Source organism: Candidatus Zixiibacteriota bacterium, from assembly GCA_026397505.1.
Classification (GTDB): domain Bacteria; phylum Zixibacteria; class MSB-5A5; order GN15; family PGXB01; genus JAPLUR01.
In genome coordinates this window covers 1-57,328 of the sequence record JAPLUR010000062.1, presented here as the reverse complement: position 1 = coordinate 57,328, position 57,328 = coordinate 1, and the positions used below count along the sequence as shown (strand labels likewise).

The 57,328-nt window shown below is 49.6% G+C and carries 58 protein-coding genes, 1 tRNA gene and 1 pseudogene; 3 read left to right on the top strand and 57 right to left on the bottom strand.

Annotated elements, in window-relative coordinates; all coding sequences use genetic code 11:
• Window positions 1-165: 165 nt before the first annotated feature.
• From cysS to NT002_06775, 27 genes and pseudogenes are all read right to left on the bottom strand, one after another.
• The gene (gene cysS, locus NT002_06905; GenBank protein MCX6828997.1) at window positions 166-1,563 is read right to left on the bottom strand and encodes a cysteine--tRNA ligase; all 1,398 of its coding nucleotides are present in this window, start codon (window positions 1,561-1,563) and stop codon (window positions 166-168) included.
• A 10-nt stretch (window positions 1,564-1,573) separates the two neighbouring features.
• Entirely contained in the window at window positions 1,574-2,647 is a 1,074-nt protein-coding gene (locus NT002_06900; protein ID MCX6828996.1) for a M42 family metallopeptidase, read from the bottom strand.
• Window positions 2,648-2,716: 69 nt separating this feature from the next.
• Complete coding sequence (locus NT002_06895) at window positions 2,717-3,445, bottom strand: HAD family hydrolase (protein MCX6828995.1); 729 nt, start codon at window positions 3,443-3,445, stop codon at window positions 2,717-2,719.
• A 13-nt stretch (window positions 3,446-3,458) separates the two neighbouring features.
• A complete protein-coding gene (locus tag NT002_06890) occupies window positions 3,459-4,493 on the bottom strand; it encodes a D-alanine--D-alanine ligase (protein ID MCX6828994.1) in 1,035 nt (344 codons plus the stop codon).
• Window positions 4,480-5,112, bottom strand: coding sequence for a DedA family protein (locus NT002_06885; protein MCX6828993.1), 633 nt, complete (start codon window positions 5,110-5,112; stop codon window positions 4,480-4,482). Before NT002_06885 ends, NT002_06890 begins: the two co-directional genes overlap by 14 nt.
• Window positions 5,084-5,596, bottom strand: a complete 513-nt coding sequence (gene ispF / locus NT002_06880) for a 2-C-methyl-D-erythritol 2,4-cyclodiphosphate synthase (GenBank protein ID MCX6828992.1) — start codon at window positions 5,594-5,596, stop codon at window positions 5,084-5,086. The genes NT002_06885 and ispF overlap by 29 nt, the downstream gene beginning before the upstream one ends.
• Entirely contained in the window at window positions 5,580-6,275 is a 696-nt protein-coding gene (ispD, locus tag NT002_06875; protein ID MCX6828991.1) for a 2-C-methyl-D-erythritol 4-phosphate cytidylyltransferase, read from the bottom strand. The genes ispF and ispD overlap by 17 nt, the downstream gene beginning before the upstream one ends.
• A gap of 56 nt (window positions 6,276-6,331) precedes the next feature.
• Window positions 6,332-7,372 carry a tRNA preQ1(34) S-adenosylmethionine ribosyltransferase-isomerase QueA gene (gene queA / locus NT002_06870; GenBank protein MCX6828990.1) on the bottom strand — a complete coding sequence of 347 codons (1,041 nt, stop codon included), beginning with the start codon at window positions 7,370-7,372 and terminating at the stop codon, window positions 6,332-6,334.
• Between the two features lie 195 nt (window positions 7,373-7,567).
• Window positions 7,568-8,458, bottom strand: coding sequence for an HDOD domain-containing protein (locus NT002_06865; GenBank protein MCX6828989.1), 891 nt, complete (start codon window positions 8,456-8,458; stop codon window positions 7,568-7,570).
• A gap of 33 nt (window positions 8,459-8,491) precedes the next feature.
• Window positions 8,492-8,917 carry a hypothetical protein gene (locus NT002_06860; protein ID MCX6828988.1) on the bottom strand — a complete coding sequence of 142 codons (426 nt, stop codon included), beginning with the start codon at window positions 8,915-8,917 and terminating at the stop codon, window positions 8,492-8,494.
• A 57-nt stretch (window positions 8,918-8,974) separates the two neighbouring features.
• Window positions 8,975-9,427: a hypothetical protein gene (locus tag NT002_06855; protein ID MCX6828987.1), complete on the bottom strand. Its 453-nt coding sequence runs from the start codon at window positions 9,425-9,427 to the stop codon at window positions 8,975-8,977.
• A gap of 12 nt (window positions 9,428-9,439) precedes the next feature.
• Window positions 9,440-9,880 (bottom strand): flagellar protein FliS, encoded by a 441-nt coding sequence (locus NT002_06850; GenBank protein MCX6828986.1) that lies wholly within the window; start codon window positions 9,878-9,880, stop codon window positions 9,440-9,442.
• Window positions 9,881-9,882: 2 nt separating this feature from the next.
• Complete coding sequence (gene fliD / locus NT002_06845) at window positions 9,883-12,222, bottom strand: flagellar filament capping protein FliD (GenBank protein ID MCX6828985.1); 2,340 nt, start codon at window positions 12,220-12,222, stop codon at window positions 9,883-9,885.
• Window positions 12,223-12,478: 256 nt separating this feature from the next.
• On the bottom strand, window positions 12,479-14,653 hold the full coding sequence (locus tag NT002_06840; protein MCX6828984.1) for a flagellin: 2,175 nt from the start codon (window positions 14,651-14,653) through the stop codon (window positions 12,479-12,481).
• A 257-nt stretch (window positions 14,654-14,910) separates the two neighbouring features.
• Window positions 14,911-17,577, bottom strand: coding sequence for a tetratricopeptide repeat protein (locus tag NT002_06835; protein ID MCX6828983.1), 2,667 nt, complete (start codon window positions 17,575-17,577; stop codon window positions 14,911-14,913).
• An 8-nt stretch (window positions 17,578-17,585) separates the two neighbouring features.
• Window positions 17,586-18,071, bottom strand: coding sequence for a flagellar assembly protein FliW (gene fliW / locus NT002_06830; GenBank protein MCX6828982.1), 486 nt, complete (start codon window positions 18,069-18,071; stop codon window positions 17,586-17,588).
• Window positions 18,072-18,101: 30 nt separating this feature from the next.
• Window positions 18,102-20,030, bottom strand: coding sequence for a flagellar hook-associated protein FlgL (gene flgL / locus NT002_06825; protein ID MCX6828981.1), 1,929 nt, complete (start codon window positions 20,028-20,030; stop codon window positions 18,102-18,104).
• A 6-nt stretch (window positions 20,031-20,036) separates the two neighbouring features.
• Window positions 20,037-20,207 carry a hypothetical protein gene (locus NT002_06820; protein ID MCX6828980.1) on the bottom strand — a complete coding sequence of 57 codons (171 nt, stop codon included), beginning with the start codon at window positions 20,205-20,207 and terminating at the stop codon, window positions 20,037-20,039.
• A 162-nt stretch (window positions 20,208-20,369) separates the two neighbouring features.
• Window positions 20,370-20,543 (bottom strand): annotated as a pseudogene (csrA, locus tag NT002_06815) (carbon storage regulator CsrA).
• 45 nt (window positions 20,544-20,588) lie between these two features.
• Window positions 20,589-21,983: a flagellar hook-associated protein FlgK gene (gene flgK / locus NT002_06810; protein MCX6828979.1), complete on the bottom strand. Its 1,395-nt coding sequence runs from the start codon at window positions 21,981-21,983 to the stop codon at window positions 20,589-20,591.
• Window positions 21,983-22,507, bottom strand: a complete 525-nt coding sequence (locus NT002_06805) for a flagellar protein FlgN (protein MCX6828978.1) — start codon at window positions 22,505-22,507, stop codon at window positions 21,983-21,985. The genes flgK and NT002_06805 overlap by 1 nt, the downstream gene beginning before the upstream one ends.
• 27 nt (window positions 22,508-22,534) lie before the next feature.
• Window positions 22,535-23,557, bottom strand: a complete 1,023-nt coding sequence (locus tag NT002_06800) for a transglycosylase SLT domain-containing protein (GenBank protein MCX6828977.1) — start codon at window positions 23,555-23,557, stop codon at window positions 22,535-22,537.
• Between the two features lie 11 nt (window positions 23,558-23,568).
• The gene (locus NT002_06795) at window positions 23,569-24,702 is read right to left on the bottom strand and encodes a flagellar basal body P-ring protein FlgI (protein ID MCX6828976.1); all 1,134 of its coding nucleotides are present in this window, start codon (window positions 24,700-24,702) and stop codon (window positions 23,569-23,571) included.
• A gap of 8 nt (window positions 24,703-24,710) precedes the next feature.
• A complete protein-coding gene (locus NT002_06790; protein MCX6828975.1) occupies window positions 24,711-25,298 on the bottom strand; it encodes a flagellar basal body L-ring protein FlgH in 588 nt (195 codons plus the stop codon).
• Window positions 25,299-25,308: 10 nt separating this feature from the next.
• Entirely contained in the window at window positions 25,309-26,007 is a 699-nt protein-coding gene (gene flgA, locus NT002_06785; GenBank protein ID MCX6828974.1) for a flagellar basal body P-ring formation chaperone FlgA, read from the bottom strand.
• Window positions 26,008-26,016: 9 nt separating this feature from the next.
• Window positions 26,017-26,805: a flagellar basal-body rod protein FlgG gene (gene flgG / locus NT002_06780; protein ID MCX6828973.1), complete on the bottom strand. Its 789-nt coding sequence runs from the start codon at window positions 26,803-26,805 to the stop codon at window positions 26,017-26,019.
• Between the two features lie 24 nt (window positions 26,806-26,829).
• Entirely contained in the window at window positions 26,830-27,561 is a 732-nt protein-coding gene (locus NT002_06775) for a flagellar hook-basal body protein (GenBank protein MCX6828972.1), read from the bottom strand.
• A 449-nt stretch (window positions 27,562-28,010) separates the two neighbouring features.
• Between NT002_06775 and NT002_06770 the strand changes: the two genes are divergently transcribed.
• Entirely contained in the window at window positions 28,011-29,276 is a 1,266-nt protein-coding gene (locus NT002_06770) for a T9SS type A sorting domain-containing protein (protein ID MCX6828971.1), read from the top strand.
• A 41-nt stretch (window positions 29,277-29,317) separates the two neighbouring features.
• On the opposite strand, the gene NT002_06765 is transcribed toward NT002_06770, so the two are convergent.
• The 16 genes from NT002_06765 to NT002_06690 all read right to left on the bottom strand — a co-directional run bounded on the left by NT002_06765 (window position 29,318) and on the right by NT002_06690 (window position 43,133).
• Window positions 29,318-29,773 (bottom strand): flagellar FliJ family protein, encoded by a 456-nt coding sequence (locus NT002_06765; GenBank protein ID MCX6828970.1) that lies wholly within the window; start codon window positions 29,771-29,773, stop codon window positions 29,318-29,320.
• Complete coding sequence (fliI, locus tag NT002_06760) at window positions 29,760-31,109, bottom strand: flagellar protein export ATPase FliI (protein MCX6828969.1); 1,350 nt, start codon at window positions 31,107-31,109, stop codon at window positions 29,760-29,762. The genes NT002_06765 and fliI overlap by 14 nt, the downstream gene beginning before the upstream one ends.
• On the bottom strand, window positions 31,106-31,807 hold the full coding sequence (locus NT002_06755; protein ID MCX6828968.1) for a FliH/SctL family protein: 702 nt from the start codon (window positions 31,805-31,807) through the stop codon (window positions 31,106-31,108). Before NT002_06755 ends, fliI begins: the two co-directional genes overlap by 4 nt.
• Window positions 31,800-32,810: a flagellar motor switch protein FliG gene (gene fliG / locus NT002_06750; GenBank protein ID MCX6828967.1), complete on the bottom strand. Its 1,011-nt coding sequence runs from the start codon at window positions 32,808-32,810 to the stop codon at window positions 31,800-31,802. Before fliG ends, NT002_06755 begins: the two co-directional genes overlap by 8 nt.
• Window positions 32,811-32,821: 11 nt before the next feature.
• Window positions 32,822-34,363, bottom strand: a complete 1,542-nt coding sequence (gene fliF, locus NT002_06745; protein ID MCX6828966.1) for a flagellar basal-body MS-ring/collar protein FliF — start codon at window positions 34,361-34,363, stop codon at window positions 32,822-32,824.
• Between the two features lie 24 nt (window positions 34,364-34,387).
• A complete protein-coding gene (gene fliE, locus NT002_06740) occupies window positions 34,388-34,699 on the bottom strand; it encodes a flagellar hook-basal body complex protein FliE (protein ID MCX6828965.1) in 312 nt (103 codons plus the stop codon).
• On the bottom strand, window positions 34,696-35,025 hold the full coding sequence (locus NT002_06735; GenBank protein MCX6828964.1) for a hypothetical protein: 330 nt from the start codon (window positions 35,023-35,025) through the stop codon (window positions 34,696-34,698). Before NT002_06735 ends, fliE begins: the two co-directional genes overlap by 4 nt.
• A gap of 18 nt (window positions 35,026-35,043) precedes the next feature.
• Window positions 35,044-35,538 (bottom strand): flagellar basal body rod protein FlgC, encoded by a 495-nt coding sequence (gene flgC / locus NT002_06730; GenBank protein MCX6828963.1) that lies wholly within the window; start codon window positions 35,536-35,538, stop codon window positions 35,044-35,046.
• A gap of 10 nt (window positions 35,539-35,548) precedes the next feature.
• On the bottom strand, window positions 35,549-35,965 hold the full coding sequence (gene flgB / locus NT002_06725) for a flagellar basal body rod protein FlgB (protein MCX6828962.1): 417 nt from the start codon (window positions 35,963-35,965) through the stop codon (window positions 35,549-35,551).
• A 156-nt stretch (window positions 35,966-36,121) separates the two neighbouring features.
• Window positions 36,122-36,859 carry an OmpA family protein gene (locus NT002_06720; GenBank protein ID MCX6828961.1) on the bottom strand — a complete coding sequence of 246 codons (738 nt, stop codon included), beginning with the start codon at window positions 36,857-36,859 and terminating at the stop codon, window positions 36,122-36,124.
• A gap of 6 nt (window positions 36,860-36,865) precedes the next feature.
• Window positions 36,866-37,630 carry a flagellar motor protein gene (locus NT002_06715; protein MCX6828960.1) on the bottom strand — a complete coding sequence of 255 codons (765 nt, stop codon included), beginning with the start codon at window positions 37,628-37,630 and terminating at the stop codon, window positions 36,866-36,868.
• A gap of 142 nt (window positions 37,631-37,772) precedes the next feature.
• Entirely contained in the window at window positions 37,773-39,125 is a 1,353-nt protein-coding gene (locus NT002_06710) for a sigma-54 dependent transcriptional regulator (protein ID MCX6828959.1), read from the bottom strand.
• Entirely contained in the window at window positions 39,122-40,447 is a 1,326-nt protein-coding gene (locus NT002_06705) for an ATP-binding protein (protein MCX6828958.1), read from the bottom strand. The genes NT002_06710 and NT002_06705 overlap by 4 nt, the downstream gene beginning before the upstream one ends.
• A 131-nt stretch (window positions 40,448-40,578) precedes the next feature.
• Entirely contained in the window at window positions 40,579-40,989 is a 411-nt protein-coding gene (locus tag NT002_06700) for a response regulator (protein ID MCX6828957.1), read from the bottom strand.
• A 42-nt stretch (window positions 40,990-41,031) separates the two neighbouring features.
• Complete coding sequence (locus NT002_06695; GenBank protein MCX6828956.1) at window positions 41,032-41,832, bottom strand: anti-sigma factor antagonist; 801 nt, start codon at window positions 41,830-41,832, stop codon at window positions 41,032-41,034.
• Window positions 41,829-43,133: a PP2C family protein-serine/threonine phosphatase gene (locus NT002_06690; protein MCX6828955.1), complete on the bottom strand. Its 1,305-nt coding sequence runs from the start codon at window positions 43,131-43,133 to the stop codon at window positions 41,829-41,831. Before NT002_06690 ends, NT002_06695 begins: the two co-directional genes overlap by 4 nt.
• Window positions 43,134-43,618: 485 nt before the next feature.
• On the opposite strand from NT002_06690, the gene NT002_06685 reads away from it, so the two are divergent.
• The gene (locus tag NT002_06685; protein MCX6828954.1) at window positions 43,619-44,281 is read left to right on the top strand and encodes a choice-of-anchor N protein; all 663 of its coding nucleotides are present in this window, start codon (window positions 43,619-43,621) and stop codon (window positions 44,279-44,281) included.
• Window positions 44,282-44,729: 448 nt separating this feature from the next.
• The gene (locus tag NT002_06680; GenBank protein ID MCX6828953.1) at window positions 44,730-45,053 is read left to right on the top strand and encodes a PEP-CTERM sorting domain-containing protein; all 324 of its coding nucleotides are present in this window, start codon (window positions 44,730-44,732) and stop codon (window positions 45,051-45,053) included.
• A 97-nt stretch (window positions 45,054-45,150) separates the two neighbouring features.
• Here NT002_06680 and der read toward each other — a convergent pair whose 3' ends face one another.
• The 14 genes from der to NT002_06610 all read right to left on the bottom strand — a co-directional run.
• Window positions 45,151-46,461 carry a ribosome biogenesis GTPase Der gene (der, locus tag NT002_06675; GenBank protein MCX6828952.1) on the bottom strand — a complete coding sequence of 437 codons (1,311 nt, stop codon included), beginning with the start codon at window positions 46,459-46,461 and terminating at the stop codon, window positions 45,151-45,153.
• Entirely contained in the window at window positions 46,458-47,738 is a 1,281-nt protein-coding gene (locus NT002_06670) for a DUF512 domain-containing protein (protein MCX6828951.1), read from the bottom strand. Before NT002_06670 ends, der begins: the two co-directional genes overlap by 4 nt.
• Before the next feature lie 14 nt (window positions 47,739-47,752).
• A tRNA-Gly gene (locus NT002_06665) sits at window positions 47,753-47,824 on the bottom strand.
• 59 nt (window positions 47,825-47,883) lie between these two features.
• A complete protein-coding gene (gene menA / locus NT002_06660) occupies window positions 47,884-48,804 on the bottom strand; it encodes a 1,4-dihydroxy-2-naphthoate octaprenyltransferase (GenBank protein ID MCX6828950.1) in 921 nt (306 codons plus the stop codon).
• Between the two features lie 68 nt (window positions 48,805-48,872).
• Window positions 48,873-49,631: a twin-arginine translocase subunit TatC gene (gene tatC, locus NT002_06655; GenBank protein ID MCX6828949.1), complete on the bottom strand. Its 759-nt coding sequence runs from the start codon at window positions 49,629-49,631 to the stop codon at window positions 48,873-48,875.
• Window positions 49,632-49,714: 83 nt separating this feature from the next.
• Window positions 49,715-50,677 carry a hypothetical protein gene (locus tag NT002_06650; GenBank protein MCX6828948.1) on the bottom strand — a complete coding sequence of 321 codons (963 nt, stop codon included), beginning with the start codon at window positions 50,675-50,677 and terminating at the stop codon, window positions 49,715-49,717.
• Window positions 50,678-50,777: 100 nt separating this feature from the next.
• A complete protein-coding gene (locus NT002_06645) occupies window positions 50,778-51,770 on the bottom strand; it encodes a RelA/SpoT domain-containing protein (GenBank protein MCX6828947.1) in 993 nt (330 codons plus the stop codon).
• Between the two features lie 841 nt (window positions 51,771-52,611).
• Window positions 52,612-53,061, bottom strand: a complete 450-nt coding sequence (nrdR, locus tag NT002_06640) for a transcriptional regulator NrdR (GenBank protein ID MCX6828946.1) — start codon at window positions 53,059-53,061, stop codon at window positions 52,612-52,614.
• Window positions 53,058-53,558 carry a cytidine/deoxycytidylate deaminase family protein gene (locus NT002_06635; GenBank protein MCX6828945.1) on the bottom strand — a complete coding sequence of 167 codons (501 nt, stop codon included), beginning with the start codon at window positions 53,556-53,558 and terminating at the stop codon, window positions 53,058-53,060. The genes nrdR and NT002_06635 overlap by 4 nt, the downstream gene beginning before the upstream one ends.
• Before the next feature lie 24 nt (window positions 53,559-53,582).
• Window positions 53,583-54,380 (bottom strand): SAM-dependent chlorinase/fluorinase, encoded by a 798-nt coding sequence (locus NT002_06630; protein MCX6828944.1) that lies wholly within the window; start codon window positions 54,378-54,380, stop codon window positions 53,583-53,585.
• An 11-nt stretch (window positions 54,381-54,391) separates the two neighbouring features.
• A complete protein-coding gene (locus NT002_06625) occupies window positions 54,392-54,706 on the bottom strand; it encodes a divalent-cation tolerance protein CutA (protein MCX6828943.1) in 315 nt (104 codons plus the stop codon).
• A gap of 14 nt (window positions 54,707-54,720) precedes the next feature.
• Complete coding sequence (locus NT002_06620) at window positions 54,721-55,026, bottom strand: MTH1187 family thiamine-binding protein (protein ID MCX6828942.1); 306 nt, start codon at window positions 55,024-55,026, stop codon at window positions 54,721-54,723.
• A 126-nt stretch (window positions 55,027-55,152) separates the two neighbouring features.
• Window positions 55,153-56,796, bottom strand: coding sequence for a hypothetical protein (locus NT002_06615; protein ID MCX6828941.1), 1,644 nt, complete (start codon window positions 56,794-56,796; stop codon window positions 55,153-55,155).
• Window positions 56,797-56,818: 22 nt separating this feature from the next.
• Window positions 56,819-57,328 (bottom strand): serine hydroxymethyltransferase (locus tag NT002_06610; protein MCX6828940.1); only part of this gene is annotated, 510 nt, incomplete at its 5' end.

Here is a 57,328-nt window from a genome sequence, read left to right as displayed (position 1 = left end):
ACTTCCGAAAGCGCAAAGACTATGTTTCTCCTGCTAAAATCTAACTCGTTATACGACATTAGGTGTCTCCTTTTGAATCAGCTTGTAAATCTTAAGGATACACCTCTTGTCGTTTTTACACACTTATAAAGATATTACCCCTACCATGAGTCGGAAAAATTGATTCTACATTTTTCTTTTCCACTTGGTAGCAGAGGGAGTATCCTCAAGGATTATTCCCATCTCCAGCAACCGGCTGCGGATTTTATCCGCTCCGGCGAAATCGCGCCTTTTCTTCGCCTCAGTGCGCTCGGAAATAAGCGCTTCGATATGACTGTCAATGCCGGTACCTTTAAGGATAAGAAAATTCAAGACCGAATCAATCCGCTGCAAGGCGGCCAGAGCGCGGTCGCGCTCCTCAATAGAGAGCTTATTTTCCGCTTTGAGACGGTTAATATCACGGATAAAATCGAATACTTCTCCCAATGCAGCCGAAATATTCAGGTCATCATCAAGTGCTTCCTCAAATCCCGCAAGCACCTTCTTAATGATCGCCCCGGCCTCGCCCGCCGACTCGCCCCCGCCATAATCACGCAGGTTATTGTAGAAATCATTATATCGTTCCAGACCATTTTTAGCCGCCACCAGACCCTCGAAAGTGAAATTCAATTGCTGACGGTAATGGGTGGCGATCAGAACAACCCGGACCGCAACCGCCGGATTACCCTTTTCCAGAATATCACGCAAGGTATAGTAATTATTCAGCGACTTTGACATTTTCCGGCCGTCGACAATCAAATGCTCGCAGTGAAGCCAGTAATTCACAAACTTCTTCCCGTTGGCTCCCTCGGATTGGGCGATTTCATTCTCATGATGCGGAAACATATTATCGACACCGCCGGTATGTATATCAAATGTCTCGCCAAGATACTTCATCGACATAACCGAGCACTCGAGATGCCATCCCGGGCGTCCTTTCCCCAGTTCCGTTTCCCAGAAAACATCGCCATCCTTCTCATCCCAGGCCTTCCAGAGGGCAAAATCGGATACTGATTCTTTCTCATACTCATCGCTGGCGACACGCGCGCCCGCTTTCAGGCTGGAAAGGTCAAGGTGAGAAAGTTTGCCGTATTCGGGGAATTTGGAGATCGGGAAATAGTAATTTCCCCCTATCTCATAGGCCAGTCCGTTGGTTATCAATTTCTTGACCAACGCGACCATTTCCTCGACATGCTTTGTAGCCTCAGGATAGTGTTCCGCCCGCTCGATCCCAAGCGCATCTATGTCATCAAAAAAGGCTTTCTTATAAGGAGCGGTATATTCATTTAAAGTGAGACCTTTTTCCATGCAGCCTTTGATGGTTTTGTCATCGATATCGGTTAAATTCATCACCTGGGTCACCCGATATCCTTTGAATTTGAGATATCGCCGCAATAGATCCTCGAAAGTATAGGCGCGGTAGTTGCCGATATGGGCAAAATTGTAGACCGTAGGCCCGCAGGTATACATCCGGACATGTCCTTCCTCAAGAGGCCGGAATTCCTCGACCGTTCGCGTCAGAGTATTGAAGAATCGTAAAGTCATATCAACCTGCTTATACAGCCGTCAGGGAATCGACGGTCTTCCGGTTCAATTTCTTGATTAGCGCGGCAATCAATTTCACCGTGTTGTCGTAATCGCCCCGGTACATAATGCTGTTATGGGAATGGACATACCTCACCGGAACGCCGATGCAGATGGAGGGAACCCCGGAGCGGCTCTTATGAATCTCCCGACCGTCGGTTGCACCTCTTTCCATGGAAGTCAGATGGAAGGGAATTTTGTTTTCCTCGGCCGTTTTGATGACCAGATGGCGAAGTCTCTGATTGGGAATCATGCCGGCGTCATAAATAAGAATGGCCGGCCCGTTGCCGAGTCTTTCCGCCTTGCTGTATCCATCAGGCGGCATATCCTGGGCAATGCCGACATCGGCGATAATGGCCACATCGGGATCGACCTGATAGGCAACCGTCATGGCGCCTCGGGTTCCGACCTCCTCCTGAACCGTGCCGATACCAAAAATAGTATTAGGATGCGCCATCTTCTTGAAATAGCGGATGACATCGACCACCAGAGCGCAAGAGGCACGATTATCAAAGGCCTTAGCCATATAAATCTGCGGATTGTTCATAATAGTAAATTTCGAATCCGGAACAATCGGGTCGCCTACCCTGACTCCCAGCTTCTTGGTAATATCATATTTCTGCATGCCGCCGACATCGATATACATATCGGAAATTTCCAGCACCTTTTCCCTGTCCTTCTGCTGAAGCAAATGAGGCGGCCGCGAGCCTACCACGCCCAGAACCGGCCCTTTAGATGTGATAACCCAGAACCGCTGTCCCAGCGTTACATGCCCCCACCATCCTCCGAGCGATAGGAATTTGATAAATCCCTCTTTGGTTATCTCCTTGACCATGAATCCGATTTCATCGAGATGCCCCGCCAGAAGCACACGCGGGGTTTCGGCGCTGCCCGCCTTCTTCCCTATCACCGAGCCGAGCTTGTCATATTTGACCTCGGCAAATCCTCTCAAATAGCGAACCATTACTTCTGCAGCACCGGACTCAAAGCCGGAGACGCCATTGGCATCTGTGATTTCTTTCAACAAGGTTTCTGTACTGTCCAAAGCAAAACTCCCTTATCTTCCCAATTCTATAATTAGCCTAATTTACTCATAAGAGACCCGATCGTCAATTCAATCCTGAATATAATGGAGCAATTCCGAAAGGGTTTTCAGAACAATAAGACCCGACGGCATCGGGTCCGGGTAATCGCGGCCCTCGCGAAACTTTATCATCGCCTGCAAGCCAACCGCCCGGGGCCCAATATAATCTTCAATATATCGGTCTCCGACAAAAAGGATATTTCCCGTCGGCAACTCAAGTAACTCAATCCCCTTAAGGTAAATCGAGGCGTGAGGTTTGCGAAAACCGAAAGAAGACGAGAAAATCGTGAAATCGAAAAAGCCCTGAAGGCCAAATCGTTCTAATTCCCGCTGATGGTAATTTTCCGGGAAAATAGTATTGGAAATTAATCCCAGCTTTTTCCCTTGTTTCCTGAGTTCGGCGAGCACGGGAAGGGTATCCTCAAATATGGTCAGTTGCTCGGCCACCGATTGATAATATGCTTCAAAGAATTCTGCCGCCAAACCGGGGCCGCCATCGAGTCCGTCCGTTTGAAGCAGCTCTTTTATGGCATCAGTTACTACCCACTCCTGAAGAGAAATGCCCGCTCTGTCCCGAAAATGACTGCGGATGTTCAGATAGTTATCGGTAAAATTCTCCAGCGGCGAAACAGGATAATTCTCTTTTCTGAGGAATTGATAGCCCGCGTTCAGGCAAAGTAAATGCAATTCCGGCCAGGGGATATTTTCATTTTCTATAAGGGTGGAGCCAAGGTCGAAAAGTATCCCGTCGATTTTCATTTTCAATCAACCCTCATTTCCTAAGGGCCGCACGGCAGATTCTTTCGACCAATTGGTCAAAGCTGATACCTGCTTCTTTGGCCGCCATAGGAGCCAGCGAAAGCTCGGTCATCCCCGGCAGGGTATTGACTTCCAGAAAGTAGGGGTGGTTCGTTTCATCAAGAATAAAATCTGCCCGGGTCAGGCCGCTGCAGCCAATCACTTCGCAGGCGCGAGCAGCCAAAAATTGTATCTCGGAGGTAATTTCATCCGGTATCACCGCCGGGCAGATATACTGCGATTTCCCCCTCGTATATTTGCACTGGTAATCATACAATTCATTGGTCGGGATTATTTCTACCAGAGGCAGGGACATCCCATCCAGAACCGCAGCCGTTATCTCGCGCCCCTTGATATACTCCTCTATAAGCACTTCGCGGGAGACGGCAAATGCTTTCGCCAGGGCTTCGGGAAGGCCCGATTCCTGTTTGACCAGGGTCAACCCCACCGTAGAGCCGGAATCATTCGGCTTGACGATTAATGGAAATTTGAATTTTGAAATGATCTTAGATATGCAAGCCTCAAACCGGTCATCAGGCGGAATTTTTAGGAGTAACCAGCCGGGCGTGGGAAAATTTTCATACCGCAGAAGATTTTTGGCAAAGGCCTTATTCATCGCCACCGCCGAGGTGAGCACACCGGATCCGGTATATTTTTTCTTGGCCAGCTCCAGAAGGGCCTGGATAGTGCCATCCTCGCCGGTTCCGCCATGCAGGGCAAGAAAAACCAGATCGATATCTCTGTATTCGACGGCATGGAGCGACTGAGTCAGCGCGAAACTGCCGGCCTGTTTGAGAGCAATTTTGGATGAGGATTCATTATTTTTTTCATACAGGTAGCGCCCCTCGTGATTCAGCAGCGACTTTCCTGAAGCAGAATCGATGACGTGGGTTTCGTGGCCGAGCCTGATTAGTGATTCGGTAATGGCTTCGGCCGAGGCCAGGGAGACATCCCTCTCCTCCGACAATCCTCCGGCCAGGACAAGGATCTTTAATCTATTTTTTTCCATTTCTTCTCATTTTCAGTAGCTTCACGATTATAAATGCGGCAACCAATATTATTATTATGGGCCAGACGATCCTCTCATATAAATGAAAATAATAAGCAATTGTCTCGAATTTGACGAAAAAAATGTAACTGCTGAAAAGAAGTATGCTGTTGAAGAGCCAGAAGGAAATCGAAGTGAAAAGGCACATTCTGGCAGGATTGTATCGCCCTATCCCGGCTACTAATCCTATAAGTGCCCGGCCGCCGACAACGAAGCGGTTGAAGATGAGCAACGGGGCACCTTTTCTGGCAAACCAAGCCTCCAGCCTCAGTATATCATTGGCCGAAAAGAAAGAGTAGTTTTTCTTCAGGAAAAATTCTCGGCCATAATTCGCCCCGAAATAATAAATGGCCATCATCGAACAGATGCCACCCAGGTAAATAACCAAAAAAACCAGGATAATATTTAATCGCCCGGCAGCGGAAAGAGCCCCCCCCGCCAATGTAAACATGTCGCCCGGGAAAGGGGGAACGATGTTTTCAATGAAGGCTGCCGCAAATAGGGCCAGGTAAATCCAGAACGGCCCATAGATAAAAAGCCGGTCCAGAAAACTATTTATCAGGTGTAGTGAGTGCTCCATTATTTCTATAAAGAAGTGCGGTTGCAATGGCCGCGATTCCCTCTCCCCGGCCGACAAATCCCATTTTCTCATTGGAGGTCGCTTTAATGGAAATCTCATCCTCCAGTGTGACCAGTATCCTGGCAATCTTCCCTCGCATGATCGGAATATGGGGAGCGAGCCGCGGTTTCTCGGCATTGACAACGACATCCACATTGCCGACTTGATACCCCTTTTTGACAATCATCCTGAAAACCTCGGCCAGAATTTTGGTCGATGCCATATCCTTGAATTTCGGGTCGGAATTGGGAAAATGCATACCAATATCTCCCAACCCGGCGGCCCCCAAGAGTGAATCGGCAATGGCGTGGAGCAGGACATCGGCATCGCTATGTCCCAGCAGACCGCGTTCATGCGGAATGATCACACCTCCCAAAACTAACGGGCGGCCCACTATCAGCTCATGGACATCGTAGCCGATTCCTATCCTAATTCCCGGATTCATACTCCTCCTCCAGAAAATATCTGGCCATCGCCAAATCATCTTCGGTGGTTACTTTCAGATTCGGCTTTTCGGGAATAACCACTTTGACTTTGAATCCCAGAATTTCGACCAGATAAGCATCATCGGTGGCTGTTTTTGGGCCGGAGGGATTATTATGGGCCGTATTTATCAGGTCATATTGGAATACCTGGGGTGTTTCTGCGAGAAACAAGCGGGCGCGGTCAAGGGTCGAAATTATAAATTCCCCTTCGACTCGTTTAACCGTGTCCGAAATGGGACGAGCCAGTATGGCCGCGCGATCTCTCTGCGCCACCTCAATCACCCGGTCGACATCACCATGATAGACCAGCGGGCGAGCGCCGTCATGGATGGCCACATAGCCGGTCGAATAAGGAATCGATTTCAATCCGATTGAGACCGATTCGGTGCGATTCTCGCCGCCGACAACAATCTTGGTTACTTTCTGGAATGGATAGGGATTGACCACCCTCTCGTTGGCATACAGCAGGAAATCTTCCGGAACCACGACGACAATTTCATCAACCTTCTCGGCCCGTTCAAATTGCATGATGGTCCATGAGAGCAGCGGCCGATCCAGAAGGTTGCGGAACTGCTTGGGGATATCAGCCCCAAAACGAATTCCTCTTCCGCCGGCCACAATCAATGCCACCGTTTTCATGGCAGAAATATATCTCATTGATAATTGATAGGAAACAACTATTTTGCCGGGCAAAACTAGAGAATCAGCATACAGTCGCCATAGCTGTAGAAGCGATATTTTTCCAGAACAGCCGTCTCATATGCCGCCAGGATCATCTCGCGTCCGGCAAAAGCGGAGACAAGAATAAGTAATGATGATTTGGGGAGATGGAAATTTGTAATCATATGGTCCACGATCCGGAAATCATGTCCCGGTTTTATATAAAGATTAATATAGCCAAGATAGGGCTGAATTTGACCGTCAATGATCTCCGCCGACTCAAGAGTGCGAACTGAAGTAGTCCCGACCGCGAAAATCTTTCCCCCTTTGGTTCTTATCTTCTTTATGGCGTTGGCCGATGATTTTGAAATCTCGGCATATTCCGGGTCAATAGTGTGTTCCTCAATATTGTCCGTCTTTATGCTCTTGAATGTGCCATACCCGACATGAAGAGTGACCGGGATAATCTTGACCCCCCTGGCCGCAATTTTCTCCAGTATCTTTTCGGTGAAATGCAGACCGGCGGTCGGAGCGGCCACGGCCCTCGCTTTTCGGTCGTCGGCATAGACTGTCTGATAGCGTGTCTCATCGCTCTTCTGATCCGGGCGGTGGATATATATCGGCAGCGGCACGTGCCCCAGAGAAGCGATCAACCGCAGCGCCTCGGTCTTGGATTTGAATTTTATGATGGTCTTCCCGTCCGGGAGTTTCTTTATGACTTTAACCGTTCCTTCCCCGTCAAGCAAAAGTGTTTCATTCTCTTTGACTCTCCGAGTTGGATGTGTCAGCACCTGCCAGCAATTTGTCCCTTCATATTTGATTTCTTCCAAAAGGAATAGTTCCACCTTGCCCCCGGTCGGTCGACGCGCAAAAAGCCTTGCTTTGAAGACCTTGGTATTGTTAATGACCAGCCCGTCACCCGGGTTGAGGTAATCAATAATGGCAGGGAATTTCTTGTGAACCGTGTCTCCGGTCGCGCGGTCAAGAACCATCAGTTTGGAACTATCCCGTCGCCGAGCCGGCTGATAAGCAATATGAGCCTCGGGAAGATTATAATCAAATAAGGAAATGTTCATGGTCATATGAATAAGTCATAAGTTCGCGATAAGATGGCAAATAATCGCCGGAAGTCAAGCTGATTCCTTCGGTGCGCCCCCATTCAGACCGCTATCCACTGATTGAATGGATATTAGGGCGAGACCGTCCATCGGGAAAAAAGAAATGGCCGGAGGATTCCGGCCAATATTGTCCCCTCTGAATTTTCAGAAATTTCAAGTCGCCGCAATGGCTATAAAGGTCTCGGCTTTCATGTATTCCTCGACCAGAAGCGCCTTTAAAGCCTCAATTTCCGATTCATCCATAGCAAAGAAATTCAGCACCGCTTGACTGAGATGGGCAGGGGTTCTTTCCAGGATATCAACAGAAAAAGTCTGAAGGGCCAAATAATCGGCCAGATTTATCAAATAAGCAAAATCATCGCTGGAATTAGTCAATTGCGGATTGTGGTGATATCCAATCGTATCGGCCATCCGGGACGGAAGTTTCCAATTGATCGCCAGTTGACGTCCCAGTTGTGCGTGCGTAAACCCCAAAACCGCCACTTCGGCTTCCGTGTCGGGAATGGCCGGATGTTCCTGCAGGTATTCATTAATGGCCTTCAATTCTTTCGGCATGAAACAACAGAAAACCATCTTGCCGATATCGTGCACCAATCCCGAGGAAAAAGCCGGGTCGGGATTAAATATCTTTCCCTTGGGCAATCTCTGGGCGATGATACGTGAAGCAAAGGCCGCGGCCAGCGAGTGCCTCCAGAAACTCTCGTGGTACTCCTTATTCCCCTCATTGGCTTTGAACATATTAAGAACCGAGGCCGAAAGCACCAGATTTTTCACTGCTTCCAGACCAATTATCATAACGGCGTGCTTGACCGAATCAATTTCTCGGGAGAGTCCATAGAATGCGGAGTTAGTGAGCTTCAGGACTTTCACCGACATGGCCGGGTCTTCCGCCAATATGGCGGCAACATCACCCATGGAAGCATCCGGGTCGCTCATTACTTTCTGAATCTGCTCAAAAACGATCGGCGGCGTGGGAAGGTTTCTTATATTGCCGATTATCTGTCTCAGCCTGTTTTCCAGTGAAGCTGCTGTCGTTACCGTCATATCTCAACCTTATCAAGCGAATCCTGTTCTTTACTATTGAGTTGCCCTATCTTGCGCGGGCCGGTCATGGTCACCTGTCTTTTCATCACCCGAGAGACCATCCTTTTCGATATTTCCCGTGTCATCCGGATTTGGTTCCATATTTGCCTCAGGTATGGTTTCCGTGAACTCTTCCCTTTCCGACATCATCTCCGCCATTTTCTCTATAATATCCGGTCGATTGTAAAAGCCGTTCTCGACTCTTCTTCTGACTGCCCTGAGCTTCTCCAGACGCGCGCTCTCGGCTTCAGAGATTCCTTTGTCTTCAACCTTACCGCCTCCCAGCCTCCGAGCCTCCTCCGAAATGGCAAGTTTGTCCCGCTCTTCGCTGTTGTCCGTTACTTGTCCGGGCGCGGTTTCATGAGATTCCGGTTTTTTCCCGGGCAGAGAACTATCTTTATTCAGGGGTCCTATTTCCACAATGCACCTCTTTGCATCCTATTCATGGCGAAATAAATCAGTCCTGCAATTAACTGATTAGTTCTTGCCGTCGACAAACAGCGGCGCTGTTTCCGTCTCGCGCATATAACGCAGAATCTTATGGCTGTTTTGCAGCTCTTTCAGCTCGTTCTTAATGCGATCGTGCCGAGTCTTAAGGTACTCTTCATTCTCCTTCACCAGACTGATATTCTTTTTGACCAGAGTCATGATGCTGTTGATTAGCTTCTTGACTTCCGGTGAAGATGCCGCAATCTGAAATAACTTGGGATTCTTATCTTTCAATTCGGCGATTTTAGTCTCGGACTGCTGAATCCGCTGATGGCATCGTTCCATCTCGGTGAATAGTTCCAGAAGCTTGTCATCCCGCTCAAATTTGACCATATCCTTCTGTTTGTCAATGAGGATATAGAGCGATTGATAAAAGGAATACTCTTCCTTGAGAACAAAGATGAGTTCCCGTTCCAACTGTGTGATCTGATTAAATTCCATATCAGACGCCTCTTATATTGACATTGATATATTCTTCACATTTGCCGCCTCCCTGCCCGATTCCCCCACCGGATCGTTCTTGCCTTTTACATCCTGGGCCAGTTGCACCCACCCCTCCCGAATGTTCTGCAGGATCTGGACCGAATCGGTTATTTTCGTCAGGTCTTTGGTCGCCTGAACGAAATTTATCTGTTCCACGATGAAGGCATAAAGCTTGGCCAGATTTTCGGCAATATCACCGCCCCGATCCTTATCAAGAGTAGTATAAAGGTGGACAATAAATTTCTTTGCCTTTTCCATCGCCTCATATCCGGATTCATAATCCTGCGCCTTGTAATTTTCGACAGCGTTGTTCATGCTGCCGATGGCACCGTCATAGACTTTGACGACCAGTTCAGGGCCCGATTTCCCGAGAATATCGGCCGCCTGATAATTTTGTAGTTTTTCGTTCATGACTACCCTGATGTTGATTGTTGAAGGTTGCTGCTCAGACTCGCCAGCTGTGTTGTAAGGAAACTACCCTCCGACTGATAGCGCGAAAGAGCCTCTTCCATCGCGTTAAATTGCTGAAGAAGATCCTCCCGCCTCGCCTCCAGGCGCTTATCATAATCGGATATCTGTTTGGTTAGATTTTCAATCTGATTGTTCAGAGCCGTGGTTCGGCGCGCCACCGACCCATCAATGCTCTTGGTGATATTGTCAAGATTCTTATCGATTCTCGACCCCAGCCCTCTGATAATCGAAATCGTCCCCTCCGCTCCATTTATCAGTTCACGGCCGGAAAGGGTGACTTTCAGCTTCAAACCCTCGGTCGTCCGATTACCCTCTTTGCCGCTCAATATTTGCCCCGCACCTGTGGCCGCCTCCCCATTAATCGTCCCTGCCACATCCACCCCGGTTTGTCCGGTTCCGGCCAGAAGGCCCAGAATTCCATAGGCGCCATTGGTGATTGAGGTCACCATTTCTACTCGGGAACTCGAGCCATAACTGCCGCCCGTGAACTTAAGATATCCGGTGCTGCCTAAATCGACCCACTCCACGCTCACTCCCCGGGTACCGATCTTGGAATCGGCAGAGATCTTGGACTGAATCTCCCCGGCCAGATCCGCCCCCGACTGATAGACGCGGGCGGAAAGAGCAATATCGTTGGAAACGACTCCGTCGATTTTTAATTTGATGATATTGTTGCCGGCATTAAAAGTAATTGGTGTCACCGCCGGATCCGCAATGACCGCTCCCTGGTAGTATGCTTTGGTGGCGGCCTGAGTGATATTCACATCATAGTCTTTCCCGGCTGCAGTCTTCGCGCCCGCCGAAAGAAACTCAATGTAGGGCGACGAAGACGATCCGGAATCGATAAAGAGATTCTTGAAAGCGGTGAAATCATTCTTTATGGCATCGGTCAGTTTGGCCGAGTTGCTCAGCGATAACCGGCCGCTGGCATTGGAACGGATGCCCAATGCAGCCAGCATTTTTATCTGATCCTGAATATCGCTTATCGGCGATGTTGTCGCGGAACGGAGTGTCGATTGCATCACCTGCAAAGAGAAATCCGAGAAAAGAACGCCCGATTCCTTGGTGTCTTTGTTATAAGTAAACTGATCGTCGATAAATTTCATCGCATCGTTATATCTGTCGATAAAATCGGTCAGCATCTGTTTTATTGCCGGCACATCGATATCTGTCTTGATCGTCACCAATGTGCCCGGATCGCTGACTTTTTTGACGGTCAACTGCAAACCGGGGATCAAATCATCGAAGCGGTTGGTGGCGGAATTAATGGTGATAGCGGAACCTTCACCGGTACCATCCGCCCCAATCGCCACCCGCGCGTCACTGGCCGCTTGCAGAAGAGGAGCAAAAGTGCCCACTTGAAAGGTATCGCCCGCGGTCAGAGTGCCGGCCGAAAAGGTGAGTTTTAAACCGTCGGCCCCAGGGCCATTCAATTCGTACTCGGTATCGGATTGCGTCACCAGAATGGAGCCGGAATTGGTGCCGTCAGTCCAATTTATTGTCACATTATTCGACCCGATCGTCTGGATTCCGGTTCCGGCAACCGTGAAAGTATAATTCTTATTCTTCGTCCCGTTGTAAAGAGCAGTGGCTCCCAGTGAAACATTTGAAGTGGAACCGGCGGAGAACGATAGCTCCTCCGGATTATCGAAAGAGCGGCCGACCAGATCGATTGTTTCGCCGCCCGTAAGAGAGGATTCGAAATTTATCTTTTGGGCCGCACCCGTTGCGTCGGCGGTTAATAGCAGACGATAGGGTTTAGAGGATGAACCGTCATTAATAATCGAAGCCGTGACACCGATATGAGCGTTGTTTATGGCTCCCTTAATTCCCAGAAGACTATTTTTCCCGGCATCAATATTCAATGTCGTCAAACCGGCGTTGCCCACGGAAATGCGAATGGTACCGGTTCCCATATCCGTGGCCGAGGCACTATCGAAACCCTGGCTGGCCACCTGATGATTGCCGGCCAGAGACAGCACCCTCAGGCTGTATGCTCCCGAGCCGATCTGCCCCTCCGCCACCGCCGATAGAACGGTATCATCGGAGACCTCGACGGTCGATTTATCGAAAGAGGCCTCTTTCATCAGAAGCACAGAACTGCTTTTCAGCGCCAGGAATTTTGCCAGGACCGCTTGATAGGCAGCCACCTGCTGCGTTTTCAAAGTCTTGTCATTCTCAAGATAAACGACCGGCGTCCTTTCGGACTTGATTATGGCATCGACGATGGAATTTATGTCGAGATTAGACGCAAGTCCCTGTATTGACTGGGAACCGGGCATTTGGCCTCCTATGGTTTAGCGTCATGTCCTGTTTTCAATTACACATTCCCGGCTTTTGCGGCCCGCCGAAACAGGCAACCTCGGCCGAGTACCACTTTTGCACAGGTTATTATTTACTAATAATCTTATCGGAATAATTTCGGATAAATTCAGCCCGCAAGGCCATAATCATGAAGGAATTAAACGCTGTAGAGAGCCTGGAAATCTGATAAAAGAACTGGTGGGAGGAAAATTTCCCCCCACCAGTTTAAAGGAATTAACCACCAAACAGGGACAGGATGACCTTTGGAATCTGATTGGCCTGAGCCAGCATCGAAGTGCCGGCCTGCAGCAGAATCTGATTCTTCACGAATTCCGACATTTCTTTCGCCATGTCGGTATCGCGAATATTGGACTCCGAAGAGGCCAGGTTCTGAGACGCGATGCGAAGGTTACGAAGGTTCGATTCCAGAGTATTCTTGGTGAAACTACCCAGAGTTCCTCTGGTCGTGGAAACCTCGTCGATGGCAGCGTCGATGAGCGACTGCGCATCCTGAGCACCCTGCACTGTGGTCACGTTGATCTGAGCCAGCGAAGTGAACATGTTACCGGACCAGCCGCGTCCCAGTGAGGAAGCAGCCATATTCGGCAAACCGATCTTAGCCGTCTGCCCGACATTGGCGCCAATCTGGAAGACCAGCGACTGGTCGGTATTGTTGATAGTCTCGGTCCCGCCATTGGAGGTGAGGCCAAGATTGAATTTAACAGACTGGCTGCGATCGGCGTTGAAAACGACTGTGTTTTCGCCGGCCGTTAAAGCCGTGGCGGGGCCGCCGTCCAGACGGACGTCGAACCGGGCCGCGGAAACATCAAGCAACAGGTTGCCGACATTGACACCATTGGCGGCGGTGGCGACGGTGAAACCAAACGTCCCGCGGCCGGTAGCGCCGTCGGCCTTGTTGGCGATAGTGACGTTTCTGGTGGAAGCATAGTTGACCGAAGTAATAGCAGTAGTGTAATTGTCAAAACTCACCAGAGCGTCGGTACCGGTGTTAGCAATCGAATCGGGCGTCAACTGGAGAATGTTCCAGGCTTCGCCAGTGCCCGTTCCGGTACTGTTTACCTGAACGCTATAGTCGCTGCCTTCATCAGCCGTCGTGAATCTGATCTGGTTGGTACCGCTCAGATACGCCGTAATGTTATTCACGCCGGTGGCGGCGGTACCCAGTTCGAGGGTGGCGCCCAGCTGAGTGTTGATCTCATTGATGAGCGTCGTCATCGAGCTGTACTCGGCGGCGGCGATGGCTATGGTAGCGCTGTGACCGGTCGGATTCTTGGCATCCTTCACGGTGAAAGCCATCGTGTTCATCGAGGCACCGCGTGAATCGGCCGCGGCAAAGTCAAAATAGGCGGTGACGGCCGTCGTGGTCGAATCAGTCAGAGCCAGAGAATACTGGGCGCCGTTGTTGACCGACTTGAAAACAATATTGTTCCCGGCGGTCAATTCGGCTGTGACCTTACCCGTAAGAGCGGCGTTGTTGGCAATAGCCGTATTCCAGGCGGCCACAACGTTGGCGTCGGTTTCGGTGTCAGCAACGGTGACGGAAAGAGTCTGAGCACCCGAGACTGCCTCACCATTTTCCTGATAGTTCAGGACGACCGTATAAGTGCCGGCATTGGATGCCGTAGCGGCGGCGCCGAGGGGAGCGCCCGAGGTAATCTGGGCCGATGTCGCGGCGGCCGCAAAGGTAACACCATTACCAAAAGCATCGACCAGGTCGATCGCACCGGAAGTCTTGGTGGCGCCGGCTGAAGCCTGAAGAACGCCAATATTATGGATTCCTTCGGATAGATTGTAGGGCACCACCGTCGAATTGACGGAAAGACCAAGCGAGGTGGTATTCAGAGTGGCGCTCGAATCGGCCGTCTTGGTCGAGGTCACCGAGTGCGTGCCGGTGGCCAGGTTGCTTTCCTTAATGGCCAGCAGTGAAGAGTTGGAACTCGTAATGGTGGCGATATTGGCCTTGGTGCCGTCGAGAAGCTTCTTCGTACCAAACTGGGTGTTGGCGGCAATTCTATCAATCGTCTTGATAGCATTGTCTATTTCCGCCTGATCGGCGGCCAGCTGATTGGCATCATTGAAACCTTCGTTGGCGGCATGAATGGCCAGTTCTCTCATCGAAATCAAAAGATTGTTCAATTCGGTGAGAGCCCCTTCCGCCGTCTGAATCATATTTATTGAACCTTCGGAGTTTTCAATAGCACGATTCAAACCGGCAATCTGCGCCCGGAACTGCTCGGATATAACTAAACCAGCCGGGTTATCGGCGGCGCGGTTAATCCGGTAACCGGATGACAACTTTTCCATCGACTTGGAAAGGTTCATTTCGGTCAGCACCAGGTTGCGATGCGCGTTGATGGCGGCAATATTGTTGTTAATTCGAAGTGACATCTGTCATTTCCTCCTTGAATATTTCGAGGTATCCTTACCCCTGATAAGACATTGAGCCCATGTTTTGAGCTGCTTCCGATGTCACCAATCCTATTAATTTTTTAGGAAATTACTTTATCCTTTTACACCTCCCCCAGTCAGGTTTAAAGTTTGGCCCAATTCAGGCATCTTTATTCATGATTCTAAAATCGGCAAAATCCGTCGAAACTTGATGCCCCTCATCACAAAAAAGAAATCCCCCTTTGGTTTGCGGCAATCTATACTGTGACCCCTTCGGCTCTTATTTGTGCCAGCCGCTCATGGGATAGTTGATGTCCAGGATTCATTTGCAGAACATGCTTATATCCGATTGCGGCGGAATCGACATACCCGAGACAAAAATAGCATTCCGATATATTGAATAGTCCCTCAACGTTTTCCGGGTGGGTAGCAAGATACTTCTCGAAATGAGGAATGGCGTCCGAAAAACGGTCCATTCGAACCAGCGTAAGCCCCTTCGCCAGAGTAAGATCGGCATCATCGGGCACTATTTCACCATATTTATCAAACAGTGTAAGAGCCTCTTCATACTTGCCCAGATGAAATTTGGTCAGGCCAAGATTGCGATAAGTAACTGAACGAGTTGCTTTTGCATCCAGGGCCCGCTGATAAAGGTCTTCAGCATTCGCAAAATCATTCATCTGAAAATAGCAGTTGGCGGCATCATTGAGAATTTCTGGATTTGATGAATCCAGACCAAGAAATTTCAGATATGACTCAAGCGCTTCCGAATTGTCACCATTATCATAAAATGCTTTACCTAATAGCCGGAAGCCGTTGGCATACTGACCTTTAATGGCTACCAATTTTCTAAATAACGGAATGGCCCGGTCATACTGCCCACTATTGGCATAAAAACAGCCGGCCTTCTCATATACTTCGGGACTATCTTTAGTCAATTCCAGAGCTTTCTTCAGCCATATTTCCGACTCCAATGGATTGCCGCTCCGGGCATGATACTCTGCCAAATAAAGGCAGCAAAGATCAGAGCCGGGATTCATGGCGAGTTCTTTTTCCAGATATTCTCGCCCCTTATCCAATTCCAGACGGTCAAGGTGGATGCGTGCCAACCGCAAATGGGTATCCAAATAAGGTCCGAATTCCTCCAGCACTTTCAGATACCAGTTCTCCGCATTACCAGTCTCCCCTTTAATATGGGCCACAAGCCCCAGGCCATAATAGGCAATATGCCTGGCCCGAACATAGAGCAATATGATGTTGGCCGTTTCCTTTGATTCATCATATGATTGCTGGACCTCAAGATATCGCTGAAAGGCTTCTTCCGCCTCCTTCCAGCGCCCCAGGTGAACATACACCTGCCCCAGAGAAAGAAGCGGATCCAGATAGTCCGGCTTGATGTCCAGAGCCTCATGGCACAACTTTTCGGCTTCTTCATATTTTTTCAGGTGAAGAAAGGTCGTGATCAACTGATGATGCGCCATCAGGTGCACGTGAAGGTAGCGACGGTCTTCGCGATCGGTCAACTTGATGGCCCGGCGAGCGTGTTCTATAATCAGGTCGCTGATATCCGGAGGCAATTCGGTTTCGGTGCCCCGCAGCAGTTGGGCATAATTAAAATGGACATATGCATCATCGGGGTGTTCGGCCAATTGTCTTTCCAACAACTCCCGCGAACGGGCTATCTTTTTCTTCATTTTTTGCGGCGAAAGACTGTAGCCATAGTGCTTGAGCCTGATACCTACCCGCAGAGCCGGTTCATCCGGGTCATATTTCAACTGGTTGTGCACTATACCATCATAATAAAAACCGGCTTCACGTTTATAAAGACGATATGACGGCAGGAATGAAGTACATTCCCCTGTCTCCTTTTTGGTATTGTAGACATTGATGGAAATAAGACGAAATTTATCCTGGGCCATGACCTGTCGTATCAGGGAAATATCATCCTGAACGAATTCCTCATCGGCATCAATGATGAATATCCAGTCGCCGGTCGCTTTCGAATGTGAAAGATTGCGGGGCCTGGAAAAATCCCCCTTCCAGGGTTGAAAGAATACTCTGGCTCCGTATGATTGGGCGATTTCTACTGTCCGGTCGGTCGAACCGGTATCGACCACAATGATTTCATCCACCCAGCTGCGTATCGATTCCAGACATTGCGCTAGTAATTCCTCTTCGTCTTTGACAATCATGCAGGCCGAAACGGTCGCCCTGTTTTCTATGACCTTTTCGAGTATCCGAAGTTCCTGTATCTGTGAGCAATTCCTCAGGCCGCTCTTGACAATTTCCGAGGCCTTATCATATTCCTTTTGCTGTAAATACAGATTGGCCAGGTTCAGATAGGGATGATTATAGTGGGGGGCATTTTCAATCGCCTTGCGAAAGGCCTGCTCAGCTTTTATGAAATCATTTTTGGCGCGAAAGGCGGTGCCGAGGTGGTTATAAAGAAGATGATGATATGCGGCACTGAAAGCTTTTCTCATTGGATCGCCCCGATCGACATTTTGGGTCAATTCAAGGCAGCGTCGCCCGTATTCAATACAGCGATCATAGTCTTTGATGGCTGCGGCCGTAACAGCAAGAACAAAATGGAAATCACCATCATCGGGCGCAACTTCCAGCCCCCTCCGGGCATATCTTTCAGCTTCCATGTGCTGTCCAAGATGTGACAGCGCCAGCGCCAGGAGTCTGGTAAGGCAAAGTTCTTCCTTTTGGCCGGGCATCTCCGGTTCCGGTTTAAACGATTCCAGCGCCGCGACCACTTCTTCAAAACGATTATGGGCGAATAATTCCTCGGCTTTTTCGATTAGTACCGCCGCAGGCGGGGGGCACAATTTCCCCTTTTCTTTCTTGGCGAAAGATCGGCGGGAGTCGGAATGATTTCGCTTCCGCCCATGAGCATGTCGACTTCTTCCGGAGGGCATTGCCATGCTCAAACCAGTACCGGCGCTTCTGCGTTTTCCTCTACGACACTCTCGACCGGGACTTTTTCTCCATCGGCGATGAGGCGATTCCTGACTCCGTACTCGGAATTGACCAGCACCAATTGCTTGGCCAGCCGGGTTTCGGTGTTTATCAGGATTGGACCCTGGAGATTAATGGTCATCTGGCTCGGATCGGCTGGGATCGTCACAATGACATATGTCTCCACCATCCGAACGTCGGAGATATCCAGTTCCTCGATTTCTTTCGGATTTACTTCGATTCGATAATCGGAATAGAAGTAAACCGGATTGACAATAATAAATGCCACGGCCGGGTCATCGATCGACTGGAACCAGAGAAAAGGCGCGGTGTCTTCTCTTTCGATCAGGCAGTACCTCTTTAAGTGCTCAAATCCCAATACCGGTTTTGGCATCGTGATAATCTTCTCTTCCGGGATCATCAGGTCACCGAATCGCTGTGTCGTAATCTTCATAAAATCTATTCCTTATCCAATGTCTTATTTCTAGTCCAGAAAATCCAAAAGTGAAGGCTGTATTACTTTCGATGAGGCAATCAGAGCGGCGCGATAGCTGTTCTCCTGCTGGGCCAGGTCGGATACAAGCTTGGTTAAATCGGCATCCTCGACCTCACTCAGTAATTTGGTAAAGTTGTAATTGAGGTCAGCGAGCCGCGAATCAGTTGTCTCCAGCCTGATAACCTTGGCGCCCACACCGGCCCGATGATTCAGAAGCTCCTGCATCCCCAGATTGAGATTGCCTATCAACTGCCCGGTCACTTCCCGGTCATTATTGCGCAGCGCCTTTTCCAGAACTATGAGCGATCCAAGTAAATCCGAGGATCCGAAAATTCCCAAGACGTGTGCCGTACGGCCGGCGCCGACTTCCTCGATCATAAATGAGCTGTCATTTGAGGTTGGCTCAATCTGAATTCCCGTCTGCGATGAATTAATGGCCGCAACAATATCCAGGCCGCTGTTGTTAATGGCATCAATCAAGTCACCCACGGTGGTAAAAGCCGAGTTGCCCAGATCAAGATAGGCCACCTCTCGCCCTTTCGAAATTTTTATCTGTCCCAGGTCAAATCCATCACCATTATTGAGAAGGGAGAGCGAGGTTGTGGCTAAAAGACGAGGGGCAATGGCATCTCCGCCCCTGTCTCCGGTCACACTACCCTGCAATCCCAGGTCGGTGGCCGTTGTCAGCCCGGGGGCCGACTCCGTGACCGAAAAGTCGAGGCGCGGATTGAGTGCCTGTCCATTCAGAACCGGGTTTATCGAGCCCATAAGGCCCAAATCGGCGGCCGTGGTGCTGGAGCCGGAGACTTCATCAATTGTCAGCCCCAGCGATGTGCCGTTGGCATCGATAATGCTGATACCGGTTCCGGCGGCATCAATGGCCGCCGTAACATTATTGACTCCGCCGGCTGAAAGGGTGCTGTTGATTCTGGCGATGACATCGCCAATATTGGCGGTGCCCGAGAAGTCAACCTCGATATTAATACTATTGTCGATATTATGCACCGCAATTTTTCCGGTAGACAGGTCGACTCCATGCCCGGCATTCAGATTAGACAGCAAGGTTCCGGCGGCGATCCGGCCGCTATTGGTCGTAACCCACTTTAGATTGTTTCCCTCAGCGCCGAAATCGACCTTCAGATTGGTTATGCCGCTCATTGCCAGTTCGCTGTTAATCAGGGTGATGGCCTCATCGACAGTATTAGCAATACTGATATCGACCATGACATTTAAGCCGAGATTATTGTCTCTTACCTCGAATGTTCCGGACGCCAGGTCTACTCCGCGACCAAGATTCAAGTCGGATAATTGTGTCGTGCCGGTAATGCCGGCTTTCAGATCGGCGGTTTCTCCAAGTTTGCTGAGTTGCTTGAAGAGAATATCGGCGCCAATCAGATTCACATCAACTTTCGATGAGGCTTCGGCCTCAATCTCAATCCGGCCGTGGTCCCCCAAATAATCCACGCCCGTGGCGCTTATCGCAAGCGGTTTGGTCTTGGTGCGGAATCCCGAAAATATATATCGCCCTTCTATCTGAGAATTGGCCATATCAACCACCTGCTTGAAGAGCGATTCCACCTCATTGGCGGCGCCCATCCGGGCGGTCGCATCATAAGTGTCATTGGAGAGTGATACCGCCACCTCATAAGCCGAGGACACCATATCCTTCATGTTTCCCAGAATATTATCATAGGTGGAAAGGGTATTCAGACCGCTGGAGATGTTTTTCTTGTACTGGCTGATCTCGGTCAAAACCTTTCGGTATCCCAGATCCTTCTGTGTTCCGATCGGATCATCGGAGGGTTGATTGATCCGCCGCCCGGTGGACATCATCGCCTGCATGCGCATGAAACGGTCAAGCGAGCGATTCAGGTTGAAGGCCACCTGGTCATTGATCATTTTATTGGTTACTCTCATCGGATCCTATTCTTCGTAATAGACGAAGTCCTTATCGCATCCGTCCTTGAACATCTTCTGCATCAAAGAAGCGCGTGTCGGTTTCGCGCCGGTGTCTTTATCTTTGCCGGAGTTTCCTGACCGGTTTGATTTGTAATCATCATTGCCTTTTTTGTCCTTTTTCTTATTCCAAAACATTTTCGCCTCCCGTTAATGTCCCGATTGCTGATCATCCGGTGTTTTTCGCGTCGTCTTTTTGTACTTTATTTCCGGCGCTTTTGCTTTTCTGCGGGTGTCGCCGGAGATTTTGTCCTTGAGCAGTTTTACCACATTAACCAAATCCTGTCTGACCGATTTGGCCGCTTTCCGATTCTCGTTTTGAATCTTGACGTATATCTCTTCTCGGTGCACAACCACTTTTGACGGTGCATCTATGCCGATCCTGACCTGCCTTCCAAAGACACCCAGGACCGTCACTTTGATATCGTCACCGATCGTTATCGATTCGCCTAACTTCCTTGTTAGTATCAGCAAAACACCCTCCGTGGTCTTGGTTCAGACCTGTTAATGTTTACTTGGCTACCGTCCGACTATTCCCATTCCCTTGATAACAGTCTCCAGTGCCTGATCCATGGTCGTTATCACGCGCGCGGCCGCATCAAAAGCATGTTGGTATTTGATCATTTGCGCCATTTCTTCATCCAGCGATACCCCCTGCACTGACTGACGGGCATTATCCAACTGTCCCACCAATAGTTCATAATTTTCTTTCAGATTTTTGGCCTTCCCGGTATTCACGCCAATTTCTCCGATCAGGGAATTGTAAAACTCACTCAGGGAGGCGGTATTCCTCATCAAGACTGACGCGTTTTTCAGGTCGGCGATGGCCAGAGCATTGACATTGTCTCCGACTTCGCCCGACTTTGAAGCGGCGATCTTGATAACATTGTTCGCAATGGTGTCATTCAATGATATCGTGGCGGCGCCGAAATTCCGTGGATCGAAGAAATTCAGCCCGATCGAACCATCCAGTCCAATGCCTTTCTGGTGCTGCGTGTTGACATTGGTAATCAGCGCCTGCGCCATGGCATCCAGTTTTGATAAATACTGTGGAACGATCTGGTCGCGCGCATCAACCAGCGCCTTCAACTGACCGTTCAGATTTTTGATGGTCATGGTGGTTCCTTCCCAGACAATTTCGCTGCTGGTCACTTCGCCGGCCCCGACTTTTCGGGTATCAATGCGGAATGAAGTGGTCCCGTCAACGATGGCCAGCGAACCGATATAGACCGTGGCGGTATTATTTTTCTGCTCCGCCACATTGACATCCACAAATTCAGACAACTGGTCAATCAGATAGTCACGGCGGTCGCGCAGGTCGTTGGCTTTCTGCCCACCCAACTCGGTGCGGGCTATTTGCTGATTGATTAAGGCGATTTCCGAGGCCAGGCTGTTGACATTATCGACTGTCAGAACGATCTCGTCATCCACCGATTTGCGGAGATCCTGAAGGTTGGAATAGATACGATGAAAACCGCTGGTCAGAAGATTGGTCTGTTCTTTCAGAGCGGTGCGGGCCCCGACCGACTCCGGATTATTGGCCAGATCCGACCAGCCGGCCCAGAATTTATCCAGAAGGTCCCCAAGCGACTCGGCATTCGGTTCCGTGAACAGAGCCTCTATCTGCGAGAGGATTTTCTCCTGCCCGGTCCATTGTCCCAGCGACTTATTTTCATTGCGATATTGCCGGTTGAGGAACAGATCGCGGACGTGTCTGATATTGTCGGCACTTACGCCGGTGCCGACCATCCCCTGCGGCAATTCCTGCGGGGGAGTGGTACTGATATTAACCCTCTGACGAGTGTACCCCGGCGTATTCACGTTGGCAATATTATGCCCGATTGTATTCAGCCACAGCTGATGAGTGTTAAGAGCCCTTTTCCCCAGTTCCAATCCATCGAACAATCCGGCCATTATGCTCTCCTATCCAGGGCCAGGCTGCCCTGCACGACGTTCCGCTTTCCCTCACTGTGATATTGATCATCAGGCATCTTAATCCGCCCTAGCAGTTCAATGGTTTTCATTATATTTTCACGCGAACGATTGATCAGCATCTCATTTTGTGAGCGCACTTTCATGATCTTTTCATTCAGTTCCAGGATGGTTTCACGGAGTTGTTCCATCATGGTCGCTTGTCCCGAAGATGCCGATTCAATCAACCTCGATATGGTGAGGTTCTCCGAAGCTTTCCCCTGTTCCGACAATCTCCTGATCAGTTCCTCCCGGTTTTTTGACAATTGCCCGGCGGACACGAGTTTCTCTTTTTGCCTCTCGGTAATTTCGTTAAGACGATTAACATCATTCCGAACCAGAGCTTCTTGTTGCTGCTCCAGCAGATCCAGGAATGTTTCAAATAGAGACGCTTCCTTTTCCAGGACTCTCATCAGTTCCCAGGTCAGTTCAGAATTTGAACTATCCTCAATTATTTCTTTCGGCATATCGGCAAATCTCTTTAGGGCATTCGGTTATTCATAGTTCTTGGTTTTGCCGGTAACTCCCTGCAAAACCTTTTGCACATAGCGTCTGGTCTCGGGGTACGGGGGAATTCCCCTATATCGTTCCACCGTTTCCGGCCCGGCGTTGTAGGCGGCCAGAGCCTTTTTGATATCACCGAAACGATCGATAAGGCGTCGCAAGAATTTCGCCCCGGCGTGGATATTTTCCTGCGGGTCAAAAACATTTCTGACCCCCATATCGGCGGCCGTGGTGTCGGCCAATTGCATCAGGCCTTTAGCCCCCGCCAAGGATACCGCCTGAGGATTTCCCGCCGACTCGGCCTCGATAATCGACTCCAGCAGCGTCGGATCAAGATTGAATTTCTCCGATGCTTCTTTGATGATTTCCTTGTAATCGGAAGAATCGGTTTTTTGCTCCGGTGATGCATTTATCGCTTTGCTCTCAACTTTCGCATCAATTGACTTATTCCGGCCGACCAGGTCAATTTGATCGGGGTCATTGGTGATCATCCTTGCGCCCCCTTTGCGTGTCAATTGGGCGTTCACTTCGACCGCATTTCCGGCAACGGGCTGCTTACCTTTCCGGGGAGTCACCCGGCCATTCAGGTCGATGAATTTCTCTTCCTGACGGTTGATGCTTATGTATTTTGCCTCGGGCAGCAGCTTTGCGGAAACTATCGCTTTGCTTTCAGCCTCGCCATGCTGCCGGTCAAAGGCCTTTTCCAGCGCATGGTAAAGAAGGTTGGTCAATGACTTATCACCGTTGCCCGCTATTTTCCTGGAAAGTTCTTCGTCAAAGACCTGTGTGTAAATATCTTTGCCCAAACCGTTTCCCAGACCCAGGGCATTGCTCCCCTCGTTCTGCGGAACCGTCTTGCGCATTTCCTTAAGCATATGATAGAGGAAAAGGGACTCCATTTCCCGGGCAGAGTTGTAAAGCTTCTTCTTTTCCCCCTCAACATCCGGTGATTTCTTAAGGGGAATCGAGGCGGGATTTCCCGCCCTAAAATTGTTATTTATCGGGTTGGTCACATTATTCCCTATTAGATAATTACCAGCTCCGCGCGGAGCGCTCCCGCCTGTTTGAGAGATTCAAAAATGGCAATGATATCGCGCGGCGCGGCTCCAATCTGATTGAGTGCGGAGGCGATATCGGCCAGCGAAACGGCCTCCTGCAGATACAGCACCCGCGCCTTCTCATTATCCACCGTAAGCTGATATTCCGATGTCACCACCGTTTCCCCTTTAGAGAACGGCTCCGGCTGGGAAATAACCGGCACCGATTTGATATTCACCATAATATTGCCATGGGCAATGGCCACCGGCGCAATCGTCACATTCTGCCCGGCCACAATGGTCCCGGTTCTCTCGTTGATAATCACCCGGGCGACCTGATCCGGTTCGACCTGCAGTGTGCCGATATCGGCAATGAACTGAATCCGGCTGTTAGCCGCGGCCATTGATTCGGGAACATTGATCCTTATCGTCCCGGCATCATCGACAATGGCGGTATGACCGTACCGGCTATTGATCGCCTCGGCCATGCGCGAGGCAGTGGCGTAATCGGGCGTCTGCAATGAAAGCACAAGCTCGGACACATTCGATTGCTTGATTATCGGGCGGGTGACAATGCCGCCGTTGGGTACACGTCCGACCAGCGTGTAGTTGTTGATGATTTTGTTGCCATCTTCCACCTGGACATTGAATCCGCCGATCGACACCGGCCCTTGAGCTGTCGCATAAACCTCGCCATCGGACATGGCCAGTTGTGTCATAAGCAGAGTTCCCCCCTGTAATGAGGAGGCGTCACCGATTGAGGAAACCGTCACATCGACCCGGTCACCAATTTTGTGGGTTGATGACAGGCGACCGGTGACTATCACCGCCGCCACATTCTTCACCTTGAGTTTTTCGGGATCGACCGTCATTCCCATCCGTTGCATCATATTGGCGAGTGACTGCATGGTGAATTGGGTCCCCTTGCCGTCACCGGTTCCATCGAGACCAATCACCAATCCATAGCCGAAAAAGTCCATCTCGGCGTCGCCCTGTATCCGGGCAATATCCTTGATTCTTACGCCCGCCTCTGCCTCGGGAGAATACCAGGCAAGAATGAACAGCAGCAGCGCGATCATGAAAGAAGGTATCGAAGCTCGTGTGCAAATCAGATTGCTCATATCACCTCCTAAAAGAGCCAGTTGAGGAAACGCATGATGAATCCCGGCCGGCTGGAGTTATTGGCGACTCCCTTGCCGGTATAAGTTATGTCCGCATCGGCTATTAGATAAGAATCCACGGTATTGGCCGCCGTGACATCTTTTTGACGGACAACCCCCGAAAGTGTCATCGTCTCTTTGTCCTTAGAGATCCCGACCGTGCGGGTCCCCTTGACGATCAGGTCGCCGTTGTCCCTGACAGATATAACTGTTACCGACATTTTGGCTCGGAGCGACTGATTTCGCAGATTCTCCCCCTTGCCGTTGAAGCTGCTCTTATTCTCTCCCTTGGCGCCGAAGAGCGGGATGAAATCCAGACTTCCGATCCCCGGACCGCCGTCGGTGGAAAACTGCCCGTCTTTCTGAGTCTTGGTTTCCGACTGACTGGTGGCATTCGAATTTTCATAGATCAATACCGTCAGTATATCACCCACTTTGTGTGCCTTAATATCGGTGAAAAGTGAGTTTGCCTGCCCAAAATCCCCCGACCAGACGCGAAGCGAGAACGGGAGAAGGAGCAGAATAAGGATGAAAAATAAAATCTTCCTGATGCTCATATTTCCTGCCTTATATGGTTCCTATCCTTACGGTGCCGCCGTCAATGACAGTACCGTTTATTATTTTCCCTGATTGATTATTCTTAACGCGGATATCGGCCCCGATATATCCCGGCGCCATGGCCGTTCCTCGTGTCGAAATTTCCAGACCGGAAGTCTGATAGAGAATGGAAATCTCTTTGCCGGTCACAATATCCGGAATCTTCTCCAGCATCCCGCTGCTGATAATCTGGGCTTTATTAATGCTCCTTTTGGTCCATCGACCGTCGAGTTCGGTAAATGATTTTATCGGCTGTTCTGTCAGCCAGGTGATCTCCTTGCGCTCAACATGGCATTTGTCAGGCGTGATTATTTCGTTGCGTTTGATTCTATCATCGGTAACCATCACCCAGTCATAGCAGCTTATGCTGAAACGCACCTGTCCCTGGCCCACAATTTGTCTGTCCCGGTACAAGATTACCTGGAATGAAACCGAACCGCGGGGCGGCGTTTGAGTAAGTGGAATAATATTCAGACTATCATAGGCACAGGAATCAAGAGTCAAAGGGTGTTTCTGGATTTCAATCGTCGTCTTTGCCGTATCAAGATTATAGAGCGCTGCAACGCCCCGGGCCAACTCCCCCTCGAGGCTTTCCGCCCGGAGCGTACCGGCGCATAAGAGCAGCAACAGGGCCAGGACAGAAAGACAATTCCCTATGTCTTTATTCATTGTTTATTCCTATCGTTTCAGATTGTTCACAATCTGGGTCATGTCTTCACTGGTCTGGATAACCTTGGAATTGAGTTCATAAGCTCTCTGAGCCACAATCATGTTGACCATTTCATCAACCACTTTGACATTGGAGATTTCCAGATATCCCTGGTCGATTTTCCCCAGACCTTCCTCGGCGGGCGTGCCTACCGTCGGCGAACCCGAGGCCGCATTCCGCACATAGAGGTTATGTCCGACCGCGGAAAGACCGGCCGGATTGATAAATTTGGCCAGTTCAATTCGACCGATGGACTGGGGCATATCATTTCCCACCAGTTGCACGGAAACATCACCGTCCATTCCCACCGCAATCGAAGTGGCGTCTTCCGGAATCGTTAATTCCGGGTAAAGAAAAAATCCATCCGAAGTCACCACTCTTCCCTCAGCCGACACCTTGAAAGCGCCGTCACGAGTGTAGTTGAGTGTACCATCCGGCATCTGAATCTGGAAAAAACCATTTCCGGAAATCGCGAGATCGAGCGGGTTGCCGCTCTGGGTCAGATCGCCGACCGAAAACTCTCTTACCGTGGCCACGGCCCTGGTGCCGTACCCCACATCGAGATTGGTCGGGACAACCGTGCCGATGGCCGTGGCTGTGCCGGCCTTGCGAAGGTTCTGGTACAGGACATCCTGAAATTCAACCTTACTGCGTTTGAAACCGGTCGTATTGACGTTGGCCAGATTGTTGGCGATATTATCCACATTCATCTGCTGGGCAATCATGCCCGAGGCGGCAGTACGCATCGCTTTTATCATGCTAATTCTCCCTCTTTATCCATTCTATCTGACTCGCCCCACATTGTTAATCAATTTCTCCAATGAATCATCCTGTGTTTTGAGCGATTGGGCGTCGGCCTCATAATTGCGAAAAGAAATGATCATATCGACCATCTCCTTGATGAGGTTGACATTGGAGGATTCCAGATATCCCTGCCGGATGGTGTAGTTCACGGCCGCAATCGGCTCAACCCCTTCCGGAATCATGAATTCGCTTTTGCCCACTTTTTGAAGGGCCGTTTTGTCGGCAACATTGGCCACACGGATGCTCCCGATGACGCTATTATCCACTTCCACCTGTCCCGACTCCGAAATTGTGACAGAACCTTCACCCACCGCAATCGGTCCCCCGTCACCAAGAATCCTATGTCCCTCAGAGCTGACCAAAAAACCGCCCGGGCTGACTGTAAAAGAGCCGGCACGGGAAAGCATGGTCTGACCATCATCTGTTTCCATGACAAAGAATCCATCCCCTTCCAGACCGAGGTCCAGGGGGTTGTCGGTCTTTTCCAGCATCCCCTGCTCATATTCGGTATAAACCTGATCGATCATCGGGGTTTCCCAATCCGACTTGCGCGGTATTTGCCGCGCCTCTGCCGCCGACAGCTCTTTGGTAAAAAGCATATCCCGTTTGAATCCCGGAGCGGATGCATTAGCCAGATTGTTGGCTGTAATCTCCTGCATTTTGATTCGCGGCAACATGGCCGAAGCGGAACGGTATAATCCTTTTATCATGATACTATTTCTCCGACTTTGTTTTAAGCAAGCCCTGTACCATGCCTCTCCAACTCGCCAGGCCGAATCATATCTCATTATGTAGCTTTATATTACGAGAGCAATTCAAAGCCTATTTTTATCTGCAATTGAGTCTTTCATCAAGAAAAACGGAAAAAATTTCCACCCCTTTGGTGCCCCTTATTCCACAGTTAGATTGTTTCCAGACCCTAATTAATGATTAAATCCATCTTCAGATCGGTTCTCAAATATTATGAAAAGCTGCAAAAAATTTCACAGACTGAATGAAAACAGGAAATTGCTCTTGTGTCGGCGGGAGAGAGTTATTATATTGAATCCGACGAAGTTACTGCGTTTTTACTGGCCGGAACATTTGCTTTGAAAAAAAATCCGGTTTTTGCATTTCGTTTGCTCTGATGGATGATGCATTCAAAATGGGAAGTTTCATTATGAGGATTATGATCAGAGCGATTTTCATATTGCCGATACTGTTTTCAATGGCCCTGGCCGATCCCGGCATTCCCGATACCCTTCGGATTGATTCGGTCGGCGCCATGCCGGGCAGCAAAGTGATTGTTCCGGTATTCTTTTATAACGATGAGGTTCTCAGCGCCGTTGAAATGGTGCTTACCTTTGATTCAAATTATGTGACTCTCGATTCTTTCTCACTGAAAAATGGCCGCCTCAGTTATATCCCTGACAATACCGTTTTCAGTAAATCAACCGCTAATCTATTCGACCTTTCGGTGCAGGATTGGCAGACTATGTCATGGATACCGCTCGGCAACGGTCTATTATGCAATCTTTACTTTTCCATCAGTCCCTCGGCCGCCGGGCAGACAATCATCATCGATTCCTCCTTCTTCCCTCCCTCGCAACAGACCATGTTTACAGATTCAACCGCCGAGCATGCCATATTCCCGCAGTTTGTTCGTGGTTATATCACCGTGGGCGAACTGCCCCCCAATCAGGATTCGGTCTGGGTTGATACGGTGACCTCCGGCCCCGGCCGTGCGGTCGCGGTCAATGTTTATGGTTTCAATGAGGATAACCTGACCGATATCAATCTGGCGCTAACATATTCTTCGGATAATCTCGTTTTCGACAGTGTCATTTTTGACAATACCCGTGGTGCTACGGCATACAGCCGCACTATCACTCCCAATGCCCAGAACCGGCAATTATTGATAACCCTATCATACTCTACGCTTAATCCCCTCACACCCGGCAGCGGCCCATTGGCGAAGATCATTTTTGATATCAAGCCGGCTGCTCCGGATGAGATAGTGATCATCGACTCGGTCAGCTATCTGGGCATCCAGCGACTGGAATTCCGTCCTGCCGTCGGTCTTCCTTTTGCGCCCTATTTCCGGGCCGGTTATGTTAACATCAGCATCAGTTCACCGGTCGATGACAGACCGGAGATAAAACTGCCCAAAGAGTATCTTCTGGCGCAGAATTATCCCAATCCGTTTAATCCGGCGACGATCATCAGATTTGCAGTGCCCAAATCCGGCCATGTAACTCTTGATGTCTTTAATATCCTTGGTCAGAAAATCAGAACGATAATCGACCGGCAGCTGCCGGCCGGCACATATAACGTAACTTTTGATGGAAGAGGTGATAATAAAAGGCAGTTAGCTTCGGGCATCTATTTCTACCGCCTCAAGGCGGAGGAATTCGCCCAGAGCAGGCCGATGATGTTACTGAAGTAATTTGGTTTATGGAAATTATTCTATCATCCCAAAGCTTCCGCTCATAACGGGAGCTTTTTTTTGCGATGAAACATTTTTGAGGCAATGTCATCCTGCTCCTTCCGGATGATTGTCTCCATCTCCTTCTGATAGCTATCCTTTTTGTGCTCTTTCAATTTCTCGTATATTTTTTTCTGTTTGGTCGCCTCAAGAAGCTCCTGCCGCCTCTTTTCTCTTTCGATGCGGTAAACTTTTAGGATTTCAGAGCCGGTCAATTCATTTTTTTTCAATTTCAGGAAATATCGGGAATAATTCAGCAGCAGATTTGGTCTGAGCGTCCCTGACAGATATCCCCGCTGCTCGTTCTGCGCCGCCTGACGGTCTCGATTCAGTTCGTGCAGATAGGTCTCCTGAGCGACCACTTGCTGGGCCGCCAGCGCCAGATGTTTCTGTTTTTCCCTTTCGATGTGCGCTTTTATCTTAAGGAGCGGCTCAAGGCGAAACTTAAACTTTTTCATTGGGGTTGTTCGGATTTGGCCCGCCGGCGAATATTGCCGCAAGCCTGCTTAGAGATTCATCAAAATCGCATCGCTCTTCGATCGCCTGGCGAAAGAATTGATTGATCTCCCCTATCTTTGAAATGGCATAGTCAATTTTGCTTGAAGAACCTTTGACGTAGGCCCCGATATTTATCAAGTCCTCCGATTCACGATAGGTGGCGACAATTTCTCTGACCCTTGCCGCCAGCGTGAGATGCTCCGGCGTGGAGACATCAATCATGAGACGGCTTATCGAATCGAGAATATCAATCGCTGGGTACTGATTAACCGCGGCCAATCTCCGCGAAAGGGCCACATGCCCATCCAGAATCGAGCGCACCGCATCAGAAATAGGTTCGTTGAAATCATCTCCCTCGACCAGTACGGTATAAAGACCGGTGATAGAACCTCGCTCATTATTTCCGGCCCGTTCCAGAAGTCGGGGAAGCATGGCAAAGACCGAGGGCGTGTAACCTTTTGTAGCCGGTGGTTCGCCGACGGCCAGGCCAATTTCTCTCTGAGCGATGGCGATTCGGGTCACCGAGTCCATGAGAAGCATTACATTCATCCCCTGGTCGCGAAAATACTCTGCAATGGCGGTAGCCACATTGGCACCCTTAATTCTGATGAGCGACGGTTGATCGGAGGTAACCACCACGACTACCGACCGTTTCAACCCTTCTTCGCCTAAATCCTTTTCGATAAACTCCCGAACTTCCCTCCCCCGTTCTCCAACCAGGGCAACCACATTGACATCGGCGGAAGAACCCCGGGCGATCATTCCCAACAAGACCGATTTCCCGACACCCGAGCCGGCAAAAATTCCCATCCTTTGTCCCTGTCCGCAGGCCGCCATGATATCCATCGCTTTTATCCCGGTACGAACCGCCCGACTTATCCGATTTCTTTTCAGGGCCGGAATAGGCGGACTATCAATGATCCGTGTCTTTGTGCTCAGAATCGGCCCTTTTCCGTCGATCGGCTGTCCCAGTCCACCCAGCACCCGCCCAATCAGTTCCTCACCCACCGGTATCCGCAACTGCTCCCCGGTTGAGACAACGATGGAGCCGGGAGTAATGCCGGCAATGGAGCCAAGCGGCATCAAAAGAATGCGATTATCCCGAAAGCCGACTACCTCGGCTTTTATCTTCTCTCCTGTTTCGGGATTTTCGATGCGGCAGAGATCCCCGACCGATACCGCCGGTCCGATCGATTCCACCACCAGGCCGATAATCTGTACCACCCGTCCGGACTGCTTGATTGTATTTATTTTTTTTAGGCGGTCGGCATAGAGCTCATAAGGTATTGGACTCACGTGGTCGCCTCGACTTCGCCCAGTGCTTCGGCGATAATTTCAATTTGGGATTCCAGCCGCGCGTCAATATCTCCGGTCGGCGTCTCAATAAAGCAGCCGCCATACCGCACGCGCGAATCAGCTTCTATGGCCAATTCCTTAATGGCGGTTGAGTCGCCACGGAATTGCTCAATCTGCTGCTCCAGCAGAGGCAGATGGTCCTGATGCACTTTCACTTTTATTTTTGATTTATCGACCAGTTTCTTGATCGCCCCGGAGATTATTTGCGCCGTGATATCCGGGTCAACCCGGGCAGCCTCAAAAGTAACCTTGCGCGAGATATTTATTACCATGTCAAGAATTTTGCTGTGGGCCTCTTCATACAATATCTCTCGCTGCCTGACAGCATCCATTATAAGTGTGGCAAAGTTATCTATAACTTTCTGCGCCTCCAAATGACCCTCGGCTTTCCCCTGCCGATATCCATCTTGACAACCTCTTTTGTATTCTGTTTCCTTATCGCGTATCAGCCGCTGTTCGATTTTGATGATTTCCTGAATGGGGATAAGCTTTCGCCCCTCCACCGAGGTAATGACATTGATATCGCTGAATTTGGTTGCCAGCTTCTTTTCGGACAGTTGGTCGGCCTCAATATCAACCCGGTACTCCCCTATGATCACTTTGTCGTTGAGCAGGGGGCGATGCAGGAGCTTAGACAATTATATCCTCCTTGCCGCCGCGACCGGATATGATCACCTGACCGTCTTCTTCAAGCTTCCTGACTGCTTCAACGATTCTCTGCTGGGCGGCTTCAACATCGGAAAGACGCATCGGCCCCATGAATTCCATTTCCTCTTTAATCATCACCGCCACCCGCTCCGAGACATTGGAATATATTTTGGCTTTTACTTCTTCGGAGGCTGCTTTAAGGGCAATTGATAGATCCTTCGTTTCCACTTCTTTCAGCAGTCTTTGAATGGAACGGTCATCCAGAAGAATCAGGTCGTCAAAGACGAACATCATGTTCTTGATCTTCGCGGCCAGTTCGCCATTTTCCGCTTCAAGAGAATGAAGAATATTCTTTTCCGCCGAGCTTTCGATCAGGTTGAGAATCTCAGCCATAGTCTTGGCGCCGCCGGAAACAGACAAATCTCCCTCCGCCGATGATTGGAAATGCCCTTCCAGAGTTGACTCAATTTCCTTTAGAATATCGGGCGAGATTTTTTCCATCGTGGCTATACGCAGCGCCACCTCGGCCTGCAATTCCGAGGGTAATTCGGAAAGGACCGCGGCCGCCTGCTGAGGGGTGAGCTGGGTAAGTATCAGCGCGATAGTCTGAGGATGTTCGTTCTGAATGAACCCCACCAATTGGCGGGAGTCAATGTTTTTCAGAAGATTGAAGCCGGAGGTGCGGAAAGATGATTCGAGTCGGGAAAGGATTTCCATCGCCTTCTGATGCCCGACTGCTTTTTCCAATATTTCCCGGGCGAAATCGACCCCGCCCTGCGATATATACTGGCGGGCCATAAATATCTGATAGCACTCGCCGATCACCTTTTCTTCCACCGCCGCCGGCACATCGCGCAGATTGGCAATCTCGACCGTGAGCCGTTCCATTTCCTGCTCCGAGAGGCTTTTCAAGACCAGCGCCGAGACTTCGGTTCCAAAAGCCACCAGAGCAATGGCCGCTTTTTGTGTTGGCGTAAGAGTTTCAAAATCCATTGGAAGTCTCCCTAATCTATCATCAAGGTCTTGATAACTTTGGCGATCTCTTCCGGCCGCCCCTTAGCCGCGTTCTGCATCTGGTCAACCAATTTGGGCTTGCGATTTTCCGGAAGAATCGGCAGTATTTCTGTTTCTTCCTCACCCGAGGCGCCGGAATATCCCGGGATAGGCATCCTGGGACCGCGGGCGGTCGGTGCCGGCGGGAGGACTCTCGCCAGTGAGGAAAAAGCCTTCTTCAGTAATTTTCTGATAAATAGGAAAGCCAGCACGGCCAGCAGAAGAAGCCCCACCTTCTTACCGATATCAAAATAGAAATCCTGCTGGACTATTTTATCCAATTTCTGCTGTTCAACTTCAATCGCGGTGCGATCAAAGGGCAGATTGACCACTTCAATCTGGTCATTGCGCTGGGCATCATATCCGACCGCATTTCGCACAATGGCGGTAATCCGGTCGATTTCCTCCTGCGGCCGAGGTTCATAAACCTGCTCGGCGCCGCCCTCGGTTCCCGGCGCAGCCTTATATGTACCATCTAAGAGCACCGCCACCGAGAGACGCTTTATATTCCCGATGGAGTTTATGATATGCTCCACCGTCTTATTTATTTCGTAGTTCGTGACCGTCGTCTCGGTCCGATTATCATCCCGGGTTTCCGCGTTCTGCTCCTGCTTATCCGAAGAACTCTTCGTCTCCTGCGTATTTTCCTGGCTGCGAATTACGGCCGAATTGGGATCATACAATTCATTGGTTTTTTCCACCTGCTGAAAATCAAGCTCGGCCGTCACGCGCACAATTGATTTCCCCTGGCCGATGACACCATTCAGCATCGATTGCGCCTTTCCCTCCAGATTCTGCTCGACATTCTGCCGTACCTCAAGCTGCGATGAGCTTAAGCCGGCCAGCGGGTCGGACTGATTCTGGGAAGAAAGAAGCTCCCCGTTATAATCGATAATGGAGATATTCTGCGGTTTCAAACCTTCCACCGAGGAAGCCACCAGATGGGTGATACCGGCCAACTGGGATTTTGACATTCCCCCGGTATGACGCAGTTTTAAAACCACCGAGGCGGTCGCTTCCAGCTTGTCTTCTCTAAAGAGGCGGTCTTTCGGCATGACGATATGCACCCGAGCGGCCTGGACATCGGACAGTTGCATGATTGTTTTCATCAATTCTCCCTCCAGGGCCCGGCGGAAATTCAGGTTCTGCAGAAACTCGGTCATACCCAGATTGGATTTGTCAAAAATGGCATAACCGACATTTCCGGAACGGGGCAACCCTTGTGAGGCCAGAGAAATTCTGACCTTGTAAACATCGTCAGAGGGAACCGAAATGGTCGTACCGCCGTCTGTCAGCTTATAGGATATTTTTTGTTCGGTCAACTGCCCGGCCACCTCACCGGCCTCAGCCGGTTCCAGATTCGAATAAAGAACGGCATAATTGACGTTCTTGACCCAGTTGCCAAGCACCACCACGCCGACAATAAGGCCGGTAATAACGGCGATAAGCAGCATGGCCTGACTGGGAGACATTGCCCGGGCAACCCCGGAGATATTCTTTGATAGCTGTTTTAGGTATTACATAGGCATTCTTATCAAAGTCTGATAGGCCTCAACCAGTCTGTTCCTGATTTCCAGGAGAAGATCCATGGCGATACCCGCTTCTTCGGCCGCAATCATCACCTGATGCAGGTCGGCCGCCTCGCCGGTGGCCGCCAGTTGCTGGGCGTTGGCCGCCTCGCTCTGAAGTGTATTCACCGAGTTGACCATTTTCCCCAGTAACTCCGTAAAATCCACTCCGCCGGCTTCCTTTACAAGAGAAGTGCTGTTCTGAATACCGTTCTGAAGTCCCGGCACCAACCGACTGACCTGTCCGACAATACCGCTCATAATTTTACATCCACGATCTTGCCCAGGTGACTGGCGTCTGCGGCGCTCTTTTTCCCATAAGAGCCGCTTTCCAGTTCAGCCGAGCGGAATCGCTCAAAGAGCAACTCCAGCGCCTTCTTTTCCTCGACCGTAAGCATGTCAAGGAAACTCCCTTTCTGAAGCTGTACCGCCAGCTTCGAGCCGGGGATTTTCCCCTGGCCCGGAATGGCAATGCGGTTGCTCTGCTCGGCCTTGGAGGCATTCTCACTTGACACTGTCTTCTTATTGACCTGGCTATCGCCGGTCAACTGACGATAGGCCTCAATTCCAACAGAGTTAATCTTCATACCTATTCTTTCCTTCCTTTATATCTCAAGAGCATTCTTAGCCATCTCTTTGGCCGAAAGAATCGCGGTTGTGTTGGCTTCATAAGCCCGCGAAGCCGCGATCATATCGACCATCTCATTGACAATCTCAATATCCGGAACTTTCACATATCCCTGTTCGTCGGCGTCAGGATGCCCAGGGTCATACACCAGACGAAATTTCGAAGCCGGGTCATCCACTTCCTCACCCTTTGCCTTGGACACTTCGATATCATCGCGTGTGAGTTTCGAAACCCCATTTAAATGATTGACATTGGTGCGCAGAAGCTTGGTGCGGGCCCCATCCATGACATTCCGGAAAGGAACATTTTCTTCCTCCGCCGATACCATTACCCGTTTCCGACGATAAGGGCCGCCCTTATCGGTGCGGGTCGTTTCCACATTGGCGATGTTCTGCGCCACGACATCCATTTTTTTCCGCTGCAGGGTCATCCCCGTTGCCGAAATCTCAATGGAATTGAATAGTCCCGACATAATATATCACCTACTTGCTTCTAATGGCGGTTCTCAAACCTTCAAATTTCTTGGCCAGAAGAGTGGCCCCGACACTATAATAAATCTGATTCTCTGCCAGGTGAGCCACTTCGGCGTCGGCATCGACATTATTGATGCCGTTACTCTCTTTCGACCTGTTCACAATCAGTTCCGGTCCCCGGTCGCGACTCTTCCCGACTGGAATATGCGCCGGATGAGTGACGGTTCCTTGAATGTGTCCCTTATCATTAACAGCTTTTTTCAGTTCGCTGTGAAAATCTATATCTTTGCTCTGATACTTGGGTGTCGAGATATTGGCGATGTTCCCCGAAATCATCTTATGGCGAATAGAGGCCATATCCAGAAATTTCTGCATCAGCGGAACGCCACACTTGTCGAAAACAGCTTTTTTTAATAAGTCAGACATACCATTATCCGGAAAACCTTTGAGCAAGGGCGGTGCCAAACTGTTTCCGACGCCATATCAGGCAGAAAGACAACGATTTACAATTTTCTGATAAGATTCTTTTGAAGTTGGTGAAGGAAATTGATGCCGTCGAATCGGAAAAAGTTTTCCTCAGAATCAGGGACGGGGAGCGTAATACTGTGAGCTCGGCTCGGCTTCGGTCATCTCCATAGTAAGAACCACAATATCAACCCGGCGATTCTTGGACCGGTTCAAATCGGTATCATTATCTGCAATCGGACGAAACTCGCCAAACCCCAGCGCCGAAATCCTCTTGGGGTCAAAACTGTGCACATCGGCCAGGTATCGTACTACCTCCGTGGCGCGCGCCGAGGAAAGCTCCCAATTGGAGGGATATCGGGCGGTCTTGATCGGCTGGTTATCGGTGTGTCCCTCGATACGGATGTGGTTGGGAAGCTCTCGCACCTTTTCCGCTATCATATTCAGAATATCCTTGGCCTTCGATTCCAGTTCGGCCGATCCCTCCCGAAAAAGAGCCGATTCCATGATATGTATGACCAATCCCCGTTCGGAAACATCGGTACTGATCACTTTGTCGTCACCCATTTTATCGGCGCTCTCCTTAATCTGCTGGCCAAGAGTCTTGAGATGGCCGATATTCAGGACTCCCTGCCCCGGAAGTGCTCCCGGCTGGTCCCCTTTCTTTATTACCATTGTCCCGCCCTTGAGAACGCCCGATAAAGCCTCAGTCATCCTGCCGAACTTTTTGGCATCGACCTTGGACATGGAGTACATGACAATAAAGAACGCCAGGAGGAGAGTGATGAGATCGGCATAGGTGAGAAGCCATCGCTCCAGATTTTCATGTTCATCTGATTTTCTGCGACGCGCCATAACGGCTTATTCCTCGCCGCCCCGCATCCCCGGCGCGATGAATGAAAGAAGCTTGGTTTTGACCACCCGCGGATTGTCACCCGATTGAATGGAGACAACTCCTTCCATAACCAGATCCAGATTGGCCAGTTCCTCTTCATGACGCATTTTCAATTTGTCGCTTACGGGTAGATAGACGAGGTTGGCCAGAGCGACGCCCCAGAGTGTGGCGATAAAGGCTCCCGCAATTGCCTCGGCCATACGGTCGGCGTTCGCGGTGTTTCCCAGAGTATGGATTAACCCCAAGACAGTCCCGATGATTCCGAGGGTGGGAGAAAAGCCCCCCATCTTTTGGAAAAATAATATCCCCCTTTTATGACGATCCTCGATATAAGCAATCTCCGTTTCCAGAATCGTTTTCAGCGCGGTTATTTCCGTCCCATCAATCACCAATTGTATCGCTTTTCTGAAGAACGGGTCTCTTATATTGGGCAGATCGTTCTCCAATCCGAGAATTCCCTCACGACGTGCTTTCTCCGACATGCTGACAATCATATCAATCGTCCGGAGGGGATTAATCGATCGGGCAAAAATGGCCAGCTTGATAAATTGAGGGACATTCACAATTGTCTTTATTGAGGTTGTTACAATCGTCGCCCCTATTGTTCCGCCGATTACAATCAGCATCGCCGGAGGCTGTACGATGGCGCTGAGGTGTCCTCCTTCCATGACAAAGGATACGAGGACAGCGCCGATACCCAATATGAGACCGCCGATAGTTGCTATATCCATATCGTTATCAAAATATCGGGCCAAGCCGGCCATAATTTGAATGGCAGGGTCTTAAGCCCAATCAATAGGAATATCGGCAGTTATGGCGGAATTTAAACCGCCCTTTTGAATGAAAAACAGGGAAAGGTCCCGAAAAAAAGCTTCAATCTCTATCTTCGATGTTGTATTCAGCCAGCTTATTCCTGATCGTTCGAGGGGTGATATTAAGGGCCTCGGCTGCCCGCGTCTTATTTCCCTCAAAACGTTGTAGGGTTTTCAAGATCAAATACTTCTCCCCCTCGGCCAAAGTCATATCCGCCCTTAGAGCCTTAACCTCATCGGCCAATTTCCCCAAGACCAGGTCTTTCGGAAAATCATCCTGAGTCAGCTTTGTGCCGGAAGTGGTGACAACCGCCCGTTCAACATAATTCTCAAGCTCTCTTACATTTCCCGGCCAATGATATTTCATGAAGAGACGAATCACATTTTCATCCACCGCCTGAACATTTTTCTTGTTTTCGGCGTTCGATTTCTGAATGAAGTGGCTGGTTAACAAGGGGATATCTTCAAGACGCTCACGTAACGGTAAAATATGTAGGGGAATCACATTGAGCCTGAAATAGAGATCCTCCCGGAATTTCTTTTCGCTTATCGCTTCCTTAAGATTTCTGTTCGAGGTCGCAATTATTCTCACATCGACACTGATTGTTGCCCCCGAACCGACTCTCTCGAATTCCTTTTCCTGCAGAACCCGAAGTAATTTGGCCTGCAAGCCCAAAGGCATTTCGGAGATTTCATCCAGAAGAAGGGTGCCGGTGTGGGCGAGCTCAAACCGTCCCTTATGCTGCCGGACCGCGCCGGTAAAGGCTCCTTTCTCATATCCGAACATTTCCGCCTCCACCAGATTCTCCGGCAAAGCAGCACAATTGAGCTTGATAAAAGGTTTATCCTTTCTGCAGGAAGCATAATGGACCGCGCGGGCGAACAGCTCCTTGCCGGTTCCTGATTCCCCGGTTATAAGAACCGTCGAACGGGCATCAGCGGTGGTCTCTATCAGATCATAAATCTGCTTCATTTTGGACGATTTCCCCACAATATTCTGATAGCTGTTTGCAACATCGGAACGGAATTGCTTGACCTCTTGCCGCAGCCGGATGACCTCCGCCACCCGCTCCACAACCAGTTCAATGGCATCCGGTGAAATCGGCTTGAGAAGGAAATCATAGGCGCCCAGTTTCATGGCCTGAACGGCGACCTCAATCGTTCCAAAGCCGGTTATCATAATAATCACGATATCCGGCCGGGAATTTTTTATCTTCTGAAGCATCGTAATGCCGTCCATCCCCTTCATCTTTATATCGGAAATGACTATATCATAGTTCTTGTCTTCGACTCTCTCCAGAGCGCCCTCGGCCGATAGCACCGATTCCACATTGTGACCGACCCGAGATAAAGTTTCCGTCATGAATTCATTAATGTACTTGTCATCGTCAACGACCAGAATATTCATCCTCATAATGTCTCCCTCTTATCGCCGGATTTGACCGGCAGCACTATCGTAAATTTGGTCCCCTGTCCCACTTTCGATTCTGCTCTGATATCTCCGCCGTGAGCCTTGATGATCTTCCAGGCAATGGATAGACCCAGTCCGGTTCCATTTTGCTTGGTGGAATAAAAAGGTGAGAAAATCCGGCCCAGGTCTTGCGCGGGGATGCCGGTTCCGTTATCCTCGATTTCCACTGCAGCCGCAAGAGCGCAACCATAGAGCTCGGCATCGTTGCCCAGTGTCTCTGATGCCTCCTGAATAGTGATCCGCCGGCATCTGACCGTGACACAGGTATCGGCCCGACCCGCCTCGAGGCCGTTTTTGACCAGGTTAAATATGGCTTGTCGGAATAGCTGCGGGTCGATCTCAACATTTAGATTCAACTCCCGATCATATTCACGGTTTATGCCGCCGAGATAGCCGTTATGCCCGTGCTCCTCGGTAAAGCTATCGAGAGCAGCGTCAATATATTCTCTTAAATTGACCCGCTTTTTATGCACCTCCTCGTGACGTGCAAAAGCAAGAAGCGTTTCAATTGTCTGATTGATATTCTGAACCCCGGCCACTATTTTTTCCGCCATTTCTTTTTTCGCCGGGTCGTCTTTGAGATCGCGTGCCAGAAGTGAGGCAAACCCGCCGACTCCGCCCAGGGGGCTGCGAATCTCATGAGCCACCGAGGCGGCCATTTCTCCCAGTCCGGCCAGTATCTTCATCCTCGAGAGTTGCTCCTCCATCCGGCGAATTCCGGAAATGTCATGAAACAATTCCACCGCCCCGACTGTCTCTCCCACGCCGTTCTTGAGTATAGAAGTGGAGACCGAAAGAATCAGCACCAAACCCGATGCGATTTTTACCTTCTTTTCAGCGCCATCAAAGGTTCGGCCGCTCCGAATGGTTTCCATGGCCGAGAATTCCCGGCCTTCGGTCGCGGTGATAATCTCTTCATAACGAATATCTGCCCGTCGGTGAATCTCCTCCTCCAAACCCAATAATTCCCGCGCGGCCGGATTTAAGTGTGTTACCCGCCCTGTCTTATCAATGGCAATGACTCCGGAAGCTAAAGAAGTAAGAATGCCATTGAGGAATTCCGTAACGGATCGGTTATCCTCCATAGCGGACTGGAGCGCCTGATTCGTTGCCTGCAATTTTTCGCTTTGTCGGGCATAAGTCTCACGGAGAGTGAGATATTGCCGTTGAAGCCTGTTGATGATTTTATTGAAGGAGGAATAGGTCTCGGTAAATCGTTCTATTTCACCTGTCGTTGTCGGGTCGGTCATTTTGCGATCATCCATGTTCGCCATCTCCAATTCCAATGGGAAAAAATTACCGACTTCGTCGGCCCATTGCAACAAAAATATAAAATTATTTGTGATATCGGCCTTTGGTCATTTGGCTGGGGTAATCGCGCCCAGCCCGGCCGCAATCAAAGAGGGACGTCTTGAACTCGAATAGCCTCTTTATTTTCCCGGCGCTGCTCCAGCAAGCTTTCGATAGTCTTATACAGTTTGTTGATATTGAAGGGTTTTATGAAATAATCATCGACTTTAAGACGGAGAGCCTCGACTGCCGTCTCCACACTCGGGAACCCCGTAATGACCACGATCGCCATGGCCGGATGAAGAGCCTTCATCCTTCTAATAAGCGACAAACCCTCTTCCTCCGGCATTTTGATATCCACCAGGGCGATATCATAGGCTCGATTCTTGAGCAGCTCGCTGCATTTCTCCCCCGATTCGGAGACCGAGACCACCCAGTTTCGCTCCGAGAAAAAATCGTAGAGCAAATCTCTGATAAGAAGCTCGTCGTCGATGACAATAATGGTATTCCTGATCATTTAACTGCTCTCCCGCATGAATTGATGAATTTCTGGAACGACTCAGTTACTCGGCACCAAATGATAGGAATGAAGCGCTTCTTCCTCCGTCGCAAAGATCTCGAATATATGAGAAAGCTGGGTAATGTCGAATATTTCTCGCACATAATCAGCCATATCCGAGAGTGTCAAACGCCCGCGGTGTATACGGATTTCTTTCATTATCGAAACCAGCGCACCCAGACCGGAGCTGTTGACAAATTCAACCTCTCTGAGATTCAGATGGATAGAAGTCCTTCCGCCGGAAAGAATGCTCTTGACCTCCTCTTTAAGCCTGTTTCCGTTGCTCAAATCCAGCCGGCCCGAGAGGGTCAAGACCATCACATTCCCTTCATCTTTCTTGTTCATTTCCATTTTATCCTCCATATCGTTCATCGATTTCTTATTTACCTTATCTTTCCTCAAATTAAACCTCATCGTAATCTGCGTCCCACCGGTCCTTCCATTGCGTCCAATAACAAACTCATCTGCGATCGATCTCATGAGGCCGATTCCTCTTCCCCCCTCTGAGAGAAGGTCGGGACAATCATGACCTGACGACTCCTGATTGAAGCCATTTCCTTCATCCATAATATCGGCAATCATCGCTTCATCATTAACGGTGATGGTGACTTCGACCATTTTGTCCGGGTTGAAGCAATTACCATGAATCAGGGCATTGGTGAACGCCTCGGAAATGGCCAGCATTATATTGAAAAGCCTTTTCTTTTCCAGGCCGATTTCGGCCATTAGACTCTTAATGTCGGCATACATGCGCCCTTCCGATTCAAGCACGGAATGGTACTTATAAGTTTTTCTTTTCATACCCCCTCCGGTAAGATTCTGATTTCAAAGAGAGTGAAATCATCTATGGTTTCCTCGCCTGCCCCCTCAATGTAGCGATCGACCCAATCCTTGACTCTGATGCAGAAGCGGTTGGCCGGCAAGTCTTTTTCTGCAAGAAACAACTGTTTGACCCGGTTGAGTCCGAGGAGATTATTGTTAATATCCATCGCCTCGGTCAACCCATCGGTGAAGGCGAAAATCCTATCCCCCGGATGAATCCCGACCTCCCCTTCTGAATATGACATCTCCGGGAATTGCCCGACAAAGGTTCCACCCGCTCTCAGTTCCTCCATGCTCTGTTTATCGGCATCCCAGAAAAGAGGCGGCAGGTGGCCGGCATTGCAAAAAAGCATTCTCCTTTCTGCCAAATTAAAGCTGGCGATAAATAAGGTCACAAACATATCACGTGACTTGATTACGCCATTGCAAAGAATGCCATTTAAGTTATTCATCAGTTGCGAGGGACGGATCCGCGGGCAATTGCTCAGTTCTGTCCGGATAATGGCCGCGGTCGCCGACATCACCATCGCCGCCGGGACCCCCTTGTTGGAGACATCACCAATGATCATCAGGAAGTCAGATTCGCTGATTTTCATGATATCATAAAAGTCCCCCCCGACCGCCCGCGCCGGACAGTATATTGTCCCAATATCGACTCCTCTTATCTTTATTTCTCTGTCCGGGAGAATCGTTTCCTGGACCTGTCGGGCTAACGCTAACTCCTGCTCGATTTTCTGATTATGCAGCGAATCCTTGAGAAGCATCGAATTTTCTATGGCCACCGCGGCGTAGTTGGTAAGTATCTCAAGATTGCTCTTGTCTTCATCGGTAAATTCGGCGCCGGAGGTCTTATTTATTATGACAATGGTTCCATGGCAGCGAGCCCGCGACTTTATCGGTAACGCCAGAATGCCGGTGATAGTTGGACCGAATTTGAAAGTCTTATCCAGGTCATTCCAGGCTATTGCCTCTTCGTTATGAAAACAGTAATTGGAAATATCCTCATCATTCTGATAAAGGATGTTCCTTATTGAAGTATCATCGACGCCCCAGGTGATCTTAGAAATGAGTTTCCCCTTCTCAGATAACTGTATCAGGCCCACCTCACCCTCGACCGTCCGAATCGACATCTCCATGACTACCGAAAGAATCGTATCAATATCAAGGATTGAGGCGATTATGGCGCCCATGGTGGCCAGGTCACGAAGCTTGAGCTTGGTTTCTTCCAGCCGATTTTCCAGATCGAAGATTTTATCCTCTGTCTCAACGATTTCTGTCACATAGAATTAATCGGCAACTTCACACTCGACTTGACCTTGCTCCCCCCTCTGGTTATTGAAGACACATTAGGTATGAATTAAGCCACCGCTATTATGCAACATAACGCACAAACTGTGACTTTCTCCGCCAGTCGCTACGTTATGCCCCGGCAACAGCGGGGAATAATTACCCAAAGATAATAAGACTTCATACTTATAATAAATATTTTACCTGATGTTTCCAGCTACTTAAAAGTGGCCGATGAACCCATCTGGCCAGTCAAAATGCCGGCAGTCTTTTCTTGTTAGTTTAATAAGAAGATTTACAATAAGTTACGGACTTGGGTCTATGTCCCCCATTCAGCCTATAATAGACTAATTAAGACAACTTTCAAGCCGGAATTAAGACCAGACGTTTGCCCGTTTTAACCCCCAAAACATGGGAATGCCATTTGCTTCTATCCATACCGAGTATGATAAAATCAACCTTGGCTCATGAGGTATTCATGAAAAGAATTCTTCTGCTGTTCTCTATGTTAGTGCTTGGAGTTTTCGGCTCCGCCAATGCCGTTCCCGACCTGCAACTCTTTGTCGCAGGCGGAACTTATGATATGGGCACCGAAACCTGGGTCACCAACGCCAGCACCTTTGATCTTTATATCATCGGCGCCAATCAGGCCATGTCCAATGTCATGGTCAGTATGGCGTTAAACATGCCCCACTCGGAAAATCCCAACGGGGTAGCCAGTATCGATGTCAATGGAACCGCCTATAACAGTTGGGTTTATGGAACTCCCAATCTCCTTCCTCCCCACGATATTTTCCCCACCTGGTATAGCGAGTTCAACTCCGGCAACTATGGTCTGGTCGGCGGTGTCGGCAATGCCGGCGGGCCGGATTACTATGATCCTTCCACTCAGGGGTATCTGGCTTCTTCGAATACCCTTGGTCAGTTCAAGAAATTTACGATTTCGCTCTCTGGTGCTGACTACGCCCATTTTGATGGTTTCTTCTATTTCCGGGGAAACAATGGCAGGACCAGAATCAGATTTGCTCCATTCTCACACGATGCTGAGTCTCAGCCCGGCGCCGTTCCGGAACCGGGTACCCTGACTCTATTGGGCCTGGGCAGCCTGGGCATGGGTCTGGTTCGGAAATTCCGCAAATAGCTCCGATCTTAAAACTGCATTCAGAACGGGAGGCCGCCGGCCTCCCGTTTTCTTCTATTCCAGCCGCCATAACAGAGTACTAATGCAAAATGCAATATGAGTAACTTCGTTCAGAAATATTACAATTGATTTCCTATTACTTGAAAAGCAAGTCAGATGACTAATACGGGATATATGACATCCACTTTTATAGCACCGATCTTTGGCCCCTACTTATGTTCCATAATTGAACAATTTTGTGTTGATGCACCTATTTGGCCGCGATCTCCCGCCCTTTCGGAAGTTAACAATATATTCATCGCCGTGTAATGCATTGTCCCAGGCTCTCTTATTTCCCCGGCGGCAAGTCTTGCATTCTGCAATAGTCTAACCTCTTTGTCGAATGGCATATTATATGCTCCTACGACAATAAGAATGACTATAACCAGAAAAAACGGAAGTTAGAAACATGAAGAAGATCATTATACTCTGTGGATTGGCCTTATTGATTCTTTCCTTCTCAGCTTATGCACTACCCACCGGCTTTCAACCGTTTTCCAGTCACGCCCGTGGTGAGAGAAGTCAGAATATCGGCTGGGTGGGAGATAACTCGGATTCCAATTTCGGCCGCGGCATGATTGATTTTGGTGGCCACCATCGTCCCTGGCACCTGAGATGGGGACAGAATATGCCTCCGACAATACCGCAGTGCCCTGTGCCCGAACCGATGACCCTAACTCTATTCGGTCTCGGGGCGCTCGGCTTAAGCTTGATTAGAAAACCAAACAAATAAAGTAAGTCCGCGATATCAAAAAACGAGAGATGCCTCATCTCTCGTTTTCTTTTGTACGCCCGGGCAACAAACACCGGGTCTTCTGCATTCGCCGGAACTATTTCTTCCGGAACTTAATCAGTAGGGGAATTCCCTCGAAATCATACTTCTCCCTTAGCTGATTTTCGATATAGCGAAGATAACTCTTTTGAATCAGCTCGGGGAAATTGCTGAAGAACAGAAAAGTCGGCGGACGATTTCCCGCCTGAGAGGCATAATTGATCTTGATATGCTTTCCTCGGGCCGCGGCCGGAGGCTGTCTCCGCACCATCTCTTCCACCATTTTGTTCAACTCCCCGGTCGCAATCTCCCGATTCCAGTTTTCAAATACTTTATCCACCATAGAAATAGTTTTGGTTACCCGTTGCCCTGTAAGGCAGGATATATAAATGACCGGAATAAAGGCGAAAGTCCCGGTCATCTCTTTGATTTGGGAGGTAAAAATGTCGGCTGTCTTTTCATCTTTTTCGACCAGATCCCATTTATTAACCGCCAGAATTATTCCCCGGCGCGCCTCGGCGGCATCCTCGATTACTTTCAGGTCCTGCACCAGAAGCCCTTCACTGGCATCGACCAGCACCATTGCGATATGACAACTTTCAATCGCTCTCAGGGTTCGCAATGTGGTATAGAATTCCAGGTCCTCGGATACCTTCGCCTTGCGCCGCAATCCGGCGGTGTCCAAAAGCATATATTCCTTACCGTTGTACTCGAACGGAGTGTCAACCGCGTCCCTGGTCGTTCCCGGCACGGGCGAAACTATCACCCGCTCCTGCCCGATCAAACGATTGATAAAAGATGATTTGCCGACATTGGGGCGTCCGATCACCGCGATTCTTATCGCCTCGGTTACTTCCTTTTCAGCGGTTGCTTCGGGCAAACGCCGCACTATTTCATCCAGCACCTCGCCGACACCCAGGCCGACCGTGGCCGCAACCGGCAACGGCTCCCCCAGTCCGAGACGTGCAAATTGGAATCGTTCATTCTCAAGAATGGCATTATCCGCTTTATTGGCCAGCAAAATCACTTTCTTTTCCGATTTCAGCAGCCGGGCCGCAATCTTCTCGTCTACGCTGTCCGGCCCGATCTGGCAATCAACTATCAGAACCACGAGATCGGCCTGCGCCACCGCCGTTTCCGACTGCTCCAGAACCAGTTTCTCAATCCCGCGTTTGGAGCCGGGAATCATGCCGCCGGTATCAATCAGGTAGAAGTATCTTCCCGCCCAGTCGCATAAGGCATAATTGCGATCGCGGGTGATGCCCGGCGCATCATCGACAATGGCCAGCCGCTTTTTCAAGAAACGGTTGAAAAGCGAAGATTTCCCCACATTGGGACGGCCAATAAGGGCCACCAAAGGATAGTTCATCCTGTTACCTCATTGAGAGTGTCAATCATGCTATAATACCCAACTTTAACCTCAGATGCGACCTTTTTCTGCAAATCATCAAAGCTGAGATCATCCAGGAAAAGCCTGTCGCTATTGAGACAGTTGGGAGGCAGCAGAATGATATCATATTCTTTCGGAAGGCTCTTTATTTTCGCCATTATGTCGCGGCCGGTCAGAAGGCCGCTCACGGTCACCCTTTCTCCCCAGAAACGATTTTCGACCTGATATAAATCGAGCCGCAAGCCTTCTTTTCTCAACGGTTGGACAATCCCCTTTCTGAGCGCCTCAAAAGCCGAGACTCCGGTCAGCATGGCGATTCGGGAATGCGTATTCCCGAGTTTCAGAAAGCGCCGGCGCCGGCTAAAATCTGACAGAAGCAGCCGCATCATGCCGATGCCATTTTCGAATTGAGCCATTTCTTCATAGGCCGCGAGAGCTGGAAAATCCTCTTCCGCCAGGATATAAAATTCATCGGCCGCATAAACAAATCGTGTCGATGATTTCTTCTTGAACTCCTTCTGCCGGCGATGGAGATATTCGAGAATAGCCGCCGCCGTTTCGCAATCGAAAGATTTCAATTGCGGAAGACGCTGCCGGTATTTGGTCAGCCCCACCGGCACGACACCGACCGTGATGACCCCGGGAAATAAATCAAACAGGTCATCAATTGTCTTTTCCAGCGCGGCACCGTCATTAATGTCGGGACAAACCACAACCTGTGTATGAAAATTGATGCCGCCGTCTATCATTCGCTGTAGAAGCGGCATAATTGGGGGAAGCTTATCATTCCGGAAAAGGGCACGGCGCAAATTGTCATCCGTGGCATGCACCGAGATATATAAGGGCGACAGCTTTTGCTCTATGATGCGCGAAGTGTCTTCATCATCAAGATTGGATAACGATATAAAATTCCCGTGCGTGAACGAGAGACGATAATCGTCATCGCGAACATACAGCGGCCGCCGCATCCCTTTCGGCTGCTGGTGCACGAAACAGAAAACGCAGCGGTTATGGCAGGTGAGAATCTTATCCTCCTCAAAACTCAACCCCAAATCGCCGGTCGTCTCGAATCTGACCTTGAATCCAAAACGCTCCCCGCGGGTATCCTCGAATTCCAGCGCAACCGCCTCCTCGGCGATCTTATAGCGGTAATCAAGATTATCGCGCACTTTTTCGCCGTTGATTTTGATTAGCTTGTATCCGGGACGGATGAGGCCAAAGAGCGGGGAACCGGGATCTACCGAAATGATTTTCATAACTAAATAAATAAAGCGGGCGATGGGGGTCGAACCCACGACGTCAAGCTTGGGAAGCTTGCATTCTACCGCTGAATTACGCCCGCTTATTAAGCGTTTCGATTAAAATTTACCTTTTGCTCTTCTATAAGTCAAGCGGTTTGTCCTAACCTTTCAGGAGAGCGCCGGTTATACACCCGATCGACATCAAAAGCCCGACCAGGGCATGAACCTGAATTGTCCCCGCCTGCGCCGGTATCAGTTCTTTGATTCTCTCATAATTCCGCGCAAAAATCCCGGCTGTCTTGAGGGCCACCGGAAGCGAGAGAAGAGTAATCAGCGCATATGGCGTCAGATAACCGGCTATCACCGCCAGCACCACGCCCAGATAACTCCCGAAAATCAGAAAATAGTAGCCGGCTCTCGCCTTTCTTTTGCCCCATGTGACCACCAGATGGTTCTTGTTGACCGCCTTATCGGCATCATAATCGGGAAACTGGTTGATATAGAGAATGGCCGTGATTAGAAATCCAATCGGAAAAGAGGTCCAGAATGATGACCAGCTAAACATGCCGGTCTGAACAAAGTAGGAACCCATCACCGGCAGGGTCCCGAAACCAATCAACACCGCCAGTTCTCCCAGCCCGTGGTAAGAGAATGCAATCCGCCCGGCCGTGTAGAAAAACCCAAAGAGAAATCCTGCCGCCGCCAGTATCAGCACCCAATACCCGGGGGTCTGGGTGGTAAGGTAAATACCGGCTATCAACGCCAGCGCGTAACTCACCAGTGCCCCATTTAGAACCGCCCGCGCCGAAAGTGTCTTATTCTGGATAACCCTGCTCCCTCCCGAAAATGGGGTGAAATTGGGGTTGATATCATCATCAGTGGTTTTATGGTCAAAATAATCGTTGGCCAGATTGGCCCCGGCGTGGGCGCATATCCCGCCGAAAAGGGTGATAAAGAATAATCCCCAGTGGAATCCGCCGGTCTCATAATAGGCCAGAGCGGCGCCGAATATAATCGGCATCGCAATCCCGGTAAAAAACGGCGCCCGGACCGCCATAATCCATTTCTTGAAAGCGTTCATCTATTGAATCTCCTAATTATTTCCATAACCAAATTATACGACTCAAAACAGGCTCTAAACTTAAGTTTTTACCCCTGAATCTCCTTTTTCTTCCCGGTCAGCCTGACCACGATGATTGTTACTTCATACAGAAGATATAACGGCACCGCCATTAAGAGCTGGTTGAAAATATCCGGCGTCGGAGTCAGAATGGCCGCCACGACCAGGATAACGATAACCGCATAGGCTCTCCCCTTGCTCAAACTCCGGGCATTGACCACGCCGATTCTTCCCAGCACATACCCCACTACCGGAAGCTCGAAAGAAAGCCCGAACCCCAGAAGCATCATCCCGGCAAAAGAGATGTAGCTGGAGACCGTGATAATCGGAATCATCTCCCCCTCCGCGTAGCTCACCAGAAACTGAATGGCAAAAGGGAGCACCACAAAGAAACAGAACGCCGCCCCCGCCAAGAATAACAGGGTTGAGGAAATGACCAACGGAAATACCGCCCTTTTCTCTTTAAGATGCAGCCCCGGCGAGACAAATCTCCAGAGTTGGTAGAGGATGAACGGCGAGGCGACAATTAAGCCGGTATAGATGGCGATTTTGAAATAAGCCATGAACGAGCCGGTGATTTCGGTGAAATGGAGTTTGACATCCCCCAGCGGGAGCGTGACGAATTTATAAAGCCGTTCGGCAAAGACAAAGGCCACCGCCGCGGCAATAATGACGGCCAGAAACGATTTTATGAGTCGCCGGCGCAGTTCCTCGATATGTTCAAGGAACGGCATGGCCCCTTTTTTGGGGGCCGGCTCGGTCTCGTAGATTTCCTCTTTCTCACCCATTTCAGGGCGGAATTAAGCGGAAAACATGGCTTAAGTCAATCGGTTTTTGGGAGGGGACTCGAGGAACCCTGCCTTCGGGCTGGCTACCAACTCTTAATCCAATCAACAATTGTAGGCAAAATAAAACTAGTAAACAACAGGCCCGGTATTATAATAGATACAATACGATGCCATAATCGCCAACGACCTATAATCTTGGTTCCCCTACCTATTCCCAAAATTGTCTTTGGCTTAATTGATAGTACAATAGCGGATAATAATCCGCCCCCAAAAACTACTTTGAACCAATAAGGAATCAAAACGCCTGACGATTTTGGATCATAATCTGTTCGCATAATCAGCAATAACTCGATTGCTTCAGTTTCATTTTGTTGTGTTATTCCTTGCTCTAGAAGGGCCTTGGCACGCCTTCTTGCATCTTGGGTCGTATTAATAGCCATTATAGAAAATAACATGCCCATAAACAATGCAATAAGAATAGGCAGCCCAAATTCTGAGAATCGACCCAATATTCTCTGCCAGGATGGTGCGCTATTTTTTATTGCCCATTGCCTGAATGCAACAAATGCTTCTCTCGCGGCTGGGGCCTGTTCCGGGGAAACATCAATGCGCAATTCATTTTGCTCACTGCTTACATTTATTCTATAGCGCATGTCAGCCGACTCAAGGTCTGTGGAAAAACCGGTTGCTATTTCGTTGAGCAATGTATTATCACGCATTACCGTTGAAAACCGCTCGGCTTTGTACGTTCCACCACCTTTTAACGTGATATTTATGTTTCGATTACTCCTTCTAAGAGGGTACGATGCAGATTCCCTCAACTCATTGATTAAACTTATTCTCTCACCTTCTGAAATATCTTTGTGTAATCCTTGTTCCTGCCTGTATTGCAGTCTTTCCTCCGCATCCTTAGTGAGGAGAGATTCACGGCTGGATTCTAATCGCTTCCACTCTTCGTCCAGTATATTATCTAATTGCTGCAATGCTTCATCATTAAGAAGCCAGGGACCGGCAATGCGCATTTCTGTTGGATATTGTATCGACATACAGATACCTTATGCCTCCATAATAATGGGCCAAATTAATAACAGACTGTCGGCGACGTCCATCAAAAACGGTAATTCGCCCAGCGGGTGGGCTACCGACTCATGACTGCTCGTCCTTCTCCCCCTTGTCCCAGATTCGACTATAGAAACCCTGCCCAAACTCCTGCTCCAAGACCAAGCGGACAAGGCCGCTGTGTTTTAGGAATACCCCGGCCTTTGTTCGGGCATCGGTTTGTCCCCTCTCGTTGCCTTGGGCCACGTACTCCGCATCCTTCGCAATCACCGCAGACAGATGCTTCGCCAGCAGCGCCTGAAGGTCGGCCGTAGTCTTGATGCCGAGCTTCTCGAGTTCCCACAAGAGAAGTGAGTACGGCTCGAACGCGCCCTTGTTCCTGAGGGGTAGTAGTGCATCTAGGTTGGCCTCCAGCACATCGGCGTTGAGCCGTCTGGATCCCTGTTCCTTGAGGATCGTTGCCCGATAGTCGTCTCTCTCCGCCAGTGCTCTTTCGAATTCCATGTCAACCATCTCCAGCAGAGCAGACACCCGGTGGATCGAACGGCGGACGGGCGGTGGGACAGACGCCTCCTGCTTGTATTGGAGCTTGTGGGACGCGGCAGCCCACATGTGCTGAGCAAGGGTGCGGACCTGGAACTCGGCCTGAAACTCGCCAAATGCGGAAAAGGTGGGAACGGTCAGCCACTCCTCCCGCGGGCGGACGATAAAGTGGATGGACTGGTAGCCGAACTCCTCAGGAGACAACTGCTCACTCTTGTTGTATCGGGCCGTGACCTGGAAGGCTTCTTCTACCAAGCGGCACGCGGCTGGTAGGTCACGCTGAAACAGCAGGATCACTCGAACGCCCACTAAGTCATGAAGCTCAGTCAGGGACGCGCCATGAAAGTCGATGCGCCCGAGCTTTTCTTCGATCGAAGACCACGCCTTCACGCGGTGTTCGATGGGCACAGCCAGGGCGAGCTTGTCCCGCTGCACGAGTTGCTGAAGCTCGGAGGCGAGCACTTCCGCAAATCGCTGAGCAAGCGGGGCCAAGTCCCGGTACTCCTCCTGGAGGCGGGAGATAAAGATTCTTCGCATACGCTCTTCTACTCTCAGTGTCAGGCATAACAATAATTAGACTTGTCCGCAAAAGATGCGACGTTCTGGCTACCTGTCCTTATAATTGGTACGCCACCCATGAGGTGGGCTACCAGCTCTTCTTATCTTCTTGCAAACCCTCAATAAAAATGCCGCAAATAGTATCTACTTTGCGGCATTAAAAGTCAAGCGCTTTTTATCCCCTTTATGCCCCCAATCCAGCAGCTTCTTCAGCGCTTCAAAAACCCACGACTGGGTGGCATTCTCAGGCCGTTCGCTTCGCGCGGGCGACCTGGAGATGAGTTTTTCTTCACCATCTGCAAAATCTGTATCGCATCGATGGTGATTTATCCCCCCACCCTCTTATGTAGAAGGAGTGTTTATTCATATGTCAGGCAGCGAAAAACAACTTAACGCCAATTGTGCCAATGCCCTAAAGCCATCAAGCCCCAAAACCGGCCGGGGAATAGCCGCCTCCTCCAACCGGGCCGCACCCCCAAATCAACAAGAGAGACAAAATGAATCTTTTAAAAAACGAAGAAACAAACCCATTTTGCCGACAGGCCCTAGACGCCTTAAACCATTCTCCGGCAACAAATAAACAGAAAGTGATTAAGTTTTTTGGCGGAACCGGAATTTGAAAGACGAACCCCTTTTGCAGGGTGCCCCACCGCTGCACATTTTGTGGGCGGCCGATGTCCACATCGGCCCCACCGTGCAAATTTGCCATCCCGCACGGACTCTCGACCAGTGTAGGGCACGAGCCCCGCGCTCGTGCCGCTTTCCTGTGGGCGGCCCGCCCCATATCTACGAAATTGGAGTGATTGCGCCCCGAAATGTTCTAACCCAACAGTTTTTTCAGCTCTTCGAAGAATTCCGTCTTATCCTGGAATTTGCGGTACACCGAAGCAAAACGAACATAGGCGATCTCATCGGTCGCTTTCAGCTTCTCCATCACCAGCTCGCCTATGAACTTGCTGGTCACTTCGCTTTTGGAAAGCTCCTGCAGACGCGCCTCAATCTCATCGGCCAGCGATTCAATCTTCTTGGCCGAAACCGGCCGCTTATTGCAGGCCAGTTTCATCCCGTGAATCAGCTTCTGCCTGTCAAACGGTTCGCGCCGATTATCCGACTTCAGCACCGCCAGCGTCACATTCTCGATATATTCGTAAGTGGTGAATCGTTCCTTGCACTTAAGACACTCGCGGCGGCGGCGCACCGCCCGCCCATCCTGCGCCGAACGGGAATCGACTACCTTGTCTTCCTCATGTCCGCAGAAAGGGCATTTCATGGCTTCAGATTTTCCACCTTAGTTTCCGGCTTATCCAGCACCAGATGGTGCACCACCACCCCCGCTTCCTCTATCATACTCCGCGATAGATCATCAGGATACCCCTCCCCGACATAAATCTCCTTCACCCCGACATTGATAAGCATCTTGGCGCAAAGTATGCACGGGAATGTGGTCGAATAAAGTATCCCTCCATCAATCGATATCCCCGAGGTGGCCGCCTGAATGATGGCATTCTGTTCGGCATGAATCGCCCGGCAGAGCTCATGCCTCTGCCCCGAGGGGATTCCCAGCTCCTCGCGCAGGCAACCGATATCGAGGCAGTGGCGAAGGCCCATCGGGGAACCGTTGTATCCGGTCGCCAGCACCTTCTTATTCTTGACAATGACCGCCCCCACCTGCCGACGCAGGCAGGTTGAGCGAGTGGCCGCCAGTTGGGCTATCCGCATGAAGTATTCGTTCCATGAGGGACGTCTGGGAAGGTTGTTGCGGTTCATAACAGGGCAAATCTAACAGAGACACTATACCGGCGCAATCAAAATCTTAGCTTCATCGGAATAATCGATCTCAAAATGCTCGGCGGCCGACCCCTCGCGGATCGCAATTTCGAGATAGCCGAAAGAATTGATATAACAGACAGGCTCACCTGTCTCGACCGACCCGAAAGTCTTTTTGAGCAGCCCCACACTTTTCTGATTGAGATGCACAAGATACTTGCCGCCGGGAAGGTCTTCTTTCCTCAACGAAGTCACCAAATTGCCGAAACGGTCAATATATATGACCGTTCCAATGGTGAATTTCCCCATTTTCTTATATGACTTTGCCTGCGGGCGAAGAATCGATTTCATCTTGCTGCCCATTTCTTCCGGGGCCACTCCAAGAGAAAGATAGCCCGCCACCGGGGCGAAAATGTCCCGGCCGTGGAAAGTTGCGGAGATCTCCTGCAGATGATATTTGCTCCTATTGAGAACCAATATCCTTTTTATTTCTCTTTCCCTCAGGAAAGAAAAAAGGCCGTTATCCGGCCCGATAAAAAAATAATTCTCCGTTTCGATAAGAACTGGCCTGCAAGCGGTGCCAACCCCGGGATCAACCACCGCCAGATAAATAGTGCCCTGCGGAAACTGGCCATAAGAGGTTTCCAGAATATACCGGCCGGCAGTTATATTATATGGCGGAATTTCATGGGAAATGTCAATCAGGCTTGCCTTTGGATTCAGCCCGAAAATGACCCCTTTCATAATTCCGACATAGTTGTCCTGAATGCCAAAATCAGATAGCAGCGCAATCAAGGGCCGCTCCGTGTCGACATTAGCCACCCGATACCCCGCTATTTGGTTTCTTCATCGATCCAGTCGAGATAGTCCGGATTCCCCTCGGCGATATTCAGCGAGACCACCTCCGGGATATCGTAATTATGGTTCTCCTTCACGAATTTGATAAGATTTTCCACCTTCTTGGTGGCGGTTTTGATAACCAGCAGGGCTTCGACATCTTTGGTGATTTTCCCTTTCCAACGATAAAATGAATGCACTTTCTCCACGATATTGACACAGGCGGCCAACCTGTTTTCGATAATCTCGCGAGAAAGCTCCTCGGCCTTATCCTGCGAAACGGTGACAAAAACAACTCTAAAGGCGGACATAAATCTTCCCTGTTTTAGGATTTTATGGTTCTACCCAATTTCAATTCGATTGATTTGACTTTCCCGGTCAGGCGGCTTTTCGCCCCTTTCCGGTCATCCATGGTCAATATCATATAGACTCGATTATTGGATTGTCTCAATTTGAGACGGCATTTGTTGATCAGCTTCATGATCTGGTCCCATTCCCCCTCGACTACGGTTGACATGGCCGTGGTTTTATATTGAAGACCGGACTTATCAATGATATTGATAATTTTGGAGACCTCTCCTGAAGCTGATTCCTTTTTCCCGATCGGGAACATGGCAAACTGGACCAGCATAATGATACCTCCTGAAACTTCATGAACACAATATATCAGATTAAATATAAAAACAATCACCAGGAGTTTCAATGAAATTTAAAATCTCTCAGGCCATTTCCGGCATAGGACGATCGCCACCGGTCTTTATGTTTTGAGCTCAAACAGACGAAATAACCCGATCGGCGGAAGTTCCCGATAATAATTAATCAAAATATTGTTCAGATGTACCGGGATATCCAGGTGCGTAACTATAACCAGCCTTGGCCTTTTGGCTTCGACCGCCTTCATCGATTCCATCAGCATTTCTTCATTATATTCCGCCTCACAATACCATTCAATCGGAGTAGGGTTTCTTCTCCCTGTTAAGTAATAGAGAGATGAAAAAGAAGGAAAAATGAAAATATGATCCTTTTCCGAACTATTGGCCTTTATGGCTGCAATTACACTCTCCAGTGATTTGACCTTCTCGGGCGTCGATTTAATGTGCCGCAATCGGGGCGAAACAAACTCGACATTGAGGTTCGAGCGCGGCGCATCGTTATAGACATATCGATATTTATGGTATTGTCCCAAGACTAAAATTGCCAAAAAAAGTAAAACAACCACCGCTTTTCGCAGCCGCATTTGAATGCAGTCCCGAAGAATTACATAGGTAAAAGGAAGGGCGACCAGTGCTCCCATATAGGCATAGATAAGTCCGCTATAATTGAATCCCGACAGATATTGAACAATGAGTGCCAGAGCGAACAGAGGAATTATTTTCGCCGCCATCTCCTTACCGGCATCATCCATGCCGACAACATATTCTTTAACCAACAGCAGGACGGCCAAATAATTTAAGTAAACGATGAAATAGACAAAGCTATAGACATTTTTTATCAAAATTTCTCCCAATAGGGCAAATACTCCCAGCGCCACTGCAATCAATGGTAATCTCCATCGCCGTCCCCCAAAAATAAGTGCCATGGAAATCATAAAAGGCAGAGACCAAAGGAACGCTTTAGGATTATCCTGAAACAGGGCAAAGACTATACCTACGGAACTGCATTGCCCCGGGAGAATGACAACGTCCCGGTAGAATGCGGCTATTGTCCCGGTGATACTCAGGTATAACATATATAATAAGAAGGGAGCAAAAAATCCGATAATCATCCGGCGGGCGGCATCATAGGTGATAATCTTAATCTCTTTGGCAACATGATTAATGACCAGGGAGAGGAGAATAATCAGAGGGAGCATCATCATATAATTCTGTTTGGCCATACCAGCCATAAATATAGCCGCTCCGGAAAGGAAGTATCTTCTCCGGTCAAAAAACAGCAATGCCAGGACAGCAAAAAAGAGAGCATCGTAGCTGTACCAGGGAAAATTAAGCAGAAGGGTTGCAATAATATAAGTGATAAATAGCAATAACAGCAATTCCAGGGGACGAACAAAACGGCGATAAAACATGGATAGAAAAATCACGATTAGCATCGTCTCTATTGCCAACCAGATGCGGGCGGCAAACAACGTGTAACTGTGACCGAATACCCATATCAGTCCGGCCTGAATATAGATTGACAGCGGAGTGCGAAGAAGGTAGAAATCCCCATAAGGGATTTCGCCATTCACAATTCTCTGGCCGAGCGACTGAAGAAACCCTTCGTCCAAACTGGGTGCAAACCCCTGGCCGAGAAAGAAGTAATTATAACCGATTATGAAAATGAAAAGGATCAGGTATGCCCAGAAATCATTAAAGAATGTCCTTTTTTTTTCGAGGGGCGGACAATCTTCTCCAGAATTCACCAATGTTACCGTTAAGGCTGGTTCAGGTCTTTTTCTCAGGATAAAGTGGAAATTTATCACAGAGCGCCTTGACCTCTTTGGCCACTTGCGCCAGAACCGTCTCATTATCCATATTCTTGATGACCCGGTCTATGAATTCGGCGATCACTTTCATTTCGTTGACACCCATCCCACGGGTCGTAATAGCCGGGGTACCGATTCTGATACCGGAGGTCACGAACGGTTTCTGCGGGTCAAAGGGCACGGTGTTCTTGTTCACGGTGATACCGGCCGCATCGAGCGCCTTCTCCACTTTCTTGCCGGTTAATCCCGATTCAATAAACGATATCAGCATCAGGTGCGTATCGGTTCCGCCGGAGACTATATGATAACCGGCCCTTTTCAATTCCCCGGCCAGAGCCGCGGCATTCTCAACGATTCTTTTCTGGTAAACTTTGAACTCATCGGTCAAGGCTTCTTTGAGTGCCACTGCCTTGGCAGCTATAATGTGCATCAGCGGGCCGCCCTGAATACCGGGCATGACTGTACGGTC

Bases quoted from the DNA above. Each gene is read 5' to 3' on its own strand.
- NT002_06805 (MCX6828978.1), bottom strand. From the start codon at position 22,507: ATGCCGAAAGAAATAATTGAGGATAGTTCAAATTCTGAACTGACCTGG.
- NT002_06885 (MCX6828993.1), bottom strand. From the start codon at position 5,112: ATGGAGCACTCACTACACCTGATAAATAGTTTTCTGGACCGGCTTTTT.
- NT002_06670 (MCX6828951.1), bottom strand. From the start codon at position 47,738: ATGAAAATCATTTCGGTAGATCCCGGTTCCCCGCTCTTTGGCCTCATC.
- tatC (MCX6828949.1), bottom strand. From the start codon at position 49,631: ATGGGTGAGAAAGAGGAAATCTACGAGACCGAGCCGGCCCCCAAAAAA.
- NT002_06710 (MCX6828959.1), bottom strand. From the start codon at position 39,125: ATGAGGATGAATATTCTGGTCGTTGACGATGACAAGTACATTAATGAA.
- NT002_06680 (MCX6828953.1), top strand. From the start codon at position 44,730: ATGAAGAAGATCATTATACTCTGTGGATTGGCCTTATTGATTCTTTCC.
- nrdR (MCX6828946.1), bottom strand. From the start codon at position 53,061: ATGAAATGCCCTTTCTGCGGACATGAGGAAGACAAGGTAGTCGATTCC.
- NT002_06865 (MCX6828989.1), bottom strand. From the start codon at position 8,458: ATGACGGTAACGACAGCAGCTTCACTGGAAAACAGGCTGAGACAGATA.
- flgB (MCX6828962.1), bottom strand. From the start codon at position 35,965: ATGTCTGACTTATTAAAAAAAGCTGTTTTCGACAAGTGTGGCGTTCCG.
- fliD (MCX6828985.1), bottom strand. From the start codon at position 12,222: ATGCCCGGTTCCCAGTCAATACAGGGACTTGCGTCTAATCTCGACATA.
- queA (MCX6828990.1), bottom strand. From the start codon at position 7,372: ATGAACATTTCCTTATTTGATTATAATCTTCCCGAGGCTCATATTGCT.
- NT002_06765 (MCX6828970.1), bottom strand. From the start codon at position 29,773: ATGAAAAAGTTTAAGTTTCGCCTTGAGCCGCTCCTTAAGATAAAAGCG.
- NT002_06685 (MCX6828954.1), top strand. From the start codon at position 43,619: ATGAAAAGAATTCTTCTGCTGTTCTCTATGTTAGTGCTTGGAGTTTTC.
- NT002_06835 (MCX6828983.1), bottom strand. From the start codon at position 17,577: ATGCCCTCCGGAAGAAGTCGACATGCTCATGGGCGGAAGCGAAATCAT.
- menA (MCX6828950.1), bottom strand. From the start codon at position 48,804: ATGAACGCTTTCAAGAAATGGATTATGGCGGTCCGGGCGCCGTTTTTT.
- flgG (MCX6828973.1), bottom strand. From the start codon at position 26,805: ATGATAAAAGCGATGCGTACTGCCGCCTCGGGCATGATTGCCCAGCAG.
- cysS (MCX6828997.1), bottom strand. From the start codon at position 1,563: ATGACTTTACGATTCTTCAATACTCTGACGCGAACGGTCGAGGAATTC.
- fliG (MCX6828967.1), bottom strand. From the start codon at position 32,810: ATGGATTTTGAAACTCTTACGCCAACACAAAAAGCGGCCATTGCTCTG.
- NT002_06715 (MCX6828960.1), bottom strand. From the start codon at position 37,630: ATGGATATAGCAACTATCGGCGGTCTCATATTGGGTATCGGCGCTGTC.
- NT002_06855 (MCX6828987.1), bottom strand. From the start codon at position 9,427: ATGGAATTTAATCAGATCACACAGTTGGAACGGGAACTCATCTTTGTT.
- flgK (MCX6828979.1), bottom strand. From the start codon at position 21,983: ATGGCCGGATTGTTCGATGGATTGGAACTGGGGAAAAGGGCTCTTAAC.
- NT002_06820 (MCX6828980.1), bottom strand. From the start codon at position 20,207: ATGTTTTGGAATAAGAAAAAGGACAAAAAAGGCAATGATGATTACAAA.
- NT002_06895 (MCX6828995.1), bottom strand. From the start codon at position 3,445: ATGAAAATCGACGGGATACTTTTCGACCTTGGCTCCACCCTTATAGAA.
- ispD (MCX6828991.1), bottom strand. From the start codon at position 6,275: ATGAAAACGGTGGCATTGATTGTGGCCGGCGGAAGAGGAATTCGTTTT.
- NT002_06645 (MCX6828947.1), bottom strand. From the start codon at position 51,770: ATGCGAAGAATCTTTATCTCCCGCCTCCAGGAGGAGTACCGGGACTTG.
- NT002_06840 (MCX6828984.1), bottom strand. From the start codon at position 14,653: ATGTCACTTCGAATTAACAACAATATTGCCGCCATCAACGCGCATCGC.
- NT002_06635 (MCX6828945.1), bottom strand. From the start codon at position 53,558: ATGAACCGCAACAACCTTCCCAGACGTCCCTCATGGAACGAATACTTC.
- NT002_06700 (MCX6828957.1), bottom strand. From the start codon at position 40,989: ATGATCAGGAATACCATTATTGTCATCGACGACGAGCTTCTTATCAGA.
- NT002_06650 (MCX6828948.1), bottom strand. From the start codon at position 50,677: ATGTCGATACAATATCCAACAGAAATGCGCATTGCCGGTCCCTGGCTT.
- NT002_06695 (MCX6828956.1), bottom strand. From the start codon at position 41,832: ATGAAAAGAAAAACTTATAAGTACCATTCCGTGCTTGAATCGGAAGGG.
- fliE (MCX6828965.1), bottom strand. From the start codon at position 34,699: ATGAGCGGTATTGTCGGACAGGTCAGTCGGTTGGTGCCGGGACTTCAG.
- NT002_06790 (MCX6828975.1), bottom strand. From the start codon at position 25,298: ATGAGCATCAGGAAGATTTTATTTTTCATCCTTATTCTGCTCCTTCTC.
- NT002_06795 (MCX6828976.1), bottom strand. From the start codon at position 24,702: ATGAGCAATCTGATTTGCACACGAGCTTCGATACCTTCTTTCATGATC.
- flgA (MCX6828974.1), bottom strand. From the start codon at position 26,007: ATGAATAAAGACATAGGGAATTGTCTTTCTGTCCTGGCCCTGTTGCTG.
- NT002_06735 (MCX6828964.1), bottom strand. From the start codon at position 35,025: ATGAAGATTAACTCTGTTGGAATTGAGGCCTATCGTCAGTTGACCGGC.
- flgL (MCX6828981.1), bottom strand. From the start codon at position 20,030: ATGAGAGTAACCAATAAAATGATCAATGACCAGGTGGCCTTCAACCTG.
- der (MCX6828952.1), bottom strand. From the start codon at position 46,461: ATGAACTATCCTTTGGTGGCCCTTATTGGCCGTCCCAATGTGGGGAAA.
- fliW (MCX6828982.1), bottom strand. From the start codon at position 18,071: ATGAAGATTACGACACAGCGATTCGGTGACCTGATGATCCCGGAAGAG.
- NT002_06620 (MCX6828942.1), bottom strand. From the start codon at position 55,026: ATGCTGGTCCAGTTTGCCATGTTCCCGATCGGGAAAAAGGAATCAGCT.
- NT002_06705 (MCX6828958.1), bottom strand. From the start codon at position 40,447: ATGGATGATCGCAAAATGACCGACCCGACAACGACAGGTGAAATAGAA.
- NT002_06890 (MCX6828994.1), bottom strand. From the start codon at position 4,493: ATGGAAAAAAATAGATTAAAGATCCTTGTCCTGGCCGGAGGATTGTCG.
- NT002_06775 (MCX6828972.1), bottom strand. From the start codon at position 27,561: ATGATAAAAGGATTATACCGTTCCGCTTCGGCCATGTTGCCGCGAATC.
- NT002_06770 (MCX6828971.1), top strand. From the start codon at position 28,011: ATGAGGATTATGATCAGAGCGATTTTCATATTGCCGATACTGTTTTCA.
- NT002_06625 (MCX6828943.1), bottom strand. From the start codon at position 54,706: ATGTCCGCCTTTAGAGTTGTTTTTGTCACCGTTTCGCAGGATAAGGCC.
- NT002_06850 (MCX6828986.1), bottom strand. From the start codon at position 9,880: ATGAACGAAAAACTACAAAATTATCAGGCGGCCGATATTCTCGGGAAA.
- flgC (MCX6828963.1), bottom strand. From the start codon at position 35,538: ATGTCGGGACTATTCAATTCCATTGAGATTTCGGCAACGGGGATGACC.
- NT002_06720 (MCX6828961.1), bottom strand. From the start codon at position 36,859: ATGGCGCGTCGCAGAAAATCAGATGAACATGAAAATCTGGAGCGATGG.
- ispF (MCX6828992.1), bottom strand. From the start codon at position 5,596: ATGAATCCGGGAATTAGGATAGGAATCGGCTACGATGTCCATGAGCTG.